Raw genomic sequence first — 55,252 nt, 5'->3', positions numbered from 1 at the left:
GGCTTCAATTATCGTGACCCGATTGTCGCGCTCTTTGGGTACCCCTTTGCTGAACGTGACCATGTCCGAGTCGAAACCGGCGATATAAATCCGCAACCCTGAAACCGATCCCGAGAACCCGCCTATCGCACGTTGTTCGACACCCCGTTGCTTGCTCCAGACATATCCCGAGAGCGTCACGGGGCTCCAGGAAAAATAACTGCCTCGGTAATAGCCGAAGGCTGCACCAGGGTGGGCACGCACCCAAGCCGTGCGGTTTGATGTTTTTATGTCCTCACAATAGATCCCGAGGGTATTGTTTGCCATGTCGTACTTGGTGCCATTCAAATGCGTATGAACAGCGGTATCCGCGACGTCAAGGGTTTCCGTCGAGTTGAAAATATAGGTGGCCTCTCCGTGCACCAGCATGCTCAAGTGGCCAAAAATCGAGAATGAACCCACGCCGGGCATAGCCTGCGCCAGCACGGAGGCTACGGCCGCCGCGGCCGCCACATCGGGAGAAGCGCCTTGGTCTATGTACTGGTTCACGGCTTCCTGCAAGGCCTGCGAAGACTGCGTATCGGTCACTCCCCAATCCTGCAGAACCCCATTCGCCTCATTGAAGGCAATAGATTTCTTCTGCTCATCGGTCAATTGGCCAGCATCGGCACCCAACCCGTCCAAGTGCGCGTTCACGCGGTCTTTGGCAAGATTGCTGGCCAAGGCAGGGTCAGCCAAAGTCGCGCCGACCACGTTCTCGGCGATCATCGAAGCGCGGGCTGGATCTTGCTCGACCAGCACAGAGGCGGTACGGCTGGCGGCGGCGGCAGTGACGGGATCGCCTCCATACTGGACGATTTTCTGCTTGATGGCCTGTTCCAATGCGGCCGGGGTGAGATTGCTGCCCTGCGTCTGAATATAGTGATTGATTTCGTCGACGGCCTGCGCGGCGTTCGAACCCGGCAACACGTTGGGGATATTCTTATAGGGGTCAGTCATTCAGTCACCTAATCGACAGGGCTAGGGCAAATGCATTGCCGACCCGCTAGAAAAAAATGAGCATCACGGAAGCAAGGAGAAACATGGAGTTAGATGTGCGCGACATCGACTTCGTGTTCTCGTACGTGGCAGCCTTGATGCCATCGCGGCCAAAACCACGCGTATTCATCCACACCGCGGCCCCCACTTTCAACGGAGCAATATGGAGATTCACGGTAGGCACGACAGATCCTGACGCACCGAACAAGGAATAATGCCGGACGGTCGTTGTCGTGGTTGTCGAAAGGCCCAAGCTCACGCTCAGCCATTTTCGATACGACTCCTTGCTGGTTTGCACACGGTTGATCTCTTTTTCCAGCGGCTCGATCACGATCTCGTCAGCGGTCAAGCGCACATTTTTCGCGTTGATCGTGACATCCCCTTTGTGCACGTAGGTTGTCTTATCAAGCGTAGTCTTGATCTGTGAATTCTTAAAATCCAGCTTCACATAATCGTGAACCGTGACCTTGAGGTTGCCATGGATATCAAGCCCCGTTGGCAATACCGTACCGCCGGAAACCGCGTTGGCAACAGCCAATTGTGCCTGCGGAACTAGCCCCGGTGGCGCATTCACGGCTTGCAGGCTCTTGGTAAGATCCTCGACCGTTGCCCTTTGATCGCCAGGATCTACGCCAGTGTAGTTTTGCAACTCTTCCGGCGTGGGAGCTCCATCATTATCGGGCGACCGGCTGTCCAGCAATTGCTGGCCTTGCGTCTGTACATCCGGCCGCTGTGCGACCACGTCCTGGTGTGCCTGGGCTGCAGAGGCGGCGGCGGCAGTGTCGGGATCCGCTCCGCGGCCGTAAAGATCCCGGGCACGATCCGCGGCCTCATTGGCCAGCGTCGTATTGCCATCCGCACCCGCTTGTGCCTGCTCGGCCACGATATCGGCAATCTGCTCTGGGGTCGCGTCAGGCCCCAAAGCTTCGATTTCTTCGTTGACGCTATCTTTGACGTCTTTGATCAGATCCGGCTCTGGCATTCAATTCTCCCCGATCAAATCCGCCACCTCAGCCCACATTACCGAATATGGTTTTCTTGAAATCACCAATCTGCACTGATCCATATGTACCGGCCAGGAAATGGCCTGCTGCGCCGATTTCCGTCAGCGCCATTGCCCCGATCTGGGTATTCGTCAATGTGCCAGTGGTTGAGGTCAGGACATTGCCGGTTGTGTTCCTGGTCACGGTTCCCTGAATGGTTTCGGAAACCGCCTTCATCTCCATGGTGGTCAATCCACCGATTTTGACACTGGTCGTATCGCAGATCTCCACGCCCAGTGTTTTCGCCTTGATGCTGTAGTGCCCACCGACTCCGACTGTATAGTTGCAGCCGATAGAGTGACTATGGTCATTCACCACCTCATCGCACATATCCTTCTGCGCGCGCATGTGCACCAGCTCGCAGCCCAGCGCGTCCTCGAAGATCATCTTGTTGCACATCGACGGGTCGCCGTACACCGACTGGCTGCGGAACCCGCTTTGCGTGGCGCTGCCCGGCAGCTCCACCGGCGGCATGTTGTTGGCGTTGTACACCCGCCCCAGCACCAGCGGGCGATCCGGACACCCGCCTATGAAGTCCACCACCACCTCGTCGTTGATGCGCGGCAGCTGCAGCCCGCCGAAGCCGCCGCCCGCCCACGGACTGGATACCCGCACCCAGCATGAACTGCTTTCGTTCTTCTGCCCGTAGCGGTCCCAGTGGAACTGGATCTTGATGCGGCCGTACTTGTCCGTCCAGATCTCCTTGCCCGCCGGGCCCACCACCCGCGCGGTCTGCGGACCGTGCGTGCGGGGAATCGGCGTGACCCGGGGCGCCCGGTACTGCACGCTGGACGGCAACGCCGAGAACGACGCCTCGTAGAATTCTTCCGAACCGCTGTTGGTCGAATACCCGCCCACGCTCATGCGGTAGTTCACCGACACCACCAGGTATTCGCGGTTCTCGGCCTTGCGCGGGTGGTTGCGCAGCGTGAACAAGTGGCCGGCCGCCAAGCCGCGCGCGTTGCTCAGGCCCAGGTCTTGTTCCTGGATGCTTTGCAGTTCTTCCAACCGCACGCGCGCGTACTGCTCGCCGTGCTGCGCTTCCTGGAAGCCGCCCTGCCACTCGAACATCTCCAGGTTGCCCGGCTCGGAACCACCCGCCCGCTTGGACATCGCGTCCAGGCTGGCGCCCGGCTTGGTGAAGTCGTAGTCCACCGTGGCGTAGCCGTCGGGCGTGACCTGCGCCGAAATCTCCCACATGGAAATGTATTCTTCCTGCGGCGTCGATACGCGGTCCGGCCCGTAGTACGGAATCGATTCGTAGCCCGGCACCGGTGCGTGCGAACCGATGTCGTCGGTCATGACCAGGGTGTGCTGGTCTTTGTCGTGCTTGAAGTAATAGTAGATGCCCTCGTGTTCCATCAGCCGGCTGATGAACGCAAAGTCCGTTTCCTGGTACTGCACGCAGTATTCCCAGGAACGATAGCTGCCGGTCAGTTTGGCCTCGAACGGGTAGCCGTATTCGCCCAGCACTTCCTTGATGATGTCCGGTACCGTCTTCTGCTGGAAGATCTTGTTGTCCGACGTTTGCGTCAGGTACCACAGCCAGGGCCGCACCGTGGCCTTGTACACGTAATTGCGCGATGTGCTGCTTTCGCGGCCCACCATCACGCAGCGCACAATCTGCCCGCTGAGATACCGCGGCGCCGACGTGGTGGCTATTTCCAGGGTCAGCGGCTTGCCCAGCAGCTGCTTCAGATCCAGGTTGAAATTATTGGCCAGCAGCTCGACTTCGAACTCGAACAGCTGCGACAAGCCTTCGTGGCCCGTCATCTGCTTGAACGTCAGGCTGTTTTCCAGGGGAGTATGCGCAATGATGGGGCGAGACTGAACAAAGCTTGGAATATCCACAACCACTCTCCCGGACTGACTCTTTACGGTTGGTGCAGGGCACGCCTGCCTATGTTCATGCGAATGTCATGCTGCCTGGGTACACTTCGCCGATTAGGGATTACCCGGGCAAGCTACTTGAAGAAAAAATTGCCCTCAAGGCGGTTTTCCCTAATAGATGCAACAAATCTATAACTGTCCGGAATAGCAGCTATCTCGCGGTCAAAGCGTGCCTTGCTGCCGTGCGGCATGCGGGCCCCGCACAGATGGGACGTCGGCAATTTATTGTTACCAGAAACCGGGGTCATGTTCCTGCTACAGTGTCGGCCTGCCCTGGTTTATGCCCGGCGCCCCAGGCGCCGCCATCGTGTCCGACCCCGAATTTTCCCCCTCGCCGTTTGTCGTGCTGGATGCCTGCGTGCTGATGTCGGGCATTGTGCGCCGGCTGATGCTGCGCCTGGCGGCCGACGGGGTATACCAGCCCGTATGGAGCGAGCGCATCGGCGACGAATGGCGGCGCAATGCCGCCCGCTTGTGGGATATCCCGCGGGACGTGCTGGAAGAACAATGGGCGGAAATGAACCTGCACTTTCCGCTGGCGGCAGAGGCCGACACGCAGGTATACGAAACCGGATTGCGTTATAGCGACCCCAAGGATTTTCACGTGATCGCGGCCGGGCTGGCGCGGCGGGCGCGTTGCGGCCTGCAATTGCCGCCCAGGGTGCTGGTGGCCACCTGGAACCTGAAAGATTTCAATCGCTCGGAATTGCGGCGCCAGGGGCTGGACGCGCTGAATCCCGACCGCCTGCTGTCGTTGTGGTGGCAGGAAGGCGCCGAACGGCTGCGCCCGGCGCTGCGGGGCGTGCCGGACGACTACATTGCCTTGGGCCGCGATGCCGAGCCGCTGGCGGCCACGCTGCATCGGGAACGCCTGTACCGGCTGAAGGCCCTGGTGGAACGCGACGGGCTGGACAGCCCGCCCATGGGTGCCGACACCCTTCAGTGATCGTGGTTGCTGGCCGCGAAGCCCGCGGCGTTCAGGACGTCGATGACTTCCTGGATGTGCTCGGGGCCGCGCGTCTGCAGGACGAAATCCACTTCGACGTTGCGCACGGGCAGCGCGGTGAAGGCTCGCTGGTGGTGCACTTCGGTGATATTGGCCTGCGCATCGGCGATGAGCTTGGTGGCGTGCGCCAAGGCCCCGGGCAGGTCGCGCAGGTCGACACGGATGCGCGCCAGGCGCCCGGCGCGCACCATGCCGCGCTCGATCAGTTCGCCCAGCATCAGCGGGTCGATATTGCCGCCGGTCAGCACCAGGGCCACCCGCTTGCCCCGGAAGCGGCCGTGGCCGGCCGCTTGGTCGTGCAGCAAGGCGGCCAGGCCCGCCGCCCCGGCGCCTTCGACCACGGTTTTCTCGATTTCCAGCAGTACCACGATGGCGTGCTCGATATCGCTTTCGCTGACCAGTTCGATGCGGTCGACCAGCCGGCGCACGATTTCCTGGGTGATGATGCCCGGCGACTTGACGGCGATGCCTTCCGCAATGGTGTAGTGCCCCGGGTTCATGGGCACGCCCCGCATGGCGGCGTACATGGACGGAAAGCGTTCGGTCTGCACGCCCACGATCTCGATGCCGGGCTTGATGGCGCGCGCCGCGGTGGCAATGCCGCCGATCAGGCCGCCCCCACCGATGGCAATGACCATGGTGTCCAGGTCGGGCTGGTCTTCCAGCATTTCCAGGGCCAGCGTGCCCTGCCCGGCGATCACCGCGGCATCATCGTACGGGTGGATCATGACCAGGCCGCGCTCGCGGGCCAGGGTGTAGCCATGGGCCTGCGCGTCGTCGAAGGTATCGCCATGCAGGACCACGTCGGCGCCAAAGCGGCGAGTGTTGGCCACCTTGACGGTAGGCGTGAAGCGCGGCATGACGATAACCGCCGGCACGCCCATGCGCTGCGCATGGTAGGCCACGCCCTGGGCATGGTTACCGGCCGACACCGCAATGACCCCCCTGGAGCGCTCTTCGGCGGTGAGTTCCAGCATGCGGTTGAGCGCGCCGCGCTCTTTGAACGAGGCAGTGAACTGCAGGTTCTCGAACTTCAGCCAGACTTCGGCGTCCAGGATATCGGACAAGGTGCGCGAATGCGTGAACGGCGTCTTGTGCACCTGGCCCTGCAAACGGGCACGGGCGGCTTGGATGGCGGCAAGATCGATCACGGTTGGGCCCTGTAGTAAACGCTATCGCACCGGCAGGAAATTGAAGAACAGCAGGCCTTGCGCATAGTTGATGCCGACCCGCCGGGCATTTTCGCCCAGCAGATTGGCGATGAGGTCGAGCCGGCCGATGATGGCGCCGAACTCGCGTTCGAAGCTGAGGTTGGCGCCCGTAGCCGTGATTTCATTGGCCAGCAACAGCGGCGCGCCAGCGGAATCACGGCGCGTGGCCAGCAGCCAGGCAGCCGCCTCGACATTGCGCGCGGCATTGTAGATACGCTGGCCGTCCAGCACATCGGACAAATACATGCGCGTCTTGTCATTATGAGCCGCGATCAGGGTATCGGCCAAGCCGTAGATGAACGCGGCGACCCGGTCGCGCTGGTAAGCGGGATCGAGCGACACGGCCAGGATCTGGATGTCGCGCAGGCCCTGCAGGCCGGGCGGCGGCTTGCGGCTTTCCACCATGGCGCGCACCCGGGCCACCGCGGCGGGCTGGTCCGCCACGCCGGCCTTGCGCCATTCGCGGGGGTTGCGGCGGTAAAGTTTGTCCAGCAAGACGTACAGGCTGGCCAGGTTATCGCGGATTTCCAGGGTGACCGTGCGGTTGAAATCGGTTTGCGCGAACTGGTCCATGGACATGTCTTCGCTGCGCGGGCCGATCGCCACTGACTGGTTGGCCATGCAGCCCGCCAGCAGCGCCAGCGCACAGCCAAGCATGGCAAGGGCGGCCAGCCTTGCCGGGGTCATGCGCGGGGGATTCCTGTGCCGGTCAATGAGTTCTCCGTTGCCGTGGCGCCGCGATGCGCGGGCGCGTCCAGGAATTTACCGTAGATTGATGTAAAAACGGCACCTTGCGGTGCCGTTTTTGCCTTAAGAAACGTAAAGCTTATTCAGCTTGCGGTTCCGATTGCGGCGCGGCTTCGGCAGCACCGCCCTGCTGCTGCTCGATACCGCCGATGGCCTTGATGGACAGGCGCAGGCGGCCCTTGTCGTCGGCCTCGATGACCTTGACGCGGACTTGCTGGCCGACCTTCAGCACATCGTTGATGTTGGCGATGCGGTAGTTGGCGATTTCCGAGATGTGCAGCAGGCCGTCGCGGCCCGGCAGCACTTGCACGATGGCGCCGAAGTCCAGCAGGCGCAGCACCGAGCCGTCGTACACCTGGCCCACTTCGACATCGGCCGTCAGTTCGACGATGCGGCGCTGGGCTTCTTTCGCCTGGACCTCGTCGACGCTGGCGATGACGATGGTGCCGTCATCGGAGATGTCGATCTGGGTGCCGGTTTCTTCGGTCAGGGCGCGGATGGTGGCGCCGCCCTTGCCGATGACGTCGCGGATTTTCTCGGGATTGATCTTGATGGTGAGCATGCGCGGCGCGAAAGCCGACAACTCGCCACGCGAACCTTCCAGCGCGTCGCGCATCTTGCCCAGGATATGCAGGCGGCCTTCGCGGGCCTGGGCCAGCGCCACTTGCATGATTTCCTTGGTGATGCCCTGGATCTTGATGTCCATTTGCAGCGCGGTAATGCCGTTCTGCGTGCCGGCCACCTTGAAGTCCATGTCGCCCAGGTGATCTTCATCGCCCAGGATGTCGGTCAGGACGGCGAACTTGCCTTCGTCCAGGATCAGGCCCATGGCCACGCCGGCCACGTGATCCTGCAGGGGCACGCCGGCGTCCATCATGGCCAGCGAGCCGCCGCACACCGACGCCATGGACGAAGAACCGTTGGATTCGGTAATTTCCGACACCAGGCGAATGGTGTATTGGAAGTCTTCGTGGGCGGGCAGCAGCGACACCAGGGCGCGCTTGGCCAGGCGGCCGTGGCCGATTTCGCGGCGCTTGGGCACGCCGATACGGCCGGTTTCGCCGGTGGCGAAAGGCGGCATGTTGTAGTGCAGCATGAAGCGGTCGCGGTATTCACCCATGAGCGCGTCGATGATCTGCTCGTCTTGCTTGGTGCCCAGCGTGGCCACGACCAACGCCTGGGTTTCGCCACGCGTGAACAGCGCGCTGCCGTGCGCGCGGGGCAGCACGCCCAGGCGCACTTCGATGGGACGCACGGTGCGGGTGTCGCGGCCGTCGATGCGGGGTTCGCCGTTCAGGATCTGGCCGCGCACGATGCGGGCTTCCAGGTCGAACAGGATGTTGTCCACGGTGACGGCGTCGGGCGCGCCCTGGCCGGCGGCGGCGGCCTGCTCGGCGAGCTGGGCGTGGGCGTTGGCGTAGACGTCGCGCAGTTGCGTAGTGCGGGCCTGCTTCTGGCGCACCTGGTAGGCAGCCACCAGGCCTTCTTGCGCCGAGGCCGTCACGGCGGCGATCAGGGCTTCGTTCTTGGGCTCGGGCTGCCAGTCCCATTCGGGCTTGCCGGCTTCGCGCACCAGTTCGTGGATGGCGTTGATGGCGGCCTGCATTTGCTCGTGGCCGTACACCACGCCGCCCAGCATGATGTCTTCGGACAGTTGCTTGGCTTCGGATTCGACCATCAGCACGGCGTTTTCAGTGCCGGCCACCACCAGGTCCATTTGCGACGACTTCAGCTGCGAGGCCGTGGGATTCAGCAGGTACTGGCCGTCGACGTAGCCGATGCGGGCGGCGCCGATGGGGCCGTTGAACGGAATGCCCGAGATGGCCAGCGCGGCCGAGGCGCCGATCATGGCGGGGATGTCGGGATCGATTTCAGGGTTCACCGACACGGTGTGCAGCACGACCTGCACTTCGTTGTAGAAACCTTCCGGGAACAGCGGACGCAGCGGACGGTCGATGAGCCGCGAGGTCAGGGTTTCTTTTTCGGACGGCTTGCCTTCACGCTTGAAGAACCCGCCGGGGATGCGGCCCGCGGCATAGGTTTTTTCGATGTAGTCGACGGTAAGGGGGAAGAACGTCTGGCCGGGCTTGGCCTTCTTGGCGGCCACGACAGTGGCCAGCACAACGGTGTCGTCCACCGATACCAGCACGGCACCGGAGGCTTGGCGAGCAATCTCGCCCGTTTCCAGCACGACCGTGTGTTGGCCGTATTGGAACGATTTGGTCACTTTATTGAACATGACGAGGATTCCTTACAAATGAAAAACCGTGGCCGACGCGACAAAGGTCGCACCGGCCACGGTTGCGTCATGGGGAGCCTGCCCCGTCGATCACTTGCGCAGACCGAGTTTTTCGATCAGTGCGCGGTACGAATCGGGATTGCGGCCCTTGAGATAGTCGAGCAGCTTGCGGCGACGGCTGACCATGCGCAGCAGACCGCGACGCGAGTGGTGGTCCTTCATGTGGGCCTTGAAGTGACCGGTCAGTTCGTTGATGCGAGCGGTGAGCAGAGCCACCTGGACTTCGGGGGAACCAGTATCGCCCTGGGCGCGTTGGAATTGCGAGACGATATCGGCTTTTTTAATGTCGGCTACGGACATGGAATGACCTCTTCGGACTTGCGGCAGGGCCGAGGCGCCCTGCCGTGGTTTCAAAAAAACGGCAAACTACCGTAATGCTTTCGTTCAATGCCAATTTGCCCGGCCATGCAATGCCGGGCAAATCAGACGAAGGATTATAGCCGATTCGCTAGAATTAACCCATCGGGCCTGATCGCCCGCCCGGTTGGCCCGCTCCAGCCCGGCCAACGCTACCGGAGAACCGGCATGTTTTGTAACATTTATCGCCTGGCCGGCCGCGCCGCCGCCGTGGCGGCCGTGGGCGCCCTGGCGGCCTGCGTCAACCCGGCCAAGCTGCCGCCCGATTCCCCCCTGGCCGATGTGTCCGCCCAAATTGGCCAGCCCAATTTCAGTTGCCCCATGGCCGGCGGCGGCCAGCGGGTCATCTGGACGCAGCAGCCCTACGGCCAGTTTGCCTGGGGCGCCCATGTGGGTCCCGACGGACGGGTCGACCAGGTGGTGCCGGTGCTGACGGACGCCAATTTCAAGCGGCTGGCCACGGGCACCTGGACAGCCGAGCAAGTGCGCTGCGAGTTCGGGCCGCCGGCCGATATTTCCCAGGTGGGCCTGCCCAGCGTGCGCGAAGTGGTGTGGTCGTACCGCTACAAGCAGTCGGGCGTGTGGAATTCGCTGATGTACGTATACCTGGGCCGCGAAGGCGACCGGGTCACCCGCTTTCACCCCGGGCCCGACCCGATGTACGACGAGGACTGGCGCTGGCGGTAATACCGGCAACCGCGCGGCGCGGAGCGGCGCGGAAGCAATGCTATTCCGTGTGCGACCGGCCGTGCTGGCGGCGAGTGCGCGCCCGGTTCCAGCGCCAGGCCATCACCACCCAGCCCGACAAGCCGTACAGCACGAACAGGCCGAACAGCACCACCGGGGGGTCGCTGGACACGAACACGAACACGGCCACCACCAGCAGAATGCCCCAGAAGGGCACGCTGCGGCCCAGGGCAAAGCTTTTGCCGCTGAAGAACGACGCGTTGGACACCATGGACACGCCCGCGTACATGGTCAGGCCGAAAGCCACCCAGGCCATGACGTTGTCGTGGATAGGCAATTTGTTGTCGATGGCCAGCCACACGAAGCCCGCCACCAGCGCGGCCGCGGCCGGGCTGGGCAGCCCCTGGAAGTAACGCTTGTCGACCACGCCTATGTTCGTGTTGAAACGCGCCAGGCGCAGCGCCGCGCCCGCCACGTAGACGAACGCCGCCAGCCAGCCCCAGCGGCCCAGGTCGTTGAGTATCCATTCATACATGACCAGCGCCGGCGCCACGCCGAAGGAAGTCATGTCGGACAGCGAGTCGTACTGTTCGCCGAAGGCCGACTGCGTGTTGGTGAGGCGGGCCACCCGGCCGTCCATGCCGTCGAGCACCAACGCCACGAAAATGGCGATGGCGGCGACTTCGAAACGGTCGTTCATGGCCTGCACCACGGCATAGAAGCCCGCGAACAGCGCCGCGGTGGTGAAGGCATTGGGCAGCAGGTAGATGCTGCGATGGCGATTCTCGGAATCGCGCATGGAGAAATTGGGCATAGTCACAGAAAGTGGCGGCGTATAACTGAAAGGTTAACCCATCCGGGACGGCTTGCGGCCCCGCACGCCCCCATAAAAAAAGCATCCCACCAAGGGATGCCTTGACACCAGGCGCCTGACACCGCTGTACACCACGACAATCTCGGTTGGACGGTGTCCGGCACCCTGGCGGGAGCCGGACACCTGGCGATGCCCACGAACACCCTAACGTAGCGCCATGAGTGCCAGACACCTGGCATGCATGGTGCTTCGGGGGTGGCCCTAGTTCTTGGATTTATCCACCAGCTTGTTGGCGGCGATCCAGGGCATCATGGCGCGCAGCTTGCCGCCCACCTGCTCGATCTGCGATTCGGCGTTGATGCGGCGGCGCGAAGTCAGCGTGGGAGCGCCCGCGGCGTTTTCCAGGATGAACTTCTTGGCGTATTCGCCGGTCTGGATGGCCACCAGCGCTTCGCGCATGGCCTGGCGCGTTTGTTCGGTGACGATCTTGGGGCCGGTCTCGTATTCGCCGAATTCGGCGTTGTTCGAGATCGAGTAGTTCATGTTGGCGATGCCGCCTTCGTAGATCAGGTCGACGATCAGCTTCAGTTCGTGCAGGCACTCGAAGTAGGCCATTTCGGGCGCGTAGCCGGCTTCCACCAGGGTATCGAAGCCGGCCTTGATCAGTTCGACAGTGCCGCCGCACAGCACGGCCTGTTCGCCGAACAGGTCGGTTTCGGTTTCTTCGCGGAAGTTGGTTTCGATGATACCGGCACGGCCGCCGCCGTTGGCGCTGGCGTACGACAGGGCCACGTCGCGGGCCGAACCGGACTTGTCCTGGTAGACGGCCACCAGGTGGGGCACGCCGCCGCCCTGCGAGTAGGTGGAACGCACGGTGTGGCCAGGTGCCTTGGGGGCGATCATGATGACGTCGATGTCATCGCGCGGCACGACCTGGCCGTAGTGCACGTTGAAGCCATGGGCGAAGGCCAGCGCGGCGCCGGCCTTGATGTTGCCATGCACCTCGTTGCGGTACACGGCGGCGATGTTTTCGTCGGGCAGCAGCATCATGACGACGTCGGCGGCCTTCACGGCCTCGCCCACTTCCTTGACTTCCAGGCCGGCATTGGCGGCCTTGTTCCAGGAAGCGCCATCCTTGCGCAGGCCCACCACCACTTTCACGCCCGACTCGTGCAGGTTCAGTGCGTGGGCATGGCCTTGCGAGCCGTAGCCGATGATGGCAACGGTCTTGCCTTTGACGAGGGAGAGGTCGCAGTCTTTGTCGTAGAAAACTTTCATGTCAGTTGCTCCGGAATTATTGGATTCGGGTTGATTCTGGGATAGATATCAGGGTGTAGCCGGCCAGGGCCGTCAGATTTTCAGGATCCGTTCGCCGCGTCCGATGCCGGACACGCCAGTACGCACGGTTTCCAGGATGGCGCTGCGGTCCAGGGCGTCGATGAACGCCTGCACCTTCTCCTGCACGCCGGTGAGCTCGATGGTGTAGGACTTGTCGGTAACATCGATGATGCGGCCGCGGAAGATGTCCGCCATGCGCTTCATTTCCTCGCGTTCCTTGCCCACGGCCCGCACCTTGATCAGCATGAGCTCGCGCTCGATGTGCGCGCCTTCGGTCAGGTCCACCACCTTCACCACGTCCACCAGGCGGTTCAGGTGCTTGGTGATCTGCTCGATGACCTCGTCCGAACCCACCGTGACGACGGTAAGGCGGGACAAGGTGGCGTCTTCGGTGGGCGCCACGGTCAGGGTTTCGATGTTGTAGCCGCGCGCCGAAAACAGCCCCACCACGCGCGACAGCGCGCCGGGTTCGTTTTCCATGAGCACGGAAATCACATGTTTCATGGTCGCCTCCTTACAGGTCTTCAGAGCCGAGCAGCATCTCGGTCAGCCCGCGGCCGGCCTTCACCATGGGCCACACGTTCTCGGTGCGGTCGGTGATGAAGTCCAGGAAGACCAGGCGATCCTTGTGCTTCTTGAATGCTTCGCGCAGCGCCGGCTCGACGTCGGCCGGGCGCTCGATGCGCAGCCCGACGTGGCCGTAGGCTTCCGCCACCTTGACGAAATCGGGCAGCGAATCCATGTACGACTCAGAATAGCGCGAACCGTAGTCGATCTGCTGCCACTGCCGCACCATGCCCAGGAACCGGTTATTCAGGCAGATGATCTTGGGCGTCAGGTGGTACTGGTGGCAGGTGGACAGTTCCTGGATGTTCATCTGGATGGACGCTTCGCCGGTGATGACGGCGATATCCGCGCCCGGATTGGCCATTTGCACGCCCATGGCGTACGGCAGGCCCACACCCATGGTGCCCAGGCCGCCGGAATTGATCCAGCGGCGCGGCTTGTCGAACTTGTAGTACTGCGCGGCCCACATCTGGTGCTGGCCCACGTCGGACGTGACGAAGGCGTCGCCGCCGGTCACTTCCCAGAGTTTTTCCACCACGTACTGCGGCTTGATGACTTCATCGGAATTGGCGTACTTCAGGCATTCCTTGCCGCGCCAGGTTTCGATCTGCTGCCACCATTTGTCCAGCGGCGCCGGCTTGGCGTCGGCGCGCGCCAGGTCGAACTGGGCGCTGAGGTCGGCCAAGACGTCTTTCACATTGCCCACGATGGGCACGTCGACCCGCACGCGCTTGGAGATGGACGAGGGATCGATGTCGATGTGGATGATTTTGCGGGCGTTCTGCGCGAAATGGCGCGGATTGCCGATGACGCGGTCGTCGAAGCGCGCGCCCACCGCCAGCAGCACGTCGCAGTGCTGCATGGCCATGTTGGCCTCGTAGGTGCCGTGCATGCCCGGCATGCCGACGAACTGGCGGTCGGTGCCCGGCAGGCCGCCCAGGCCCATCAGGGTGTTGGTGCAAGGCGCGCCCAGTTGCCCGGCCAGATGCCGCAATTCGGCCGCGGCATCGGACAGGATGACCCCGCCGCCGGCGTAGATCATGGGCCGTTCGGCCGCCAGCAGCATCTGCACGGCCTTCTTGATCTGCCCCTGGTGCCCCTTGTTGACCGGCGCGTACGAACGCATGGCGATCTCGCCCTTGGGTGCCACGTACTTGCAGGGCTGCAGGGTGATGTCTTTGGGGATATCCACCAGCACGGGGCCGGGCCGGCCGGTGCGGGCAATGTAGAAAGCCCGCCGCATGGTTTCGGCCAGGTCTTTGACGTCGCGCACCAGGAAGTTGTGCTTGACGCAAGGCCGGGTGATGCCCACCGTATCGCATTCCTGGAACGCGTCTTCGCCAATGGCCGCAGTGGGCACCTGCCCGCTGATGATGACCATGGGAATCGAGTCCATGTAGGCCGTGGCGATGCCGGTGACGGCATTGGTGACGCCAGGGCCGCTGGTGACGATGCACACGCCCACTTTTTGTGACGCGCGCGAATAGGCATCGGCGGCGTGCACGGCGGCTTGCTCGTGGCGCACCAGGATATGCTGGAATTTGTCTTGCTTGAAAATCGCGTCGTAGATGTACAGCACCGCGCCGCCGGGGTAGCCGAAAACGTGTTCCACGCCTTCATCGGCCAGGCAGCGCACGACGATATCGGCGCCTATGGTTTCCATGTTGTATTCCTTTCAGTACCGGCCCTGTTTTCCTGACCGTTGCCTGCCCGGATACGACGGCAACTGAACCCGGACCGGTACCGGCAGCATGATCTGGCGCTTTGAGATTCACGGAACCTCGCCACCCGGACACCCTGCCGACCCGGCACGCGTTCGTCGGGAACGCAGCGCAAACGCCCCTGGGGGACGCTGGAGGTCGAAATGGAAGCTTTGGCAACACACGCTTGTGGCGCGGCCAACAGCAGGTATTACTTGGGGCGGAACCCCCGGAATGTAGCCCGGAAGCCCCGCTTGCCTGGGCGCCGGCATCGGATAGGCAGGCCGGCGCAAGGTGGCAAATTTACCGCGTTGCGGCATCGGGGGCAAATCGGGGGCCCCTGTAGGGGATAGTTGTCGCGTTTTGGCCCCGTTTGGCGTCGCCCTGGGCGGGCGGGGGCGGCGCCAAACTGCACCAGCGCTGGTTCGAACCGGATAGGCCGTCGATTGCCGACGTTGCCAGCCTCGGTGTGCCGGGCATGGGGCCGGGCGAGTTGACCGGCGGGGCAGCGCGCGGAGCGCGCCGAGGGCGCCTGCATGCGCCCGAGCCCGACGGGCTTCGCCCGGCCCCATGCCCGGCACACCGAGGCGACCCAAGCACGCAAACCTCCAACATCTTTCTATACTTGGGCGGTCCCATCCAAGAAACGGCCCGACATGGACCTACGCATCGCCAGCATTCCGCGCTTTCTGTACAGCCACTATTTCTTCGGCGGCGTGCGGCAAGGGGTGGGCATGCTGCTGCCCGTGCTGGTGCTGGGCGGCCTGCTGGGGGAATACGGATTCGGGCTGGTGGCCACGTTCGGGGCGCAATGCCTGGCCATCATCGACCAGCCGGGCGGGCCCCAAAGGCACCGCACCAACGAAATGCTGGGCGGAGCCCTGCTGGCCACCGCCGCGGTCACCATTACCGGCGCGGCATCCACCTATCCGTTGCTGCTGTGGCTGGCGGTGATCGGCCAGTGTTTCGTGTTCTCGATGTTTTCAGTGTTCGGCAAGCGCGGCGGGCTGATCGGCTTTGCCAGCCTGCTGATCATGACCCTGACCATGCATTCGCCGCTGGCGCCCAGCCAGGTGCTGGCGCATTCGGCCGCCACGCTGGGCGGGGCCCTGTTCTACCTGGTTTTCAGCCTGGCCTTCAGCCGGTTTTTCTGGCTGCGCGAAGAACGCCAGGCCATGTCGGTGGCACTGTTCGCCACGGCCGACTACATGGCGGCGCGCAGCCGCTTCTACGACGAAACCGCCGACCTGGACGACAGCTACCGCGCCCTGATCCAGTCGCAGTCCATCATGACCGAAAAGCACCAGGCCGCGCGCGACATCGTGCTGCGCACCCTGCCGCGCGGCAGGGGCTATCGCGACCGCGAGCGCGTGATGCTGTGGAACATGTTCGTGGACATGCTGCAATTGCTGGACACGCTGGTGGCCACCCACACCGACTACGCGTCGCTGCGGCGCGCGCTGGCCGGCCACGACTGCCTGATGTTCATGCGCGATGCCCTGGCCAAGATGGCGCTGGAACTGAACCGCGTCGCGCTGGACGTGTCGCGCGGCCGGCCGATGCAGTACCGCAGCAGCACCAAGGCCGAATTGCGCGCCATCGAATACGAAATCGAACAGTTCAAGCAGCAAGGCATGGGCGAGCGCGAACCCGAAATGCTGGCCCTGATCGTGCAGGTACTGCGCCGCCTGCGCAATGCCGCGCGCATCGTCGGCAAGCTGGCCGACCACACGGCGGCGCGCGCCGATGCGGAACCGACCAGCGAACTGCGCATCGACAAGTCGCTGACCCGCTTCATGTCGCGCCAGGAGTTGCGCCTGGGCATGATCACCAGCAACTTGCGGCTGGACTCGCCGTATTTCCGCTATGCGCTGCGCGTGGCGCTGGCGGCCGCCATCGCCATGGGGCTGATCGGCCAATGGACGGCGCCGCAGGTATCTTCTGCGCATAGCTACTGGGTGCTGCTGACCATCATCATCATCATGAAGCCCGGCTTCGCGCTGACCCGCCAGCGCAATGGCTGGCGCTTGATGGGCACGCTCATTGGCTGCATGCTGGCGCTGCTGCTGTTCCACGTGACCACGCGGCCCGAGGCCCTGTTCGCCGTGCTGCTGATCGCCTGCATCATGGGCAACAGCCTGCTGCAGCTGAACTACATGGCCAGCGCTATTTTCAATACGCTGTTCGTGGTGATGGTGTTCCACTTCGTGGCGCCCGGCACCGTGTCCATGGAAGTGATAGGCGAACGGGCGCTGGATACCGCGCTGGGCTGCGCGATCGCGCTGGTGTGCAGCTATGTGCTGCCCTGGTGGGAAGCGCGCTATATGAAACCGCTGGCGCGCGCGGCCGCCAATGCCAACCGCGAATACCTGCGCAGCGGCCTGCGCTACGCACGCGCCATGCAGGCGCAGGCGGCGGGCGAGCCGCCGCCGCCCGACACGCCTTCCGTGCAGGAAGCCGACCTGGCCTGGCGCCTGGCGCGCAAGAACGTGCACATTGCGTTCAGCAATTATGCGGAAGCCTTCTATCGCATGATGAGCGAGCCGCGCTCGCACCAGATGAACGTGCCGGAATTCAACAACCTGCTGATCCAGAATCACATCATGGCGTCGCAGATTACTGCGGCCGTACCGATACTGGCCGGCCTGAAGCAAACGCCGGAACCCATGCGGCAGGCCCTGGCGGGCATCGTGGATTTGCTGGACGGCGATCAGCCGGTGCCGGCGGAGCTGCCCAGCCAGTTCGACACCGAAGGTGAATTGGCCACGCTGGCGTATCCGCTGAAGCAGATGCTGCGCGCCTCGACGCAGATCCGCCAGGAAATGGCCGCCGTGGCCGACCCGCCGCAAAGCCGGCCCACTGCGGCGGCGGCTTGAAGGTTGGCGACGGTGTCTGGCACCGTTACGCGGCAGGCGCGGTGCGGCGGCGCCGCGGCCAGAAGTACCACACGGCAGCGCCCACCTGCAGCGCCAGCACCACGCCCCAGGCGCTAAGGTGGGCGGCGGGCGGATACACGCCGGCTTCGCGCGGCCACAGGTCGACGATCCAGCCTATGCCCACCTGGCACAGGAAAATCGTCAGGAACATCAGCAAATTGGTCGTGGACGCGACGCGGCCCAGCAGGTCAGGCGGAAACTCGCCCGCCAACAGCGCATAGACCAGGATATTGGCCGACCCGAAGGCGCCATAGGCCGCCCACAAAAGCTCGGGCGGCACCGGCACGCGCGCCATGATCAGCGCCTGGGTCAGCAGGAACAGCGCCATGCAGGCGCCGCCGAAGCCGTAAAGACCCAGGCCCAGGCGTTCCACCTTGCGGGCCATGGCGCCCAGCCCCACATTGCCGGCCATCATGGCAAAGCCCATCAGCGACACCAGGGCCGCCGCGTGGCCGGCATCCAGGCCGTTGACATCGATGAGATAAGGGCGAACCCATAGCGACTGCACACCGTAGAAGGCCCCGCCCGTCATCACGGGCAGCGACACCAGCTTCCAGTAGCGCCCGTCGCGCAACAAGGCGCAGGTGCCGCGCCACTGCTCGGCCAGGCCGGGCGCGCGGCGGTGGCGCGGGGCTTCCCGCGGCGCGCCGAACCAGATCATGGCCGAGACGGCCACGGTAAAGAACGCCAGGCCGATGCTGACCGCCTGCCATGAACTGCGTTCCAGCAACCACGACAGCGGCGAACCCACCAGCACGCCCCCCATGCCGCCCACGGCCATCACCAGGCCGTTGATCATGGGCAGGCGCGCCAGCGGGAAAGTCTGGGCCAGGGCCTGGAAGGCCGCGCCCAGGCACACGCACACGCCCGCGCCGATCAGCAGGCGGCCCACCATCAACCCGCCCAGCGTATCGGACAACCCGTAGATCAGCGTGCCGGCCGCGGCCAGCAACAGCATCAGCGCGTTGACCCGCCGCGGCCCCCAGGTGTCCAGGAAAATGCCGGCGGGAATCTGCAGCAGCGCAAACCCCAGGAAATACAGGCTGGTAAGCGTACCCAGGTCGGCGGCCGACAGGTTCAGTTCCTGCGTCAGCGTCGGCCCGAAGCCGATATTGACGCCACGGAACAGGTACGAAACCAGGTACCCCAGCGAAAAGAACAGGAAAACGCGCAGGCCGGCAGACATGGGTGAAACTGAAGGCCTATACCTTGCGGCGGAACACCAGCTTGTCGGCGCTGGAAGCCGACGCGTCATAGGCATAGCCTTCGGCATCGAACTTGTGCAGGCCTTCGGGCTTGGCGACCTTGTGCTCGATGGCGTAGCGCGCCATCAGCCCGCGCGCGCGCTTGGCATGGAAGCTGATGACCTTCCAGGCGCCGTTTTTCCAGTCCTGGAACACGCACTGCACCACGCGGGCATTCAGCACCTTGAGATCCACCGCCTTGAAATACTCTTCCGACGCCAGGTTCACCACGATGGGCGATTTCTGGCCGGCCAGGCGTTCGTTCAGGTATTCGGCGATGCTGGCACCCCAGTAGTCGTACAGGTTCTTGCCCTTGGACGTGGCCAGCCGGGTGCCCATTTCCAGGCGATAAGGCTGCATCAGGTCGAGCGGACGCAGCACGCCGTACAGGCCGCTGAGAATGCAGACATGCTCTTGCGCCCAGTCCAGGCGCGCGGCCGACAGCGTGCCGGCCTGCAGGCCTTCATACACATCGCCATTGAATGCCAGCACGGCCTGGCGCGAATTGCGCTGGGTGAACTTGCGCGTCCAGCCGGCATAGCGGGCCACGTTCAGTTCGGACAGCGCCGGGCTCAGGCTCATCAGCTCGGCCACTTGGGATGCCGACAAGCCTTTCAGCGTCTTGATGAGCGCGGCGGCCTGGTCCACGAACAAGGGCTGGGTGTGGGTCTCGATATGAACGGGCGAGTCGTAGTCCAGCTTCTTTGCGGGAGAAAGCAAGAACAGCATGTTGCGGAGTTCCTAGGTTGTTCTTGTAGGGGCGCAGGTCAGCGCGCCGTCCAGCCGCCGTCCACCGAAATGGTGGTGCCGGTAACCTGGGCGGCCGCGTCCGAGGCCAGGTAGACCGCCGTGCCGCCCAATTGTTCGGGCGTGACGAACTGCAGCGACGGCTGTTTTTCGCTGAGCAGGTCGCGCGCGGCGGCGTCCTGGTCGATGTTGTGCTGTTCGGCCAGGGCGGTGATCTGTTTTTCGACCAGGGCGGTGCGCACCCAGCCCGGGCAAATGGCGTTGGCGGTAACACCCGTGCCGGCGGTTTCCAGGGCGGTAACCTTGGTCAGGCCCACCACGCCGTGCTTGGCGGCCACGTAGGCCGACTTGCAAGCCGAGCCCACCAGCCCGTGCGCCGAGGCGATGTTGATAATGCGCCCCCAGCCCTGCTTCTTCATGTGGGGCAGCGCGGCGGCGCTGCCGTGGAACACGGCCGACAGGTTCAGGGCGATGATGGCGTCCCATTTTTCAACGGGAAAATCTTCAATCAAGGCCGTGTGCTGGATGCCGGCGTTGTTGACCAGAATGTCGATGCGCCCCAGCGATTGCACGGTGTTGGCCACCAATTGGCGCACGGCCTCGCCGCGCGACAGGTCGGCACCGTCGTACAAGACTTGCACGCCGTGCTCGTTGGCCAGTTCGGCGCGCAATTTCTCGATTTCAGCGGCGTCGCCAAACCCGTTCAGGACAATATCGGCGCCCTGCCGGGCAAAGGCCGTGGCTATACCCAGCCCGATGCCGCTGGTGGAACCGGTGACGACGGCAACTTTTCCTTTGAGCATGCGAATTCTCCTGAGATCGGGTAGGCGCCCGGGATGAAAGACGGGGCTCAAGTGTAGCCGCCCCGGTGATGACAAAACGGCGAGGCCCCACCCGCGACGGGGACATGTTTGCGGTTGGAACGCGGCCCGCGCCGGCACCCTGGCCGCCCTGTTCCCTGCCCCGGGCATGGCGGGTTTTTTTCTGATATAGTTGCGGTCTTCGTTTTTTCGGAAGCGAAGGTCCGGACGTCTGCCAGACGACCACGGCGCCCCTGGCGCTGCGGGCAGCGTCCCCGCCGGGTAACCCCATCCGGCACGGAAAAACGGACACCGGAGAGGTGGCAGAGTGGTCGAATGTACCTGACTCGAAATCAGGCGTACGGTTTTCCCGTACCGTGGGTTCGAATCCCACCCTCTCCGCCAATTGGATTCAAGCCGCAAAGCCCCGCATGCCGGGGCTTTGTTGCGTCCGGACGCCTGCCGCTAGGCACGCCACGACGCGGGCGCCACGCGGCGGTCGCCATCGAACAGGGGGCCGCCGTGGGGCGCCAGTTCGGCTTCGGCCAGGGCGATCACCGCCTCGCACTGTCCCGCCTTGAACAAGGCATCGAATGCCTGCTGGTAGCGGGCGGCCAGGGCGGCGTCGGCCTGCGCCAGCAGCCTCGGCAACCACTTGCCAACGCCATTCCAGCGGCCGCGCCCGCGCAGGCTGAGTTCGGCCAGGCGCGGATGCAGCATGGCGCCTATGGCCATGATCTCGCCGGCAGTGCGTTCGCCGCGCAGGTCGTCGATGGCATCGGTGATTTCATAGCGCAGCGCGTCCAGTTGCGCGGCAGTCAGGGCCGGCGGCCCGGCCCGCAATCGGCGGGCAATGCCTTGCTGCAGGACGCGGGCCTGCTCAAGATTGCCAATGGCGGTGCCCTCGGCGATCATATTCAGCAAGCTGGGCCGGCCGCGCGCCACGTCATCGTCGATGAACCAGGCCAGTGTTTGCGGATCATGGACAAAGGCCTCCACCGGCACGCCGTCGGCCAGGAAGGACTCGCGCAGGGCGGCGTCCAGGCGGCCATGCACCACTACCAGATCGATGTCGGACATATAGGTGCCCTGCCCCCGCAGGATCGAGCCGGCGACGAACGCGCAGGCAAAGCCCGGATAGCGAGCCGTGGCGACGGTGCGGGCGATATGTAGTGCCTGGGCGGGAGTGGGTGCGTGCATGGGTTATCGTCAATGATTGCGACGCACTTTTATAGCAAACCGGATTTGCACCCGCCATCAGGCACGGAAAACATGCAACTGCTTCACGATCTTTTGCTGCTGCTGGACTGGATCCTCGACCTGTTCTAGCAGTCCTGGACACCCGCCGCCCGGCCGCTGGTGGGCGTTCACCCGCCGAACTTCTCCAGCAGGCCTGCCAGCAGCGGGCGTATGCCCTGCAGTTGTTCCAGGTGCGCGGTGGACAGGGCCTGCAGCGTGCCTTCGGCCTGGGGCGTCAGCCGCAGCAGCACGCGCCGGCCGTCGTTGGGGTCGGGCTCGCGGGCCAGCATGCCCATCTGCGCCAGCCGGCTGACCAGCTCGGCCGCGCTGTGCGACTTGACGCACAGGCGGCGGGCCAGATCGGTAACGGTCAGCGGCGCCCTGCTGGCCTTGATGGCAAGCAGGGCCTGATGCTGCTGCGGGGCCAGGCCCTGGGCATGCGCCTGGGCCTCGCTGAACAAGGAGAAGCGGCGCAGTTCGTGGCGAAAATCCGCCAGCAGGGCGAAGTCCGCCGGCTGCAGTGCGGGGCCGGTATCGCGGGCGTGCGCAGGGGGTAGCGTCAGTGCATTCATTACCCTGGCGATAGTACGCACGCCCCGGCATTGGGTGGCATTACGGGTTCGTTAAATATCGGTAATGTTCCGAAGCTTCCGCCGGCTCCGCGCCCGCTACGCGCTAGAATTTGCCGCTATGGGCCTGGCCCGACTAGAGGTAACCATGTGGCGCTGCCTGATCGTTGAAGACGACGCCGACAATGCCCGTTACATTGCGAACGGGCTGAAAGAACTGGGATACGACCCCGTGGTCTGCATGGACGGCACCACGGCGCTGCAACGCGCCACGTCCGAGCACTGGGACGCCATCATCCTGGACCGCATGCTGCCCAACGATGTGGATGGGCTGTCCATTTTGTGGTCATTGCGGGCATTGGGCCGCAAGACGCCGGTGCTGGTGCTCAGCGCCCTGACCGCCCTGGACGAACGCGTGCGCGGCCTGAAGGCCGGCGGCGACGATTACCTGACCAAGCCCTTTGCATTTCCGGAACTGGCGGCGCGGGTCGAGGCGCTGATACGCCGCGCCTCACCCAGCTACGAGCAGCGTCAGCTGACGGTAGCCGACCTGACGCTGGACCTGGTCAGCGGACTGGTCACGCGGGGTGGCCGCCAGATTGCCCTGCAGCCGCGCGAATACAAACTGCTGGCATACATGATGAACAATGCCGGCCAGGTGCTGACCCGCACCATGTTGCTGGCCACGGTTTGGGGCTACCACTACGACCCCCAGACCAATGTCATCGACGTGCACATCAGCCGGCTGCGCCAGAAAATCGACGGCGACGCGGAATTGCCGCTGATCCATACAGTACGCGGCGTGGGCTACCGGCTGGCGGGCCCGTCCGCTGCCGGCCCGGCGGCCAGCCCATGATGCGGCGGGCGGGCCGGATGCTGCGCGCCATCTGGAGTTCGGCCGCCCTGCGCCTGACCCTGAACTACAGCATCCTGGCGCTGCTGACCTCGCTGCTGTCGCTGCTGTTCCTGTACACGCAAAGCGTGAAGATCCTGGAAGCGCAGTTCTCGCGCCAGGTGCAGATTACGTCGCAGCGCCTGAACGCCCACTTCGAGCAGGGTGGGCTGGCGGGCCTGGCGCGCGAGATATCCCTGGAAATGGCTGACCACGTCAACACGGACACCGAGATGTTCATGCTGCTGGATCCGGTGGGCCGGATGCTGGCGGGCAATATCGCCTGGAACCCCATAGACGCCCCGATGAACGGCAGCGGCGTGATGCGATCGGTGCTGCTGCGGGGGCAACCGGTGCATGGCTATCTGGTGGCGCGCAAGCTGCGTGATGGGTCTACGCTGATCATCGGACACGACCTGCGCGATCTGTACGAGCTGACCAACCTGATCAAGAAAGTCAGCCTGGCTGCCACCGGCGTCACCGCGCTGCTGGTGCTGCTGGGCGCCGCCCTGTTCCGGCGCTTTCTGCAGCGGCGCGTGGAAGTAATACGCCGCACGGCCGCGCAGATTGGCGCGGGCGCGCTGGACCAGCGCATTCCGGCGCACCCGCGCCAGGATGAGTTCGCGCTGCTGTCCAGCGACATCAACCGCATGCTGGACCGCATTGAATTGCTGATGGGCGGGGTACGCAACGTGTCGGACGCCGTGGCGCATCAACTGCGCACGCCCCTGACGCGCATGCTGGCCCGGCTGCGCACCATAGACTGGGACCGCGACCCGCCCTCCGACATCCGGGCCCGCGTAGACGGCCTGGCGGCCGAACTGGAAGACTTGGCAAAGGTGTCCGAGAAACTGCTGCAGATCGCCGAACTGGAATCGGGTACGCGCCGCAAGCATTTCGAGCCCTTGCGGCTGGATGTGATTGCGCGCGATGTGGCCGAACTGTACGAAGCCGTGGCCGACGAGCAGCACGCCACCCTGACCTTCCACGACGGCGGCGCGGCACCCTTGCGCGGCGACCCGGATCTGCTGGCCGGAGCCGTGGCCACGCTGGTGGACAACGCCCTGAAGTATGCCGGCGATGCGGCACGCATCCATATCGACATCGAGCATGGCGGGCAGGAAACCTGCCTGACGGTCACGGACAATGGCCCGGGCATCCCGCCGGAGAAACTCGCGCGCATCGGCGAACGCTTCTACCGCGCGCACCAGCATGTGCCGGGTTACGGATTGGGGCTGGCCACGGTGATGGCGATTGCCCGGCTGCATGGCGGCCGGCTGGAATTGCACAATGCCGAACCGGGCCTGCGCGCGCGCCTGCGTTTCCCGCAAGACCCCGCGCCGCGGTCCGTTTAGCCAGGCGCGGCCGCTATGCAGATATGTGCGGCAACAGGGCCGCGGCGGCGGCACAGGCAACCACCACCAACCAGGGGGGCAGCTTCCAGCGCGCCAAGGCCAGCCAGGCCAGCAGCGCCAGGGCGAAGTCTTGCGGCGACAGGATGGCGGAAGTCCAGATCGGATCGTACAGGGCGGCCAGCAACAGGCCCACCACCGCCGCATTGATACCGGCCAGGGCGGCCCGCGCGTGGCGGGCATGGCGCAGGGTTTCCCAGAACGGCAAGGCCCCGGCCACCAACAGGAACGATGGCGTGAAAATCGCGGCCAGGCACAGCATGCCCCCCAGCCAGCCAGAAGGCATGCCCTGCATCGCCGCCCCCAGGAAGGCGGCGAATGTGAACAAGGGGCCGGGCACCGCCTGCGCCGCGCCGTAGCCAGCCAGGAATAAATCCTTGTCCACCCAGCCGGGTGGGACAACCTCGTTCTGCAACAGCGGCAACACCACATGGCCGCCCCCGAAAACCAGAGACCCCGCGCGGTAGAACGCGTCCACCAATGCCACCGCGGGGCTGGATACCACGGCGTGCAGCACGGGCAGCATGATCAGCAGCGCCGGGAACAGCAACAGCCAGGCAGCGCCGGCACGGCGCGGGATGGCGGCCAGGGCAAGCGCCTGCGGCATTGCGGTTGGCGGCCGTATGCACGCCAGGCCCAGCACGCCGGCGATGAACAAGATGGCAGCCTGCCCCCAGGCAAATGGCGCCAGCAAGGCTGCAATGGCGGCGGCGGCCATGATGGCAATACGCGGGCCATCCGTGCACAGGCCGCGGGCCATGGCCCAGACCGCCTGCGCCACCACCGCCACGGCGGCGATCTTCAGCCCATGCAGAACGCTTGGGGAAAACAGCTCGCCATGGCGCGACAGCCCAAGCGCAAACAGGATCATGGCAATGGCGGAAGGCAGCGTAAAACCCGCCCACGCGGCCAGCGCCCCCGCGTAGCCTGCCCGGCCCAGTCCCAAGGCCATGCCCACCTGGCTGCTGGCCGGGCCGGGCAGGAACTGGCACAGGGCCACTAGGTCGGCATAGGCGCGCTCGCCCAGCCAGTGCCGCCGGACCACGAACTCGGTGTGAAAATACCCCAGGTGCGCAACCGGCCCGCCGAAAGATGTCAGCCCCAGGCGCAGGAAAGCCAGGAACACTGGCCAGACACGCCCCGGGCGGGCGGAAGATTCGTCCATGGTCGGCTCGATGAAGAAACGCCGCGATAGTAGCCGACGCCGCATGACAGCGAATGGCTGGTGCTACGATAGTTGGCGCGCGCCCTTAGCGGCACGCCCGCACCGACGGCAAGCCACGCACCGCATCCGGAGAAGCCGCTTGATATTCGAATACTTGAAGCTGGTCGGGCTCAGCCTGGTGGCCCTGCTGCCCGTGGCCAACCCCCTCACCAGCGTCACACTGCTGCTGGCGCTAAGCCGCGGCTATACCCGAGAAGAACGCAACCGCCAAGTCAACCGGGCCTCGCTTTACGTGGCGGCCATCATTCTGGTGTGCTTCTATGCCGGCGCCGCCATCATGTCGAGCTTCGGCATCTCCATTCCCGGGCTGCGCATCGCGGGCGGCCTGATCGTCGCCTACATCGGCTTCAATATGCTGTTCCCGGACACCACCAATACCGAGGCGGCGGCGCAAATGGACATGGCGCCGGAATCTCCCGGCACCAAGGCCGGACAGCGCGCCAAGCCGCGCGATATCTCATTCATTCCGCTGGCGCTGCCGGGTACCGCCGGGCCGGGTACGATCGCGCTGATCATCAGCGGCACGTCGACCCTGTACGAAAGCGGCGGCCTGTCGCTCATGCACCACCTGGTGGTGTTTACCGTCACGGCGCTGGTGGCGCTGGCGTTCTGGATCTGCCTGCGCAGCGCCGAAAGCGTCATACGCGTGCTGGGCGAATCCGGTATCGACGCCGTGTCGCGCATCATGGGCTTCCTGCTTGTATGCATGGGCGTGCAGTTCGGCATCGACGGCATTTTTGAACTGGCCGGCAAAGCCCTGCCGGCCTGAGTTCGCGGCACACATTCAAGCGGGCGGATCCAGCAGGCCCAGTGCCGGACGCACCATGCCTTCCAGCAGCCCGCGATCGGGCCGGGCCCGCGCCATGACCCGCACCCCCATCAGCACGCTCAGCAGCATGCGGGCCAGGTCTTCGGCCGGCTGCCCGCGGGTGATGGTGCCGGCTTGCTGGCCCGCGCCGACGCAGCCCAGGAAGAACTGCTCGATGCGGCCCAGCACGTCCACCACCGTGGCCTGGAACTCCGCATCGTGCGGCGCCACTTCCATGGCGGAATTCACCAACATGCACCCTTTGCGTTGCGGGTCGGCCAGCGAGCGGTCGACGATGTCGGCAAAAAAGGCCGCCAGGGCCTCGCGTGGCGGCAATCCCGCCACGCGCCGGACGCGTGCGCTGAAGCTGTTTTCAACGTAGTGGTACAACGCCCGCCGGTATAGCGAGCGCTTGTCGCCAAAGGCGTTGTACAGGCTGGCGCCGGTAATCCCCATGCTGGTGGCGAGTTCGCGCACCGAGGTCGCCTCGTATCCGCGGGCCCAGAAACACCCGACGGCCGCGTCCAGCACCGCTGTTTCATCGAATTCTCGTGGCCTGGCCATGATGTTGTCCTTTCAAGGGCAGGCATGTTGCCGTGCCGGCTTCACTGGCGTATTCTAGATCAGATGATCTAGAACAATTTACCACCCTGCATGGAGGCCCCGCGATGATCCGTCTTTATTACCACCCCACCCCGAATCCGGCCAAGGTTGCCCTGTTCCTGGAAGAAGCTGGGCTGGCTTACGAGGTGGTGCCCGTTGACACCAGCAAGGGCGAGCAGCACGCCGAGTCGTTCCGTACCATTAATCCGAACGGCAAAGTGCCCGCCATTGTAGATACCGACGGGCCCGGGGGCAGCGAAGTGCGGGTGTTCGATTCCAGCGCCATTCTGCTGTACCTGGCCGAAAAAACCGGCCAGTTCGCCGGCGGCCCGGCCGACCGCGCCGAACTGCTGTCCTGGCTGTTTTTCCTGGGTACCGGCCTGGGGCCGTTCTCGGGGCAGTCGGTGCATTTCCAGTTTGCCGCGCCGGAAGGCAATGATTATGCGGTGAATCGGTACCGCCGCGAAGCCGAGCGCCATTACCGGGTGCTGGACACGCATCTGGCCGGCCGCGACTACATCGTGGGCAAGGGCTATACCATTGCCGATATGTCGGGCTGGGGCTGGCTGGACCGGGCGTCCCGGGTCATGAAGGGCGAATCGGACCCGCTGGCAGCATATCCGAATATCAAGCGCTGGTTCCAGGCCATCGATGCCCGCCCGGCGGCGGCACGCGCGCGCCAAGCCGGCACGCGGCACGAGTTCAAGCGGACCAACGACGAAGAAACCAAGCGGGCGCTGTTTCCGTCGAACTACCCAGACCTGGCGAACTGGGCGCGCGGCTGAGCCGGCGCGCCGCCGCAGGTTTTTACAGCGTGGGGGGGTCGATCCAGAAAAAGCGTTCGCCCTGCTGGATCATGTCGGCCACCCCTTCGGCTTCCATGCGGAAATCGGTGCCCATGAGCGTGGCACCGCCGTCATCGTGAATATGAATGACGGCCAGGGGATCATTGGCCATGGTGTACCAGTAGTACCCAGGCTTGAGGTCGTGAAGTTTCGTTTGCATGGCGAAAGTATATCGACAAACGCCCCGGCGCTGGATTGCGGCTCCTGGGCCGTTGCGGCTATGCCGCAAGCGCCGCGGCGATGGTATGGGAATGTAACCCGTCACGATTGGAGGAACGAGCGTGATCGTATTTCAGTGGATTACGGCCCGCTAAATCGTCCTGCCAAAAGAAAATACCGCATCGCAGCACTGCGTGTCCCGATGCCTGGCCTTCCTGTTGCGGATTGTCGCCATTGCAGCAGCTTCGCTCACGATATGGTGGGGGAAAACGCCGACAATAAGCCCGTTATTTCAACTCGGCTGCTTGCGCAGCAAGGCAGGTGCACATGAAAAAATGGTTCATAGCCGGAATCGGAGCCGCGGGGCTGCTGCTTTCCAGCGCAGCCATGGCACGCGTCGATATCGGCGTATCTATAGGCATTCCGGGCGTGGTGTACCCCGCACCGGTATATGTGGCGCCGCACCCGGTATACGTGGCGCCGCCCCCGCCGGTGTATTACCACCCCGCGCCGGTGTACCGCCCGCGCTACGTACGGCCGGCCCCGGTGTATTACTACGGTGGCCGCTATGACCGCCACTACAAGGGGCACCACCACCATCACAAGAAGCACTGGAAGCACGGCCGCCGCCATGACGACTAGGCCGCGGTAAAGCTCCGGTGCACGGGCGGCGCGACGCCGCCCAGCAAGCTTCAGGCTGCCAGACCACCGGCAGCTTTTTTATTGGACGGCCCAAAGGCCCTCCCCCCTCCAGGCAAATCAGCTTTGCGCGGGCCGGCGATGGGCCGGCACGGGGTCAGGCAGGCGCCGCGGCGCGCTGGGGGCACGCCACCAGCCGTTATGCGGACGCGTGCGCGAACTCGGGTTCACCATTGAATCGCACTCCGTTAATGCCTTCGCACACTTGCAGACTGATCTGCTCGGCTTCGGCGCGTGTCTGGAACGGTTGCTGGCCCGGCACGAGCCAGCTTTTCTCGGGTGCGTTTCCGCCAATGCGGCGGGTCCAGATCCGTACGCGGAAACCGTGCGATTCGTCTTCAACGACGTCGCAACGCACCCGAAAATCACCGATCATCCTGGAATTCATGTTGAGCAATCTCCCCGATTCATTGACATACAAACCGCCAACGGCGTGCCGCGCATATTGTGCCCTAAAGATGCGGCCCTTTTTTACGCGAACACATTTGCTGACATCAAAGACCGGGGAATGACCGCCAGCATATCCGGCGAATAAGACACCAATATGGCGGCCGCCCATTCCAGGCAAAAAAACGGAGCCGCGAGGGCTCCGTTTTTTTGCAGGCATCCGGCCCCAGAGCCGGCGACACCCGGGCGGCGATCAGGGTTGCAGCAGCGTCAGGCCGCCCATGTAGGGCTGAAGCACCTTGGGCACCACGATGCTGCCGTCGGCCTGCTGGTGGTTTTCCAGCACGGCCACCAGGGCACGGCCCACGGCCAGGCCGGAACCGTTCAGGGTGTGCACGTACTCGGGCTTGCCCTGGGCCGGCCGGAACCGGGCCTGCATGCGGCGCGCCTGGAAGGTTTCGCAGTTCGATACGGACGAAATCTCGCGCCAGGTGTCCTGGGCCGGCAGCCACACTTCCAGGTCGTAGGTCTTGGCCGCGCCAAACCCCATGTCGCCGGTGCACAGCAGCATGACGCGATACGGAAGTTCCAGCAGTTGCAGCACGTGTTCGGCGTGGCCCACCATGTCTTCCAGCACCTGGTAGGACGATTCGGGGTGGGTGATCTGCACCATCTCGACCTTGTCGAACTGGTGCTGGCGGATCATGCCGCGCGTGTCGCGCCCGCCGCTGCCGGCCTCGGAACGGAAGCAGGGAGTATGCGCGGTCAGGCGCAAGGGCAAGTCGGCGGCGGCAATGATGCTGTCGCGCGCCACGCTGGTCAGGGTGATCTCAGACGTGGAAATAAGGTACTGGTCTTCGCGCGCCAGCACGTTGCCGCGCTCGTCGACCTTGGGGGCGTCGTCGTCGCCGCCCTTGGCGACGAAGAACATATCGTCTTTGAACTTGGGCAGTTGCCCCGTGCCATACAGCGTGGAACTGTTGACGATGTAGGGCGTGTAGCACTCGGTGTAGCCGTGCTGGCCGGTTTGGAGGTCCAGCATGAACTGCGCCAGGGCGCGGTGCAGGCGGGCAATGGGGCCGCGCATGAACGAGAAACGCGCGCCCGACAGCTTGGCCGCGGTATCGAAATCCAGGCCCAGCGGTTCGCCCAGAGCAACGTGGTCTTTGGCTTCGAAAGGCAGCGGCGGCGGGTTGCCGTCGGCGCCAGGCTGGCCGGGCAGCCAGCGCCGCACCTCGACGTTGTCGTCGGCCGATGCGCCCGCAGGCACACTGGCGTGCGGCAGGTTGGGAATGGACATCAGCCAGTCGTTCAGCGACTGCTGCACGTCGGCCAGTTCGTCTTCCAGCTGCTTCAGGCGGGCGGGAATGGCCTGCGATTCAGCCAGCACGGCAGAGGCGTCCTGCCCCTGCGATTTCAATTGGCCGATCTGCTTGGCCAGCGCATTGCGGCGCGCCTGCAGGGATTCGGTTTCGGTCTGGACGGCCTTGCGGCGGGATTCCAGTTCGTTGAACCGTTGAGTGTCGAATTCGACGCCACGGGTTTTCAGGCGGTCTACGACGGTTTGCAGGTCTTTGCGCAGCAGTATCGGGTCTAGCATGGGCGGCAGGGTTGAGGTTGACGGGACGCGGCGGGCACGGGCGGCTACCGCTGCTTGGCGCGTTCCTGGGCATCGAGTTCGCGCAGGAACGCCAGCTTTTGCTGGATTTTAGCCTCCAGGCCGCGATCGGTCGGCCGGTAGAACGAAGCCTTCACGCCATCGGGGAAATAATCTTCACCCGCGGCATAGCCATGCGGTTCGTCGTGGGCGTAGCGGTAGGCATGGCCATGGCCCAGCTGCTTCATCAGCTTGGTGGGCGCATTGCGCAAATGCATGGGCACGGGCGCACTGCCATGTTCGGCGGCGAACTTGCGGGCGGCGTTGTAGGCGTTGTACACGGCGTTGGACTTGGCGGCGCAGGCCATGTAGACCACGGCTTGCGCCAAAGCCAGTTCGCCTTCCGGCGAGCCCAGGCGTTCGTAGATGTCGGCGCCGCTGATGGCCAGTTCGGTGGCGCGGGGGTCGGCCAGGCCGATGTCTTCGATGGCCATGCGGACCAGGCGCCGCGCCAGGTATTTGGGGTCGGCGCCACCATCCAGCATGCGGGCCAGCCAGTACAGCGAGGCGTCCGGGTCCGACCCGCGCACCGCCTTGTGCAAGGCGCTGATCTGGTCATAGAACGCGTCGCCGCCCTTGTCGAAGCGGCGCAGGTTCTGCGACAGCGAGGTTTCCAGCCAGGCGGCGTCGATCTCGTGGCGGCCGGCGGACTGGGCCGATTCTGCCACCACTTCCACGGCGCTGATCAGGCGGCGCGCATCGCCGTCGGCCCAGGCCGCCAGTTGTTCGCGCGCGTCGGGCTGGAAGCTGACCAGGTCGGCGGCTTCGCGGCCTTCGTTCAGGGCATCGACGGCACGGTCGACCAGTTGCTGCAGCTCTTCGGCGCTGAGCGATTGCAGCACGTAGACCCGCGCCCGCGACAACAGCGCCGAATTCACCTCGAAAGACGGGTTCTCGGTCGTGGCGCCGATGAACGTGAACAGCCCGCTTTCCACGTAGGGAAGGAACGCGTCCTGCTGGGCCTTGTTGAAGCGGTGCACCTCGTCCACGAACAGAATGGTGCGGCGGCCCTGCCCCTGCGCCACCTGCGCCGTGACCACGGCATCGCGTATGTCTTTCACGCCGCCCAATACCGCCGAAATGGCGATGAATTGCGCGTCGAAGCCATCGGCCATCAGACGGGCCAGGGTGGTTTTGCCCACGCCGGGCGGGCCCCAGAAAATCATGGAATGCGGTCGGCCCGAGTCGAATGCGACCTTCAGCGGTTTGTCGGGCCCCAGCAGATGCGACTGCCCCACCACGTCGGACAGCGTGCGCGGCCGCAGGCGTTCGGCCAGCGGCACGTAGGGCCGGTGCGCGGGATCGGCGGCGAACAGATCGTTGCTCATGGCGACGGAAATAACAACCTAACAACCGGCCGCAACAGCGGCCAAAGCAGCCATTACACCATGCCCCGGCGGGCCGGCCGCGGCAAGCCGCCGGCACTTGCTTCTACGGGAAAATCCCAGGTGCCGTCTGTAAATTATTTTCATAATAATCATGACAATAGAAAATTACGGTAATTTTTTTCATAAGGCCATCCCAATGGAGACCTCTCCGCTTACTTCGGCCGGCATCGGCAGACCCCTGGACCTGGATGGCAAGGGCCTGGGCGCGTTCCTGCCCGACTGGCCGGCCGCGCGGGTGGCGGACCTGCACTGGAACCTGCTGCATGAAGACGTCAGCCTGCCCGCGGCGGTGCTGTACGAGGCGCGCATGCAGCACAACCTGCAGTGGATGCAGCGCTTCATGCAGGAATACGGCGTGAAGCTGGCCCCGCATGGCAAAACCACCATGAGCCCGGTATTGTTCCAGCGGCAATTGGCGGGCGGCGCCTGGGGCATCACCCTGGCCACCGCGCCCCAGACGCGGGCCGCGTACCGGCACGGAGTGCGCCGCGTGCTGATGGCCAACCAACTGGTGGGCCGCGCCAATATGGCCATCGTGGCCGACCTGCTGCGCGACCCGTCCTTCTCTTTTTACTGTCTGGTCGATTCACCCGCCAATGCGGCGCAACTGGGGGCCTACTTCGCCGAACAGGGGCTGCGCCTGCCCGTGCTGATAGAACTGGGCGTGGCCGGCGGCCGCACCGGCATACGCGACGACGCGCAACTGCAGGCTCTGCTGGCGGAACTGGCGCGCTGGCCCGAGGCCCTGGCGCTGGCTGGCGTAGAAGTCTACGAAGGCGTGCTGCAGGACGAAGACGCCATCCGCGGCTTCCTGCGGCGCGCCACCCATACCCTGCGCGCCCTGGCCGCCGGCGGACGGCTGCGCCAGGACGGCGCCGCGCTGCTCACCGGAGCGGGGTCTGCCTGGTTCGACGTGGTCGCCGAGGAATTCGCCGGCCTGGACATCGGCGCGCCGCTGGATATTGTGTTGCGCCCGGGTTGTTACCTGTCGCACGACGTGGGCATTTATCGCAGCGCGGCCGAGCGCATCGCCGCGCACAACCCCGTGGCCCAGCGCCTGGAGCCCGGCCTGCAGCCCGCGCTGCAAGTATGGGCCTACGTGCAGTCGGTGCCGGAAAGCCGCCGCGCCATCGTGGCGCTGGGCAAGCGCGACGCCGCTTTCGACGCCGGCCTGCCGGCCCCTGGCGTGCACTATCGCCCGGGCAGCGCCGCGCCGCTGCCCGCGCCTCCTCACTGGAAGCTGAGCGCCATGATGGACCAGCACGCCTTCCTGGACATCGACCCCGGCGACGACATCCAGGTGGGCGACATGATCGCCTTCGACATTTCGCATCCCTGCCTGACCTTCGATAAGTGGCGCCAGGTCTTGCTGGTGGACGAGCAGTACCGGATCACGGGCGTGGCATCCACCTTTTTCTAAGCCACGGCGTGTGGTTGACCCTTCCTGGAGACGGACTCATGAACTTCTGTACTTCCCGGCATCACGGCGCAATGCGGACCCTGCTGGCCGCCGGCCTGATCGGCCTGTCGGCGCTGTCGGCCGCGGCAACGGCCGCCGCGCCGGCCAAGGGCGGCACCGCAGTGGTGGCCACGATAGGCGAACCGCCCACGCTGGACCCCATGGCCAGCACGGCCGACCTGGTGGGCATTCTGACGCAGCACATCTTCGAAACGCTATACACCTTCGACGCCAAGTGGAACACCACGCCGCTACTGGCCGAGAAACTGCCGGACATCAGCGGCGACGGGCTCACTTACACCATCGCCCTGCGCCAGGGCATTACCTTCCATGATGGGTCGGCCATGGATTCCGCCGACGTGGTGGCATCCCTGAAGCGCTGGACCGAGACCGCCTCGCGCGGCAAGCAGGCCGCCAAGCTGATTGCCGGCATCGAGGCCCCCGACGCGCACACGGTACGCATCGTGCTGAAGCAGCCCTACGCGCCGCTGACCGCGCTGCTGGCCATGAACAACAGCGCCGCCGTGGTCATGCCGCAGGAAAAACTGGCCGTGCCGCTGAAGGAATTCGTGGGTACCGGCCCGTATCAACTGAAAGCGCGCGTGCCCGACCAATATATCCAGCTGGTGCGCTTCGATGGCTACCAGCCGCGCGCCGGCGAACCCGATGGCTATGGCGGCGCGCGCAAGCAGTACCTGGACGAGATCCGCTTCGCCCCGGTCAGCAACGCCAATACCCGCGTGGAAAGCGCGGCGGCGGGCCAGTACGATTATGTGGATGCGCTGCCGGTGGAATCCATCGACAAGCTGAAGAATGGCCGCTCGGATCCAATGCTGCTCAAGCCCTTCGGCTGGCCCCGCCTGGTGCTGAACACCCGCCAGGGCATCATGTCCAGCCTGCCCGCCCGCCAGGCGGTGCAGCGCGCGCTGAACGAAGAAGACATGTTGTATGCCGCCTTCGGCAACAAAGACTTCTACGCCCTGAACGCCGACCTGTACCCCAAGGGCTTCCCGTGGGCCACTGAACTGGGCGGCAAGGTCTATAACCAGGGCGACGTGGAAGGTGCCAAGAAACTGCTGGACGAGGCCGGAATACAGGACCGCACCCTGCGCATCCTGACCAGCCAGCAATACGAGTTCCACTACAAGATGGCGCTGGTAGCGGCCGAATACCTGAAGGCAGCCGGCTTCAAGGTGGACATGCAGGTAGTGGACTGGGCCACGCTGACGCAGCGCCGCCAGGACCCGGCCCTGTGGGACATCTTCATTACGCACAGCCCATTCCTGCCCGAGCCCGCGCTGATCGACTTCCCCTCGAAGGACGCGCCCGGCTGGTGGGACACGCCGCGCCGCAACCAGGTGCTGGACGCTTTCAACCAGGCGCGCACACCTGAAGAGCGCACCAAGCGCTGGGCCGACGTGCAGCAGGCGGTGTTCGACGAAGTGCCCTTCATCAAGGTGGGCGACTTCAACTCGCTGGCAGCCAAATCCCCGGCCCTGCAGGGCGTGCAGCCCGCGCCCTGGCCTTACTTCTGGAATGCCTGGAAAACCGCCAAGTAGCGCTTGCGCGCCCAGTTGAAAGGATGCGACCGTGCTGCGCTATTTGTTGAATCGCCTGGTGGGCCTGGTGGCGGTGATGTTCATCGTGGCCACCATCGTGTTCGTGATCCTGCGCCTGACGCCGGGCGACCCGGCGGCGGTCATGCTGGGCCCGCAGGCCAGCCAGCAGGATATCGAGGGTCTGCGCGCGCAACTGGGGCTGGACCAGCCCCTGCTGGTGCAGTACGCGTCCTGGCTGGGACAACTGGCGCGCGGCGACCTGGGCCAGTCCATTTTCCTGGACAAGCCCGTCACCGCCGCCCTGGCCGACCGCGCCGAACCCACATTCTGGCTGACGCTGATGTCGCTGGCCATCGCCAGCGCCATTGCGCTGCCCGTCGGCATTCTGTCGGCCGTGCGGCGCGGCACGGCGCTGGACCAGTCGGTGGTGACCTTCTCGATGTTCACGTCCAGCGTGCCCAGTTTCTGGCTGGGCCTGCTGCTGATGCAGATCTTCTCGGTGAAACTGGGCTGGCTGCCCGTGGCCGGCTACGGCGGTCCGGACGCCAGCATCGCCACGCGCCTGTCGCACCTGATATTGCCCGCCGTGGTGCTGGGCCTGGTGAACTCGGCGCTGATCACGCGCTTCATCCGCGCCAGCATGCTGGACGTACTACGCGACGATTACGTGCGCACGGCGCGCGCCAAGGGCCTGCCGGAACGCAAGGTCATCCTGAAGCACGCGGCCCGCAATGCGCTGATTCCCATCCTGACGGTGCTGGGGCTGACCACCGCCCTGCTGGTCAGCGGCGCGGTGGTCACCGAAACCGTGTTCGGGCTGCCCGGCGTGGGCAGCCTGGTGGTATCGGCCGTGCTGCGGCGGGATTACCCCGTCATCCAGGGCGCGCTGCTGGTCATTGCGGCGATCTACGTACTGATCAATCTTTTCATCGACCTGTTGTACCTGCTGGTCGATCCACGGGTGCGCTACTGATATGGCCATTGCAATAACTTCCACCGCGGGCGCCGAGCGCTGGCAGGTGCTGCGCCTGCTGGTGGCGCGCAAGACGGTACTGATCAGCCTGGTGGTGCTGGGCGTGCTGGTGGCCGCCGCCGCGCTGGCGCCCTGGATCAGCCCGTTCGACCCCTACAAGCTGTCCATCATGAACCGCCTGCAGGCGCCCGGCGCCGCTCACTGGTTCGGCACCGACGACTTCGGCCGCGATGTCTTCAGCCGCGTCATCCACGGCGGCCGCCTGTCGCTGGCCGTGGGCTTCCTGGTGGTGGTGCTGTCGGGCGTGCTGGGCATTGCGCTGGGCCTGATCGCGGGCTTCTTCCGCGGCGCCGACAAGGTAGTGTCGCGCGTGATCGACGCCATGATGGCTTTTCCCGACATCCTGCTGGCGATCGCGCTGGTGGCGGCGCTGGGGCCATCGCTGATGAATGTGGTGATTGCGCTGGGCATTGTGTACGCGCCGCGCCTGGCGCGCATCGTGCGCGCGTCCACGCTGGTGATCCGCGAGCTGCCATTCGTGGAGGCCGCCCGCGCGCTGGGCGTGCCTACCCGCCGCATCGTCACCGTGCATGTGCTGCGCAACCTGGTGTCGCCTATCTTGGTGCAGGGCACGTTCATCTTCGCCTACGCCATCCTGGCCGAGGCCGGGCTGTCGTTCCTGGGGGTGGGCGTATCGCCCGACATTCCCACCTGGGGCACCATGATCAACGCCGGCCAGCAGTACATGGGCAAGGCCGACTGGATCATGGTGTTCCCCGGCGTTGCCATCGTGCTGTCGGTGCTATCGCTGCAGCTGGTGGGCGACGGGCTGCGCGACGTACTGGACCCGCGCCTGCGCAAGGAACTGTAGACATGCCCGCAAGCCAACGCGACATCATCCTGGCCGTGGACGGCCTGCAAACCTGGTTTCACAGCCGCGACGGCGTGGCCAAGTCCGTGGACGGCGTCACCTTCGAACTGGCGCGCGGCGAAACGCTGGCCATCGTGGGGGAATCGGGTTCGGGCAAATCGGTAACCAGCCTGTCCATCATGGGCTTGCTGCCCAAGCCCGCCGGGCGTATCGAGGCGGGCAGCATCCGCTTCCGCGACCGCGCGGGCATCGAACATGACTTGGCGCGCGCGCCGGCGGCCACGCTGCGCCGCATCCGCGGCGCCGAGATCGCCATGATCTTCCAGGAACCCATGACCAGCCTGAACCCGCTGTACACCGTGGGCGACCAGATCGCCGAGGCGGTGCTGCAGCACGAAGGCGGCTCGCGCGCGGCCGCCCTGCAGCGCGCGCGCCACATGCTGGAGCGGGTCGAGATCCCGGCGGCCGACCGCCGCCTGCACGAATACCCCCACCAGATGTCGGGCGGCATGCGCCAGCGCGTCATGATCGCCCTGGCGCTGGCCTGCAACCCCTCGGTGTTGATCGCCGACGAACCCACCACCGCGCTGGACGTGACGGTGCAGGCGCAGATACTGGACCTGCTGCGCCGGCTGCAGGCCGAATCGGGCATGAGCATCCTGTTCGTCACGCACAACCTGGGCGTGGTGGCGGAAATCGCCCACCGCGTGGCCGTGATGTACGCCGGCCGCGTGGTGGAAGACGCCGGCGTACACGAACTCTTCGACCGCCCCACCCACCCCTACACGCGCGGCCTGCTGTCGTGCATTCCCACCGCCGCCCTGCTGGCATCGCGCCAGCGGCTGCAGCCCATTCCCGGCAACGTGCCCAGCGTGCTGGCCTTGCCGCCCGGCTGTACCTTCGCGCCGCGCTGTCCGCTGGCCGAAGCCGCCTGCACGCACGCGGTTCCGGAACTGGCCGCGGTGCGCGACGCCCACCTGGCCCGCTGCATCAAGGTAACGCCCCAATGACCCACGCCGTTTCCGCAGAACCCCTGGTGCGCGTGCAGGGCCTGACCGTGCACTTCCCTACCGGCGCCGCACGGCGCGGGCAAGTCGTGCGCGCGGTCGAGGACGTCAGCTTCGACGTGCCGCGCCGCACCATCGTGGGGCTGGTGGGCGAATCCGGATCAGGCAAGACCACCACCGGCCGCGCCTTGCTGCGCCTGTTCTCTCCCACCGCGGGACGCATCGTGTTCGATGGCACCGACATCACCGATCTGAACGAAGCGCGCATGCTGCCCTGGCGCCGGCGCATGCAGATCGTGTTCCAGGACCCGTACGCCAGCCTGAACCCGCGCATGACGGTGGCCGAGATCCTGGGCGAAGCCCTGGACACGCATGGCCTGGCGCGGCAGCGGCGCGAGGCCCGCATCGCCGAACTGCTGGAACGCGTGGGCTTGGACGCCGACCACCGGCGCCGCTATCCGCATGAGTTCTCGGGCGGCCAGCGCCAGCGCATCGGCATTGCCCGGGCGCTGGCCGTGGAGCCCGATTTCATCGTGGCCGACGAGCCCGTGTCCGCGCTGGACGTCTCGGTGCAGGCCCAGGTGCTGAACCTGCTGCAGGACCTGCAGCGCGACCTGGGCCTGGCCATGCTGTTCGTGGCGCACGACCTGGCCGTGGTCGACTACCTGTGCGACGAAGTGGTGGTGATGTATCTGGGCCGCGTCATGGAACGCGGGCCCACGCGGCGCGTCTACGATGCGCCGCGCCACCCCTACACCCAGGCCCTGCTGTCGGCCGCGCCGGTGCCCGATCCGCGCGCGCCGCGTTCGCGTATTCTGCTCAAGGGCGAGATTCCCAGCCCCGTGAATCCGCCATCCGGCTGCGTGTTCCGCACGCGCTGCCCCCATGCCGCTGAAATCTGCGCCGGCGCCGTGCCCGGCCCGCGCGACCTGGGCGGCGGGCATCACGCGGCCTGTGTGCGTTTGGACGAGATCACCCCATGACCATTTCCCGCAATCCGCACGACGCCGCCGACGGCATGTTCACGCCGCGCGACATCGTGTACCAGATCCGCAGCCGCCGCGATGCGCTGAGCGCCACCGAACGCAAGGTGGCCGATGCCATCCTGGACGACATCGCGGCCGCCGCCGGCGCCACGGTGGACCTGTTGGCACAGAAGGCCGGCGTCAGCATCGCCACGATTTCGCGCTTCGCGCGCTCGGTGGGCTGCGACGACACGCGCGACCTGAAACTGAAACTGGCGCAGGCCAGCGCCGTGGGCGAACGGTTCCTGGACCCTTCCACTCCGGAAGAAAGCACCTTCTACGCCCGCCTGTACGCCGACATCGAAGCCACGCTGCGCGAGCACCTGCCGCTGTTTTCCGAAACGCTGTTCGAGCGCGCCGCGGGGATCGTGCGCGATGCCCGCATGACCTATGTATTCGGCATGGGCGGCGCGTCGGCCGTGCTCTCGCAGGAACTGCAGTCGCGCCTGGTGCGGCTGGGCTACGCCGTGGCCGCCTACAGCGATGCGGTGCTGCTGCGCATGGTGGCCGCCACGCTCGACGAACGCGACGTGGTGGTGGTGCTGTCCACATCCGGCCTTACACCCGAGATCCTGGCGGGCGCGCGCATCGTCAAGCAGTACGGCGCGCGCATGGTCACGCTGACCGACCCGGCATCGCCCCTGGCCGAACTGGCCGACGTAGTGCTGCCCATTCGCACGGCCGAGACCGACTTCATCTACAAGCCTTCGTCGTCGCGCTATGCCATGCTGCTGGCCATCGACATCCTGGCCACCGAACTGGCGCTGGCCCGCCAGGAAGACACGCAGGAACGGCTGCGCCGCATCAAGCTCGCCCTGGACGAATACCGCGGCGGCCCCAACCGCCTGCCGCTGGGAGACTGAGCCGATGTACGACACCCTGATCGGCGGCGCACGGGTCATGGACGGCAGCGGCGCGGCCGGTTTCCAGGCGGACGTGGCGTTGGCCGACGGCCGCATCGCCGCCATCGGCCCGTTGCGCGGCGCCCCGGCGCGCCAGCACATCGACGCCAAGGGGCTGGTGCTGGCGCCCGGCTTCATCGACGTGCACACGCATGACGACACCAATGTCATCCGCACCCCCGGCATGCTGCCCAAGCTGTCGCAGGGCGTCACCACCGTGGTGGTGGGCAACTGCGGCATCAGCGCATCGCCCGTCAGCTTGCGCGGCGACCCGCCCGACCCCATGAACCTGCTGGGCGGCCGCGACGATTTCAGCTACCCCACGTTCGCCGACTACACGCGGGCCGTGGACGCCGCGCGGCCCACCGTCAACGTGGCCGCGTTGGTGGGCCACACGGCCTTGCGCAATAACCACATGGATCGCCTGGACCGGCGGGCCACCGGCGCCGAGATCGCCGCCATGCGCGCCCAGCTGCGCGATGCGCTGCGCCACGGCGCCATCGGGCTGAGCACCGGGCTGGCCTATGCCTCGGCCTACCAGGCCGACACCGCTGAAGTGCAGGCCCTGGCCGAAGAACTTGATGCCTGGGGCGCGCTGTACACCACCCACCTGCGTACGGAGTTCGCCGAGATCCTGCAGGCCATGCAGGAAGCCTACGACATTGCCGCGCACGCCAAGGTGCCCGTGGTGGTATCGCACTTGAAGTGCGCCGGTGCCGGCAACTGGGGGCGCAGCGGCGAAGTACTGGCCAGCCTGGACACGGCCGGCCGCTATCTGCCGGTGGGCTGCGACTGCTATCCCTATTCCGCCAGTTCGTCCACGCTGGACCTGAAACAGGTTACCGACGAATTCGACATTGACATCACCTGGTCGCACCCCCACCCTGACATGGCCGGCCGCACACTGGCCGACATTGCCGCGCAGTGGCAATTGCCGCTACTGGAAACCGCAAAGCGCCTGCAGCCGGCCGGCGCGGTGTACCACGGCATGCATGAAGACGACGTGCGCCGCATCCTGGCGCACCGCCTGACCATGGTGGGCTCGGACGGCCTGCCCAACGATCCGCTCCCGCATCCTCGGCTGTGGGGCGCGTTTCCGCGCGTGCTGGGCCATTACAGCCGCGAACTGGGCCTGTTCCCGCTGGAACAGGCCGTGCACAAAATGACGGGCCTGTCCGCGGCGCGCTTCGGCCTGCGCGAACGCGGCCTGGTGCGCGCCGGGCATTACGCCGACCTGGTACTGTTCGACCCGGCCAATGTGGCCGATCGCGCCAGTTATGCCCAGCCCGAGCAGCCCGCCGCCGGCATTGCCGCGGTGTGGGTGAACGGCACGCTTTCCTATCGGGCCGGCAGCCCCACCGGAGCACGGGCCGGCCGCTGGCTGCCGCGCGGCGGCGACCTGCGCGCCAGCTTCAACGCATTTTCTTCTTCCGCCCCCCAGGAGCAAGCATGAACACACCCCCTACCGCCGACGCCAACGGCATCATCCGCTACGGCGTGGCCGGCGGCACCGGCCAAGGCGGCCAGCACATGCCGTTCGCGCGGGCCGTGCAGGCCGACGGCTGGCTGTATGTATCGGGCCAGGTTCCCATGCGCGATGGCGAAGTCGTGGAAGGCGGCATCGTGGCCCAGTCGCATGCCGCCATCGGCCAGGTGCTGGCCATTCTGCAGGAAGCCGGCTATGGCCCGGAACATGTGGTGCGCTGCGGAGTCTGGCTGGACGACCCGCGCGATTTCGCGGCCTTCAATAAAGTGTTCAAGGAACACTTTGGCGCGCACCCGCCGGCGCGCGCCTGCGTGGAATCGCGCCTGGTGATCGACGCGAAAGTCGAAGTGGATTGCGTGGCCTACAAGAGACCCTAGCCCGGCGCGGCTACGGCAGTGCCTGCCCGCCGAACCAGCGCGCCAGCAGGTCGTTGACCACGGCTGCGCCTTCGTACTGCACCCAATGGCCGGCCTGGGGCACCACGCGCCATTCGCGCCCCGGGCCTTCGGCCGCGATGGCGGGCGCCACTTGCCGCGCTGCGGCGGTGACGTCATGTTCGCCCCAGATCAGCAGCGCCGGCCCGCCATACTGGCGCAGGGCCTGCACCATGCCGTTGCCTTGCGACGCGGTGCGGCTGCGAAAGCGCGTCGCCACGCAACTGATCTCGTGCACATCCAGCGCCAGTTCGTCGGGGGCGTGGTGGTACAGCATCAGTTCATTCAGGTTGTGGCGCAGGGTGGCACGGCGCTGCTCTGCCGATTCGGCCTGGCGCCACTGCCGCAGGTTCAAGGGCCTGGGACGCGGCGTGCCATGGCCGCCCGACCCCAACAAGGCCAGCCGATGCACGCGCGCGCGCCTGGCGGCCAGCCGCGATGCCACCAGGCCGCCAAAAGAAAAACCCGCCAGCCCAATATACGTGTCGCGCCCTACGGCCTGGTCCAGCGTGGCATGCAGGGCCTCGAGCAAGGGCACGAGATCGTCCGGCCCTGCGGGCGGCGGCACATCGGCCGAACCCAAATAGCCGGGCATGTCCGGCACCCATACGGTATGGCTGGCCGCCAGGGCCTCGATATTGCGCAGCCAGTGCAGCCAGCTGCCGTGGCCGCCGTGCAGCAGCACCAGCGGCTCGCCGCGCCCGAGACGATGCCAGCGCACCGCGCCGGCCGGGCCGGGGATATCAACGACGTCGACTAGGCCGGACAGCCGGGCGATTTCGGGGTGCGCGGTGTGAAGGTCTGGCGTTGCGGCCATTATGCGGCCTTGGGCGGGCGCTGCGAAAAACTGCGCTCGAACACGCCTTCGGCAATTCGGTTTTTCAGCATTTCGATGGAGCCCCCAGCAATCATCCAGCCGCGGGTGCGGCGCACGCAGTACTCTACCAGGGATTCCTGGCTGAACCCCATGCCGCCCATGACCTGCATGGCCTCGTTCGAGGCAAACCAGCCAGCTTCGTTGCAGGCCAGCTTGGCCATGGCCGTGCTCTGCGCCGAAGGCAGGCCGTGTTCGCCCTCCAGCGCGGCCTTGTACAGCAGCAGCTGGGCCTGCTCCAGCTTCATCCACATGTCGGCGAACTTCCACTGCAGGCCCTGGAATTCGCACAGCTCGCGGCCGAACTGCTTGCGTATCAAGGCGTGCTCGCGCGCCAGGTTGAAGGCGTGGCGGCCCAGCGCCAGCGAACGCGAGGCATTGCCCAGGCGCTCGACGTTGAAGCCGGAGATCTGTTTCTTGAAGCCGCCCGGTCCCAGCAGCACTTGCGATGCCGGAATGCGCGCGCCATCGAAATACAGCTGCGCCCAATGCTCGCCATTCATGAAGCGCGACGGCTGGCCCACGGTAAAGCCCTGGGTGTCGCGTTCGATCAGCACCGAGCCTATGCCGCCCGTGCCCGGCCCGAATCGCACATAGACCAGGAACAACCCGGCCTCGGGACTATGGGTGGAGAAGATCTTGCTGCCATGGATGACGACCTCGTCGCCCTCCACTGTGGCGGTGGTGGACAGCTCGGTGACGGCGGATCCGGCCTGCGGCTCAGTCATGCCCAGCGAGATCAGCTTGCGCCCTCCAAGCAGGTCGGGCAGGAAGCGCGCTTTCTGTTCATCCGAAGCGTACTCCACAAAAGTGCGTATGGGTCCGAAGTTGCCGGCCTGGACGATGTCGGCGCTGCGAGGGCACACCAGCGCGATTTCCTGGATGGCCAGCACCGCATGCATCAGTGTGCCGCCCTGGCCTCCGTCCGCTTCGGGAAAAGCGATACCCAGGAAACCGTTATCGGCCAGCAGCCGCGCCGTTTCCCAGGGATAGGTGTCGGCATGCGCGCGCGCCAGCGCGCCGTCGGCCAGCCGTTCGCGCGCAAAGCGGCGCACCGAGTCGGCGTAGGCCTGGTATTCCGGGTTCAAGCTGAAATCCATGGTGTCGTCCCTGAATCAAAAAGTGGGTGGCTGGCATGCGCTTTCCAAGCGCTGGCCGGCCGTGATAAAAGCGGTGGAGTCCCAGCCCGCGGCGCAAGCCGCCTTCGCAGCATCGAGCCCCCCAATGAAAGGCATGGATATCCCCGCCCTCGAGGCGTTTGTGGCCGCGGTAGAAGAAAAAAGCCTGTCCAAGGCGGCCGAACGGGCCAACCTGGTCACCTCGGCCGCCAGCAAGCGCGTGGCCGAACTGGAACGCCACCTGCAGCGCACACTGTTGCAGCGTCACGGACGCGGCGTGGAGCCCACCCCGGCCGGCACGCTGCTGTACCAGCGCGCCAAGGCCATCCTGCGCGCGGTGCAGTTGGCCGAATCGGCGGTGAAGGTGTATTCGACCGATGGGCAGGCCAAGATACGGCTGGCCGCCAATCCGTCCACCATCCTGCAGTTCCTGCCCGACCGCATGGGGCGCTACCTGTCGCAGCGCGACCATGTCAGCATAGACTTGCTGGAGGCGCACAGTTACGACATTCCGCGCCTGCTGATCGACGGTTCGGTGGATATCGGCATTTACCATGCCGACCATCCGGCCCCGGGTGTCGTTTCGTTTCCGTTCGCCAGCGACCGCGTGGGCCTGGTAGTGCCCGTGGGCCACCCCCTGGCCGCGCGCGCCGAGCTGTTCCTGGAAGAAGCCCTGGACTACGATCTGCTGGGCTACTTCCCGCGCCATTCGCTGGACCAGTTCCTGGCGTATATCGGCCAGACCGTCACTCGGCCGCCCACCGTCAAGCTGCAGGTGTCGAACTTCGAGACGCGCTGCCGCATGATCCGCGAAGGGCTGGGCATAGGCATCGTGCCTGAACGCATCGCGGCCAATTACCTGGGCAGCATGGGCCTGGTGCTGCTGCGCCTGCAGGACGAATGGGCCTCGCGGCGCTTCCACCTGGCCGTGCGCGACCTGGACAGCCTGAGCCCGGTCGTGTCCGACCTGATGCAGTTCCTGGCCCAGCCCGCGTAACCTCATTGGCTCTTCCTGAATCGACGGAAAGCGCAATGGCACGGAGACCGGGTGCCGCTTCCCTGGAGAAGCATCTTAGAAACCCGGGCACCATCGCGGTGCGAAAAATCGGCATAGCAGGCTACGCGGATTTTGAACCCCGGCGATGGACAGGCATCGGGCCCCGCCGCAGCCCTCGGCCTTCCCCTACAACGCCGCGGCCGTCCCCAACAACACCGTGCTTTGCGATGACAGCACGCCGCCATTGCCATGCGCCAATGCGACCTGGGCATCCGCCACCTGGCGCGGTCCGCACTCCCGGCGCAGCTGCCGCACGGCCTCGATCAGCAGGAACAATCCGTACATGCCCGGGTGGCAGTACGACAGCCCGCCTCCGTTGGTATTGACCGCCAGTTCCCCGCCGGGGGCGATGCGCCCGTCCGACACGAACGCCCCGCCCTCGCCCTTGCCGCAGAAACCCAGGTCTTCCAGGAACAGGATGGTATTGATGGTAAAGGCGTCGTACAGCTCGACCACATCCACGTCGTCGATGCCGATACCCGCCATGGCGAATGCCTGCCTGCCGGACTGGGCGGCGCCGGTTCTCACCAAATCCGGCATGTTCGAAATCGATGCATGTGTCGTGTGATGGCCGCCACCCAGCACGAATACCGGCGGCTTGCGCAGGTCGGCCGCACGCTGCGAGGTGGTCATCACGATGGCGCCGCCGCCGTCGGTGACCAGGCAGCAATCGCGCACCGTCAACGGATAGCTGACCATGCGCGAGGCCAGCACGTCCTCGATCGACAAGGGCGTCTTTTCCCAGGCAACCGGGTTCAGCAGCGCCCACTGCCGCGCCGCCACCGCCACCTGGGCCAACTGTTCGCGCGTGGTGCCGAATTCATGCATGTGGCGCGCGGCGGCCAGCGCATAGGCGCTGGGCGGCAGAAAAGGCTTGTAGGGCGATTCGTAGGGGTTGGGCTCGGGCACGCTGGTGTTCTTGCGGCCCAGCGAACGCTGCGTGCTGCCGTAGGCAATGACCGCAACCTCGCACACCCCGGTGGCGATGGCATGATGCGCCTTGGCCATGTGCAGCATGAACGAGGACCCTCCCACGATGGTGGAATCCAGATAGGCGTCGGGCAGCCGCAGGTATTCCGCCAGCGCCAGGGCCGACAGGCGCGACTGCGAGGTCGCGCAGAATATCCCGTCTACGTCGGACAGGTTCAAGCCGCAATCGGCCAGTGCGCGCTGCACGCCCTGGGCCATCAGGTCCAGCGGCGTGAAACCGGGGCCGACTTCGCCCAGGTCCGATTCGGCCACGCCCACGATGGCGGCCTGGCCTCGATGTAAAGGCAGCATCATGATTGTTCCAGCGGAAAGAATACGGGGTAGGGATCGGCGTCGCCAGCCGGCTCGTGCACCGCGAAGCGCACGCGCATGCCAATGGCGACCTGGCCGGCGGGCAGCCCTTCCACGCGGCTCATCAGGCGGAACCCCTCATCGCAGTCGATCAGCGCCACGTTGTACGGTTCTCCCTGGCGAGGCTGCACCGCCGTCGTGCTGTACACCGTGCCCGCGCCCTGGCTGATTCGCCATTGCAGCGGCCCGCCGGTATCGGGGCACAGCAGCCGTGGGTAGAACACGGCTTTGCCAGACGCCTCACTGAACTGATAGGCCAACTGCCCGCGCCGCAGATAGTCCAGGTACACGGCATACGGAGCCATGCCGGCCTCTGCCTGAGTACTCATGACGGTTCCCTGGGGGCGTAAATCATGGACACGGTCTCGGCCACCAGGGCGGGTTTGCTTTCACCCTCGATTTCCATGGTGTTGCCGAAAGTCAGGCGTGCGCCCCCCGCCACAGGGTCGAAGCTCTGCAGCGTGCGATGCAGGCGGATGCGCGAGCCCACCGTGACAGGCGCCGTGAACCGTACCTTGTTGGACCCGTAGTTGATGCCTTTGTCGCGCTGCCGAACACGGCAAATCTGGCCGCCCAGATGGGTGACCAGCGACAGCGTCAGCATGCCATGCGCGATGGTCTTCCCCCCCGGTAGCTCGCGCGCGGCGCGCGCCACGTCCACGTGTATCCAGTTATCGTCGCCGGTGATCCTGGCGAATGCATCGATGCGCGCCTGGTCGATGGCTACCCATTCGCTCGTGCCCAGTTCGCGGCCCACGTGAGCGCGCAACTCATCCAGCGTCTCCACTTCCAGCATAGTCGTCTCCTTTTGCAAACAGAATGGCTGCCGGCGCTCAGGCTACCGGCTGGCAGGCCCCGGCCAGCCGCGCCAGCCGCCCCGCGATCAGTTGCTCGGCGCCGGCCACGATCCGGCCTACCAGCTCGGCGCAGGTGGGAATGTCGTGGATCAGTGCCTGCACCAGCCCCACCGTCCAGATGCCGCTGTCCACATCTCCCTCTTCATAGACGCGCCGCCCCTTGGCGCCCGCCACCTTGGGCCCCAGTTCCTCGATCGTGGCGCCGGCACGCTCCATGGCCGCCACACTCTCCGACAAGGGAGTGCGCGCCACGCGGCTGGTGTTGCGCAGGCTGCGCAGGATCAGGCAGGTGTCGAATTCGGTATTGGCCACAATGGCCTGCTTCACGTTCATGTGCACCGGTGACTCCGCCGTGCACATGAAGCGCGTGCCCATGTTGATGCCTTCGGCCCCCAACGCCAGCGCCGCCACCAGACCGGCCGCGCTGCCGAAACCTCCCGATGCGATCACGGGAATGTCCAGTTGCGCCACGGTCGCGGGAATCAGGATCAGGCCGGGAATATCGTCTTCACCCACGTGGCCGGCGCATTCGAAACCATCGATGCTGACCACGTCCACGCCAATCGCCTGGGCCTTCAGGGCATGGCGCGCCGTGGTGCATTTGTGGATGATCTTGATGCCGGCCGCCTTGAATGCCGGCATGTGCAGGGCCGGATTGTTGCCCGCCGTCTCGACGATTTTCACGCCGGAGGCAATGATGGCGTCACGATAGGCGTCGTAGGGCACGGGCTTGAGCGTGGGCAGGAACGTAAGATTCACGCCGAAGGGCTGGTCCGTCAGTTCGCGGGTGCGTTCGATCTCGCGCAGCAGCGCCTCGGGCGTGGGCTGGGTCAGCGCGGTCAGGATGCCCAGGCCGCCGGCATTCGACACAGCGGCGGTCAGTTCGCCGCGCCCCACCCATTGCATGCCCCCCTGCACGATGGGATGACGTATCCCCAGCAAGCGCGTAATAGCAGTATCCACAGTGTTCGGTCCTTTCAGCGGGCATCGGGCGCGGCCACGGCAATCGACGTGTCCACGCAATAGGGTTTGCAGTCGGGGCTGAGACGCAGCCGGGCGCCGCTGGCGCGCTGCAGCGCGGGCAGGCCCAGGCCCGGCACCATGCGCTCCACCACGAAACCTTCGGAAGTCACGGCCAGCACGGCCAGATTGGTATAGACACGATTCACGCAGGCCGGCGCTGTCAGCGGATAGGTGCAGCGTTCCAGCACTCGCGGCGAGCCGTCTTTCTGGCAATGTTCCATCAGCACCCAGACACTGCGCGCGCCCGCGGCCAGGTCCATGGCGCCCCCCACCCCCGGCGCGTATTCCGAGCCGCCGGTGGACCAGTTCGCCATGTCTCCATTGGCCGCCACCTGGAAAGCACCCAGGCAGGCCACGTCGATATGGCCGCCTCGGATCATCAGGAATGAATCGCTGTGACTGAATATCGATGCTCCCGGCAGCAAGGTAACGAACTGCTTGCCGGCATTGAGCACGTCTTCATCCTCTTCGCCAGGGCGGGCCTTGGGCCCCAGCCCCAGCAGCCCTTGCTCGCTCTGGAAAACGAGTTCGCGGCCGGCGGGCACGTAGTCGGCCATCAGGGTAGGCAGCCCGATTCCCAGGTTCACGTAGCTGCCCTCGGCGATGTCCTGCGCGGCGATGCGCGCCATGTCTTCCCGGCTGAGGCCTTTCATGCCGCCACCTCCACGAGTCTGTCGATGAAAATCCCGGGTGTCACGATGCATTCGGGGTCGAGCGCGCCCAGTTCCACCACTTCGCTGACCTGGGCTACGGTGAGCCTGGCCGCCCCTGCCATGACAGGGTTGTTGATGCGCGCGCCGCGGTGGTAGACCAGGTTGCCCCAACGATCGCCGCGCAGGCCCTTGATCAGGGCCACATCGCCGTGCAAAGGCTGTTCCAGCACATACAGTTGCCCGCCTATCAGGCGGGTTTCCTTGCCCTTGGCCAGCTCGGTGCCGGCGGCGGTGCGCGTGAAGAACCCGCCGATTCCGGCCGCGGCGGCACGCAAGCGCTCCGCCAGGGTGCCCTGCGGCACCAGTTCCAGCTCGATCTTTCCAGCGCGGTACAGATCATCGAAAATGGTGTGGCCCTGCAGGCCGCGGGGAAACGAGCACACCACTTTGCGAATACGGTTTTCCCGCATCAGCTCGGCGATCACATCCTGTCCGGTGGTGGCGTTATTGGCAACGATGGTCAGGTCCCGAACCCCCAGTTCCAGGATGGCTTCCATCAGGCGGGCTGGCCGGCCCGATGAACCGAACCCACCTACCAGCAGTACTGCTCCATCCTGGATGCCCTGGACTGCGGCGACCAGATCGGCGACACGTTTATCAATCATGGCATCAGTCCAGGTCCTGGCCTTTCATGTCGGCGTTGCGGCGCGCCCGGCGAGCCAGGTCCTCCAGTACAGGGCCGATGCGATGGACATCATCCATGGGCTGCGCTTCGGGACCACGGTGCCAGCCTTCCAGGGCCGCCAGGAAACCGCCCCCCGCCTCGAACACGCGGCCCGTCACATTGCTGCTGTGCGCGCTGGCCAGCCAGACCACCACCGGGGCAATCCAGCGCGGATGGCGGGCTTCGATTTCGGCCTCGGTACGCTCGCGCAGGCCTTCTGTCATGCGGGTCTGGGCATGCGGACTGATGGCGTTGACGGTAATACCATGGCGGGATAGTTCCCGCGCGGCGATGATGGTCAGCGCCGCGATACCGGCCTTGGCTGCCCCGTAATTGGTCTGCCCGATGTTGCCGAACAGGCCAGACGACGAGGACGTGTTGACGATGCGCGCCCCGACCGGACGGCCGTCCTGCTTGTGCAGGCGCTTCCAGTGCGCGGCCGCGTGATGCATGGGGGCGAAGGTACCTTTCAGGTGGACGCGCACCACCTCGTCCCACTCGCGTTCCTCCATGTTCACCAGCATCCGGTCGCGCAGGATGCCGGCGTTGTTGACCAAGGCATCCAGGCGGCCAAAGCGCGACAGCGCACCTTCTATCATGCCGCCGGCCTGCTCCCAGTCGCCCACGTCGCTGGCATCGGCAGCGGCCTGCCCCCCTGCCGCGCGGATTTCTTCCACCACCGCCTCGGCGGCCGAATGGTCACGGCCCTGTCCGTCACGCGAGGTGCCCACGTCGTTGATCACCACTTTCGCGCCCTGCGCGGCCAACTGCAGGGCGTATTCGCGGCCAATGCCGCGCGCCGCGCCGGTCACGATAACCACTCTGTCCTGGCACAGTTTTTCCATGTCATCCTTCCGTTGTCTGGATATGCCGCCCGAACCGGGGCGTGCGTTTCTCGGTAAAGGCCCGCGCGGCCTCTTTGTGGTCTTCGGTTTCAGTGCAGCGCACGTGGCGCCACGCCTCGCCGTCCAGGACGCCGCCCAGTGTGTCCTGAAGGCCCTGGTTCAGGTTCTGCTTCAGATAGGCCAGGGCCGTGCGCGGCCCGCGCGCCCACCCCGCCGCCAGCTCCATGGCCGCCGGCTCCAGCCGTTCGGAAGCATGAACCTGGTTCAACAACCCCAGCCTCTGGGCCGAGTCCGCGTCCAGCATGGGCGAAGTCAGGTACAGTTCGCGCGCCTTGGCCATGCCCACCAGCCGGGGCAGGAAATAATGGCCGCCATAATCGCCCGGCAGGCCAACCTGCAAAAAGCCGGTGCGCATGCGCACGCTGGCGTCGCCCAGGCGCATGTCGCATGCCAGCGCCAGCGACAGGCCGGCTCCCACCGCCGGCCCGCGCATCATCGCCAGCGTGGGCTTGGGCATGGTATGCAACAGCTCGCAGATTCGCGCGCGCCGGCGCAGGCGGGCCACCCTGTACTCGAAGTCCAGGGGCTCGGCCCGGCTCGCCATGCGGGTCACGTCGCCACCGGCGCAGAACGCCTGGCCAGCGCCGGTAAGCACCACCGCGCCGACTTCCGCGGCGACGGCAGCGTCCTGCAGCGCTTCGAGCAGTTGTTCGTAGAGTTCCGGCGTCAAGGCATTGCGGCGCTCCGGCCGGTTCAGCGTCAGCACCAGCACGCCGTCGTCCAGGCGGCTCAGCAAGGGGATATGTGGCATGTCTCGTGGCATTTGTCTTTTTTTCATACTATGCCAAGCTCCCGCGCCGTCACAGGCCGGACGTCCACATAAGAGTCCACATAGCGAGATAGACACCGCGCACCGCCAGAATTTTCCTATGATCGGCACAATCGGCGCGTGCACCCGCGCCGGCCCACCCCACTTTCCACCCGCAGGGTTCGATCATGAGCTACGCTTCGCCATCCGGCCGTGTTGCGCCATCGGCCGGCACCCAGACGCTGCAACGCGCGGCATCGCTGCTGCGGCTGATCACATCCCACAATCGGCAAGGCATGCGGCTGGTCGACCTGTATCGGCGCACCGGCATGGAACGGCCAACGGCTCACCGCATCCTGCAGGGCCTGATCGCAGAGAAATTCATACGCCAGGATGAACGCAGCAAGCGCTATTACCTGGGTTCGCTGATCTACGAGATGGGGCTGGCCGCCACCCCCAAGATAGCCTTGCGCGATATCTGCAAACCGCACCTGCAAACGCTGGCCGACAAAACTGGCGACACCGTATTCATGACGGTGCGCTCCGGCTTCGACGCGGTATGCGTGGCCCGGGCCGAAGGCGCATTTCCCATCAAGGCGCTGGTGCTCAACGTGGGCACCCACCGGCCGCTGAATGTCGGCGCGGGCGGCCTGGCGCTGCTGGCCGAGCTTCCCGACGACGAGGTGCAGCGTATCTGCCGCGCCAACGCCGAGCGCACGCTGCGCAAGAATCCGCGCTACTGTGAACACGCCCTGCACCACGCCATTGCCAGCGCCCGGCGCCGCGGCCATTCCGTCAACAAGGTCATGGATACGCCGGCCGTACTTTCGGTTGGCAAGGTGATCCGCTATCCCGACCAGCGGCCGGCTGCCGCCATCTGCATCTGCACCCTGGCGTCGCGTCTGGCCGGGGAACGCATGGGCGAAGCCATCCAGTACCTGGACGAGGCGGTCGCGGCCGCGCAGGCCGAACTGCATGCCTGCCTGCACGAGCATCCCGATTCCGTCGAGGCCCTGAATCTGTAGCACCGGCCGGCGCACATCTGGCAAGTCCAATATACGGACTTGAATTTGCACCCGCCCTGCGCCCAGCGCGATGAGAAGTCCGTAGACTTTTCAGGGGGCCCGATGGGCGCCGCCGCGCATCAACACAGGCGCGGCATTTCCAACAAGAACCGCCATCCATGGCGACCGGAGACAACCATGTATCGATACTACCGATGCGGCATGCGCCTGCTCGGCGCGAGCCTGCTGGCCTGCCTTTGCCTGGCGGCGCGCGCCGCCGACTTTCCCAGCCAGCCTATCCAATTCGTGTCGCCCTATTCCGCCGGCGGCACCAATGACTTCCTGACGCGCCTGATGGCGCGCCATATGGGCGATGCGCTGCCGGGCACTATCGTGGTCGAGAACCGCGCGGGCGCCAACGGCATCGTGGGCGCCAGCTACGTGGCCAAAGCGGCGCCGGACGGCTATACCGTGCTCATGGGGAACAGCGCCACGCATGGCACCAATCCCACCCTGTACCCCGACGCGCCGTACGACCCTGTCAAGGACTTCGCGCCCATCAGCATGGTGGGTTCAGTGCCCATCGTGCTGGCCATCAATGCCGGACTGGGCGTGAATAATGTGGCAGAGCTGATTTCGTACGCGCGGAAGCACCCCGGCAAGCTCAGCTTCGGCAGCAGCGGCGTGGGCGGCACCGGCCATCTGGCGGGCGAAAGTTTCAATGCGGCGGCCAAGCTGGATATGACGCACGTGCCCTACAAAGGCGATGCCCCGGCGGTGACGGATGCCATGGGCGGCCAGGTGTCGATGGCCTTTGTGGGCGTGGCGTCGGCGGCGCCACATGTGGCGTCGGGGAAGCTGAAGATCATCGCGGTGGCGAACCCCAGGCGGGTAGGCTCGCTGCCGGACGTCCCCACGTTTGCCGAAGCCGGTTTCAAGGATCTGGTATTCGCGCAATGGTATGCCTTGTTCGCGCGGGCGGGAACGCCCGACGCCACGATACAGAAACTCAATCAGGCCGCGCGCCAGGTTATCGAACGGAAGGACGTGCGCGAGAGCATGGCATCGCAAGGCGCCGAACCCACCTACACCACTCCGGAAGAACTGGCCGCCTTTTCGCGCTCGGAAGTCGAACGTTTCGGCCGGATCATCAAAGACCTGCACATCGCCGTCAAATAACCCGAGGAGACACTCATGCCGCAGCCCGACCTGATATCAAGCCCGCGCCGGGCCGTTGCCGCCCTGGTATTCGCGGCCCTGTGCGCCGCCGGCATGGCCGGCACGCAAGCCCGCGCCGATACCTATCCCAGCCGCCCCATACGCGTCATCGTTCCTTATGCGCCTGGCGGCCCCTCGGACCTGATCGTGCGTACCGCCGGGAAACTCATGGAGAAGGAACTGGGCCAGCCCGTTGTGGTGGAAAACAGGCCAGGTGCGAACGGCACCCTGGGCGCCGTGGAAATGAAGAATGCGAAGCCCGACGGCTATCACCTCGCCATCGTGCCGGTAGGAATATTCCGCCAGCCCTTTATCCAGCGCACCGCTTTTGATCCGCTGCGCGACCTGACCTACATCAGCGCGTTGGTCGACTACAGCTACATGATCGCAGTGCGGGCCGACGCCAAATGGCAAACCATCAACGAGTTCGTGAATGACGCCAAGTCGCATCCGGGCCAGTACAGCTATGGCACACCCGGGGCATTCAGCACGCCCCACCTGTCGATGGACAAGCTGGGCAGCCTGGCCGGCATCGAATGGACACACGTTCCCTACAAGAGCGCGTCCGAGATCGTATCGGCGTTGCTGGGCAAGCAGGTGGACATCGTGGCCGGAACCGGGTCTTCCACGCTGGACCAGTACCTGAAAACGGGCCAGTTGCGCGTGCTGGCGGCCATTGCCGACGAGCGCAGCGCCTCGCACCCCGATTGGCCCACTCTGAAAGAGCAAGGCTACGCCGTCGTGGCCAAGGCGCCCTTCGGGCTGGTGGGTCCGGCCTCGATGCCGGCCGACCGGGTACGCAAGATCGCCGCGCTGTTCGAGCAGATCATGGGCGACCCGGCGTTCCGGGAGGTTGCGGCGCAGAATGCCATCGAACTCAATTACCTGGGTCCCGCGGATTACACCGAGTACGCGCGGCGCACCTATGCCGAAGAGGCGGAACGCATGCCCCGCCTGCTGCAGGCCATGCAGCACTGACTCGCATGGCGCTACCTGAGCCGCCGCGGCGAGTTTGCGCCGGCACTGCCAGGTGTCCGGCACCCTGACGGGAGCCAGACACCCCGCGGCGGGCGCCCGGCCAAACGGTGAAAGCTGGTTTTCTTTTTTTTCAAGCCACGCGGCAGGCGCGGGCGCTAGAGTAAGCAACATTCATTCGCCTGCGCGCGATACGCGATGCGGCCATGCCCCGGAGACACTGCATGCTATTAGAACAACTGGCCGACTACGGCGCCCGCGACAGCGTGCGCGACTTGCCCGCCGATGTCGTCCACTACGCCAAGCGCGCCTTGGTGGATTGGTTCTCCGCCTTGTATCCGGGTACCCGCGTGGCGCCCAGCCCGCAGTTGCTGGCGGCGCATCGGCCCGAGCTGGGATCGGGCCGGTCCAGCCTGCCGGGCAACGGCACCACGGCATACAGCGCCACGGCGGCCTGGATCAACGGCAGCGTGTCGCATGCCGTGGAATTCGACGACATTTTCCGCGACGCCGTCTACCATCCCGGTTGCCCGGTCATCGCCGCCGCCCTGGCGGTGGCCGAAGAACAGGACGCCAGCGGCGCGGCGCTGCTCAACGCCATCGTGGTGGGCTATGAGATATCCACCCGGATCGGCGCCGCCGTGCAACCCGCCCACTACAAGTACTTCCACACGACCGGCACGGTGGCGGTAGAGCGCGGGGATGACTGAAGGTGGCCAGAAAAAACACATGATAAATAACTGCCGAAATAAA

54 protein-coding genes and 1 tRNA gene (1 of these 55 cut by a window edge) are annotated in these 55,252 nt (G+C 65.4%); 23 read left to right on the top strand and 32 right to left on the bottom strand.

Features of this window, described 5'->3' with window-relative positions; genetic code table 11:
- The 3 genes in view from LPZ50_RS00605 to LPZ50_RS00595 are tightly spaced (at most 46 nt apart) and all read right to left on the bottom strand, a layout consistent with a single transcriptional unit that may run on beyond the window.
- On the bottom strand, positions 1–978 hold the 5' portion of the coding sequence (locus tag LPZ50_RS00605; protein ID WP_230656416.1) for a hypothetical protein. The gene continues 51 nt to the left of window position 1, outside the view; 978 of the gene's 1,029 nt are visible here — the first part of the coding sequence; its start codon is at positions 976–978; its stop codon lies off the left edge, out of view.
- Between the two features lie 46 nt (positions 979–1,024).
- Positions 1,025–1,999: a hypothetical protein gene (locus LPZ50_RS00600; RefSeq protein ID WP_230656413.1), complete on the bottom strand. Its 975-nt coding sequence runs from the start codon at positions 1,997–1,999 to the stop codon at positions 1,025–1,027.
- 28 nt (positions 2,000–2,027) lie between these two features.
- A complete protein-coding gene (locus tag LPZ50_RS00595; RefSeq protein WP_230656410.1) occupies positions 2,028–3,911 on the bottom strand; it encodes a type VI secretion system Vgr family protein in 1,884 nt (627 codons plus the stop codon).
- Positions 3,912–4,314: 403 nt separating this feature from the next.
- Here LPZ50_RS00595 and LPZ50_RS00590 point away from each other — a divergent pair, with 403 nt between their 5' ends.
- Positions 4,315–4,896, top strand: coding sequence for a PIN domain-containing protein (locus LPZ50_RS00590; RefSeq protein ID WP_230656456.1), 582 nt, complete (start codon positions 4,315–4,317; stop codon positions 4,894–4,896).
- Here LPZ50_RS00590 and LPZ50_RS00585 read toward each other — a convergent pair.
- From LPZ50_RS00585 to rpsO, 4 genes are all read right to left on the bottom strand, one after another.
- Positions 4,890–6,107 (bottom strand): threonine ammonia-lyase, encoded by a 1,218-nt coding sequence (locus tag LPZ50_RS00585; RefSeq protein WP_230656407.1) that lies wholly within the window; start codon positions 6,105–6,107, stop codon positions 4,890–4,892. The two genes, LPZ50_RS00590 and LPZ50_RS00585, sit on opposite strands and share 7 nt — an antisense overlap.
- 21 nt (positions 6,108–6,128) lie before the next feature.
- Positions 6,129–6,854 carry a hypothetical protein gene (locus tag LPZ50_RS00580; protein ID WP_230656404.1) on the bottom strand — a complete coding sequence of 242 codons (726 nt, stop codon included), beginning with the start codon at positions 6,852–6,854 and terminating at the stop codon, positions 6,129–6,131.
- 139 nt (positions 6,855–6,993) lie between these two features.
- Entirely contained in the window at positions 6,994–9,153 is a 2,160-nt protein-coding gene (gene pnp, locus LPZ50_RS00575; protein WP_230656400.1) for a polyribonucleotide nucleotidyltransferase, read from the bottom strand.
- Between the two features lie 90 nt (positions 9,154–9,243).
- Positions 9,244–9,513 carry a 30S ribosomal protein S15 gene (gene rpsO / locus LPZ50_RS00570; protein WP_230656397.1) on the bottom strand — a complete coding sequence of 90 codons (270 nt, stop codon included), beginning with the start codon at positions 9,511–9,513 and terminating at the stop codon, positions 9,244–9,246.
- A gap of 225 nt (positions 9,514–9,738) precedes the next feature.
- Here rpsO and LPZ50_RS00565 point away from each other — a divergent pair, with 225 nt between their 5' ends.
- Positions 9,739–10,257, top strand: coding sequence for a hypothetical protein (locus LPZ50_RS00565; RefSeq protein ID WP_230656394.1), 519 nt, complete (start codon positions 9,739–9,741; stop codon positions 10,255–10,257).
- 40 nt (positions 10,258–10,297) lie between these two features.
- On the opposite strand, the gene pssA is transcribed toward LPZ50_RS00565, so the two are convergent.
- The 4 genes from pssA to LPZ50_RS00545 all read right to left on the bottom strand — a co-directional run bounded on the left by pssA (position 10,298) and on the right by LPZ50_RS00545 (position 14,639).
- Positions 10,298–11,071, bottom strand: coding sequence for a CDP-diacylglycerol--serine O-phosphatidyltransferase (gene pssA / locus LPZ50_RS00560; protein WP_230656454.1), 774 nt, complete (start codon positions 11,069–11,071; stop codon positions 10,298–10,300).
- 261 nt (positions 11,072–11,332) lie between these two features.
- Positions 11,333–12,349 carry a ketol-acid reductoisomerase gene (ilvC, locus tag LPZ50_RS00555; protein WP_230656391.1) on the bottom strand — a complete coding sequence of 339 codons (1,017 nt, stop codon included), beginning with the start codon at positions 12,347–12,349 and terminating at the stop codon, positions 11,333–11,335.
- Positions 12,350–12,421: 72 nt separating this feature from the next.
- The gene (gene ilvN / locus LPZ50_RS00550) at positions 12,422–12,913 is read right to left on the bottom strand and encodes an acetolactate synthase small subunit (protein WP_218367574.1); all 492 of its coding nucleotides are present in this window, start codon (positions 12,911–12,913) and stop codon (positions 12,422–12,424) included.
- Positions 12,914–12,923: 10 nt separating this feature from the next.
- A complete protein-coding gene (locus LPZ50_RS00545; RefSeq protein WP_230656388.1) occupies positions 12,924–14,639 on the bottom strand; it encodes an acetolactate synthase 3 catalytic subunit in 1,716 nt (571 codons plus the stop codon).
- Between the two features lie 693 nt (positions 14,640–15,332).
- On the opposite strand from LPZ50_RS00545, the gene LPZ50_RS00540 reads away from it, so the two are divergent.
- Positions 15,333–17,552 (top strand): FUSC family protein, encoded by a 2,220-nt coding sequence (locus LPZ50_RS00540; RefSeq protein ID WP_230656384.1) that lies wholly within the window; start codon positions 15,333–15,335, stop codon positions 17,550–17,552.
- A 25-nt stretch (positions 17,553–17,577) separates the two neighbouring features.
- Here LPZ50_RS00540 and LPZ50_RS00535 read toward each other — a convergent pair whose 3' ends face one another.
- The 3 genes from LPZ50_RS00535 to LPZ50_RS00525 are packed head-to-tail and all read right to left on the bottom strand — an operon-like array spanning position 17,578 to position 20,406.
- Entirely contained in the window at positions 17,578–18,798 is a 1,221-nt protein-coding gene (locus LPZ50_RS00535) for an MFS transporter (RefSeq protein WP_230656381.1), read from the bottom strand.
- Between the two features lie 16 nt (positions 18,799–18,814).
- The gene (yaaA, locus tag LPZ50_RS00530) at positions 18,815–19,585 is read right to left on the bottom strand and encodes a peroxide stress protein YaaA (protein WP_230656378.1); all 771 of its coding nucleotides are present in this window, start codon (positions 19,583–19,585) and stop codon (positions 18,815–18,817) included.
- Positions 19,586–19,623: 38 nt separating this feature from the next.
- Positions 19,624–20,406: a 3-hydroxybutyrate dehydrogenase gene (locus tag LPZ50_RS00525; RefSeq protein WP_230656375.1), complete on the bottom strand. Its 783-nt coding sequence runs from the start codon at positions 20,404–20,406 to the stop codon at positions 19,624–19,626.
- Positions 20,407–20,717: 311 nt separating this feature from the next.
- Between LPZ50_RS00525 and LPZ50_RS00520 the strand changes: the two genes are divergently transcribed.
- Positions 20,718–20,808: transfer RNA gene (locus LPZ50_RS00520), tRNA-Ser, on the top strand.
- A gap of 60 nt (positions 20,809–20,868) precedes the next feature.
- Here LPZ50_RS00520 and LPZ50_RS00515 read toward each other — a convergent pair.
- Positions 20,869–21,603 (bottom strand): hypothetical protein, encoded by a 735-nt coding sequence (locus tag LPZ50_RS00515; RefSeq protein ID WP_230656372.1) that lies wholly within the window; start codon positions 21,601–21,603, stop codon positions 20,869–20,871.
- 167 nt (positions 21,604–21,770) lie between these two features.
- On the bottom strand, positions 21,771–22,214 hold the full coding sequence (locus tag LPZ50_RS00510) for a MarR family transcriptional regulator (RefSeq protein WP_230656367.1): 444 nt from the start codon (positions 22,212–22,214) through the stop codon (positions 21,771–21,773).
- 145 nt (positions 22,215–22,359) lie between these two features.
- On the opposite strand from LPZ50_RS00510, the gene LPZ50_RS00505 reads away from it, so the two are divergent.
- On the top strand, positions 22,360–23,067 hold the full coding sequence (locus tag LPZ50_RS00505) for a response regulator transcription factor (RefSeq protein WP_230656366.1): 708 nt from the start codon (positions 22,360–22,362) through the stop codon (positions 23,065–23,067).
- A gap of 17 nt (positions 23,068–23,084) precedes the next feature.
- Positions 23,085–24,458 carry a HAMP domain-containing sensor histidine kinase gene (locus tag LPZ50_RS00500; protein ID WP_230656364.1) on the top strand — a complete coding sequence of 458 codons (1,374 nt, stop codon included), beginning with the start codon at positions 23,085–23,087 and terminating at the stop codon, positions 24,456–24,458.
- Between the two features lie 13 nt (positions 24,459–24,471).
- Here the strand turns inward: LPZ50_RS00500 and chrA are convergent, their stop codons facing one another.
- The gene (gene chrA, locus LPZ50_RS00495) at positions 24,472–25,680 is read right to left on the bottom strand and encodes a chromate efflux transporter (RefSeq protein ID WP_230656361.1); all 1,209 of its coding nucleotides are present in this window, start codon (positions 25,678–25,680) and stop codon (positions 24,472–24,474) included.
- Positions 25,681–25,819: 139 nt separating this feature from the next.
- Between chrA and LPZ50_RS00490 the strand changes: the two genes are divergently transcribed.
- Entirely contained in the window at positions 25,820–26,509 is a 690-nt protein-coding gene (locus LPZ50_RS00490; protein ID WP_268903108.1) for a MarC family NAAT transporter, read from the top strand.
- Positions 26,510–26,524: 15 nt separating this feature from the next.
- Here LPZ50_RS00490 and LPZ50_RS00485 read toward each other — a convergent pair whose 3' ends face one another.
- Positions 26,525–27,112, bottom strand: a complete 588-nt coding sequence (locus LPZ50_RS00485) for a TetR/AcrR family transcriptional regulator (protein WP_230656358.1) — start codon at positions 27,110–27,112, stop codon at positions 26,525–26,527.
- A 104-nt stretch (positions 27,113–27,216) separates the two neighbouring features.
- On the opposite strand from LPZ50_RS00485, the gene LPZ50_RS00480 reads away from it, so the two are divergent.
- The gene (locus tag LPZ50_RS00480) at positions 27,217–27,936 is read left to right on the top strand and encodes a glutathione S-transferase family protein (RefSeq protein ID WP_230656355.1); all 720 of its coding nucleotides are present in this window, start codon (positions 27,217–27,219) and stop codon (positions 27,934–27,936) included.
- A 22-nt stretch (positions 27,937–27,958) separates the two neighbouring features.
- On the opposite strand, the gene LPZ50_RS00475 is transcribed toward LPZ50_RS00480, so the two are convergent.
- Positions 27,959–28,156, bottom strand: a complete 198-nt coding sequence (locus LPZ50_RS00475; RefSeq protein WP_230656353.1) for a hypothetical protein — start codon at positions 28,154–28,156, stop codon at positions 27,959–27,961.
- A gap of 326 nt (positions 28,157–28,482) precedes the next feature.
- Between LPZ50_RS00475 and LPZ50_RS00470 the strand changes: the two genes are divergently transcribed.
- Positions 28,483–28,797 carry a virulence factor gene (locus tag LPZ50_RS00470; protein WP_230656350.1) on the top strand — a complete coding sequence of 105 codons (315 nt, stop codon included), beginning with the start codon at positions 28,483–28,485 and terminating at the stop codon, positions 28,795–28,797.
- Between the two features lie 196 nt (positions 28,798–28,993).
- On the opposite strand, the gene LPZ50_RS25360 is transcribed toward LPZ50_RS00470, so the two are convergent.
- The 3 genes from LPZ50_RS25360 to LPZ50_RS00455 all read right to left on the bottom strand — a co-directional run bounded on the left by LPZ50_RS25360 (position 28,994) and on the right by LPZ50_RS00455 (position 32,226).
- Positions 28,994–29,242 carry a hypothetical protein gene (locus tag LPZ50_RS25360; protein ID WP_329957625.1) on the bottom strand — a complete coding sequence of 83 codons (249 nt, stop codon included), beginning with the start codon at positions 29,240–29,242 and terminating at the stop codon, positions 28,994–28,996.
- Positions 29,243–29,494: 252 nt separating this feature from the next.
- A complete protein-coding gene (gene serS, locus LPZ50_RS00460; protein WP_230656344.1) occupies positions 29,495–30,841 on the bottom strand; it encodes a serine--tRNA ligase in 1,347 nt (448 codons plus the stop codon).
- A gap of 44 nt (positions 30,842–30,885) precedes the next feature.
- Positions 30,886–32,226, bottom strand: a complete 1,341-nt coding sequence (locus tag LPZ50_RS00455; protein ID WP_230656341.1) for a replication-associated recombination protein A — start codon at positions 32,224–32,226, stop codon at positions 30,886–30,888.
- A 196-nt stretch (positions 32,227–32,422) separates the two neighbouring features.
- Here LPZ50_RS00455 and LPZ50_RS00450 point away from each other — a divergent pair, with 196 nt between their 5' ends.
- Genes LPZ50_RS00450 through LPZ50_RS00410 form a run of 9 tightly spaced genes read left to right on the top strand, consistent with a single transcriptional unit; the run spans position 32,423 to position 41,945 of the window.
- On the top strand, positions 32,423–33,706 hold the full coding sequence (locus LPZ50_RS00450) for an amino acid deaminase (RefSeq protein ID WP_230656338.1): 1,284 nt from the start codon (positions 32,423–32,425) through the stop codon (positions 33,704–33,706).
- 38 nt (positions 33,707–33,744) lie between these two features.
- Positions 33,745–35,304, top strand: coding sequence for an ABC transporter substrate-binding protein (locus LPZ50_RS00445; protein ID WP_230656337.1), 1,560 nt, complete (start codon positions 33,745–33,747; stop codon positions 35,302–35,304).
- A gap of 31 nt (positions 35,305–35,335) precedes the next feature.
- Positions 35,336–36,277, top strand: a complete 942-nt coding sequence (locus LPZ50_RS00440) for an ABC transporter permease (protein ID WP_230656334.1) — start codon at positions 35,336–35,338, stop codon at positions 36,275–36,277.
- 1 nt (position 36,278) lies between these two features.
- Positions 36,279–37,148 (top strand): ABC transporter permease, encoded by an 870-nt coding sequence (locus tag LPZ50_RS00435; protein WP_230656331.1) that lies wholly within the window; start codon positions 36,279–36,281, stop codon positions 37,146–37,148.
- Between the two features lie 2 nt (positions 37,149–37,150).
- Positions 37,151–38,158 carry an ABC transporter ATP-binding protein gene (locus LPZ50_RS00430; protein ID WP_230656328.1) on the top strand — a complete coding sequence of 336 codons (1,008 nt, stop codon included), beginning with the start codon at positions 37,151–37,153 and terminating at the stop codon, positions 38,156–38,158.
- Positions 38,155–39,138, top strand: coding sequence for an ABC transporter ATP-binding protein (locus LPZ50_RS00425; RefSeq protein ID WP_230656325.1), 984 nt, complete (start codon positions 38,155–38,157; stop codon positions 39,136–39,138). Before LPZ50_RS00430 ends, LPZ50_RS00425 begins: the two co-directional genes overlap by 4 nt.
- Positions 39,135–40,043 (top strand): MurR/RpiR family transcriptional regulator, encoded by a 909-nt coding sequence (locus tag LPZ50_RS00420; RefSeq protein WP_230656322.1) that lies wholly within the window; start codon positions 39,135–39,137, stop codon positions 40,041–40,043. The genes LPZ50_RS00425 and LPZ50_RS00420 overlap by 4 nt, the downstream gene beginning before the upstream one ends.
- 4 nt (positions 40,044–40,047) lie before the next feature.
- On the top strand, positions 40,048–41,535 hold the full coding sequence (locus tag LPZ50_RS00415; protein ID WP_230656319.1) for an N-acyl-D-amino-acid deacylase family protein: 1,488 nt from the start codon (positions 40,048–40,050) through the stop codon (positions 41,533–41,535).
- Entirely contained in the window at positions 41,532–41,945 is a 414-nt protein-coding gene (locus LPZ50_RS00410; protein WP_230656316.1) for a RidA family protein, read from the top strand. Before LPZ50_RS00415 ends, LPZ50_RS00410 begins: the two co-directional genes overlap by 4 nt.
- 10 nt (positions 41,946–41,955) lie before the next feature.
- Here LPZ50_RS00410 and LPZ50_RS00405 read toward each other — a convergent pair whose 3' ends face one another.
- Both LPZ50_RS00405 and LPZ50_RS00400 read right to left on the bottom strand, forming a co-directional pair.
- Positions 41,956–42,819, bottom strand: coding sequence for an alpha/beta fold hydrolase (locus tag LPZ50_RS00405; RefSeq protein WP_230656313.1), 864 nt, complete (start codon positions 42,817–42,819; stop codon positions 41,956–41,958).
- Entirely contained in the window at positions 42,819–43,976 is a 1,158-nt protein-coding gene (locus tag LPZ50_RS00400) for an acyl-CoA dehydrogenase family protein (protein ID WP_230656310.1), read from the bottom strand. Before LPZ50_RS00400 ends, LPZ50_RS00405 begins: the two co-directional genes overlap by 1 nt.
- 124 nt (positions 43,977–44,100) lie before the next feature.
- Between LPZ50_RS00400 and LPZ50_RS00395 the strand changes: the two genes are divergently transcribed.
- On the top strand, positions 44,101–44,991 hold the full coding sequence (locus tag LPZ50_RS00395) for a LysR family transcriptional regulator (protein WP_230656307.1): 891 nt from the start codon (positions 44,101–44,103) through the stop codon (positions 44,989–44,991).
- Between the two features lie 186 nt (positions 44,992–45,177).
- On the opposite strand, the gene LPZ50_RS00390 is transcribed toward LPZ50_RS00395, so the two are convergent.
- The 8 genes from LPZ50_RS00390 to LPZ50_RS00355 are packed head-to-tail and all read right to left on the bottom strand — an operon-like array spanning position 45,178 to position 51,305.
- A complete protein-coding gene (locus tag LPZ50_RS00390; RefSeq protein WP_230656304.1) occupies positions 45,178–46,335 on the bottom strand; it encodes a thiolase in 1,158 nt (385 codons plus the stop codon).
- A complete protein-coding gene (locus LPZ50_RS00385) occupies positions 46,332–46,721 on the bottom strand; it encodes a Zn-ribbon domain-containing OB-fold protein (RefSeq protein WP_230656301.1) in 390 nt (129 codons plus the stop codon). The genes LPZ50_RS00390 and LPZ50_RS00385 overlap by 4 nt, the downstream gene beginning before the upstream one ends.
- Positions 46,718–47,188: a MaoC family dehydratase gene (locus LPZ50_RS00380; protein ID WP_230656298.1), complete on the bottom strand. Its 471-nt coding sequence runs from the start codon at positions 47,186–47,188 to the stop codon at positions 46,718–46,720. Before LPZ50_RS00380 ends, LPZ50_RS00385 begins: the two co-directional genes overlap by 4 nt.
- Positions 47,189–47,225: 37 nt before the next feature.
- Positions 47,226–48,212: a nitronate monooxygenase family protein gene (locus tag LPZ50_RS00375; protein WP_329957624.1), complete on the bottom strand. Its 987-nt coding sequence runs from the start codon at positions 48,210–48,212 to the stop codon at positions 47,226–47,228.
- 14 nt (positions 48,213–48,226) lie between these two features.
- The gene (locus LPZ50_RS00370) at positions 48,227–48,925 is read right to left on the bottom strand and encodes a 3-oxoacid CoA-transferase subunit B (protein ID WP_230656295.1); all 699 of its coding nucleotides are present in this window, start codon (positions 48,923–48,925) and stop codon (positions 48,227–48,229) included.
- Complete coding sequence (locus tag LPZ50_RS00365; protein WP_230656293.1) at positions 48,922–49,590, bottom strand: 3-oxoacid CoA-transferase subunit A; 669 nt, start codon at positions 49,588–49,590, stop codon at positions 48,922–48,924. Before LPZ50_RS00365 ends, LPZ50_RS00370 begins: the two co-directional genes overlap by 4 nt.
- Positions 49,591–49,594: 4 nt before the next feature.
- Positions 49,595–50,494, bottom strand: coding sequence for an SDR family oxidoreductase (locus LPZ50_RS00360; protein WP_230656290.1), 900 nt, complete (start codon positions 50,492–50,494; stop codon positions 49,595–49,597).
- A gap of 1 nt (position 50,495) precedes the next feature.
- Positions 50,496–51,305, bottom strand: coding sequence for an enoyl-CoA hydratase (locus LPZ50_RS00355; RefSeq protein WP_230656287.1), 810 nt, complete (start codon positions 51,303–51,305; stop codon positions 50,496–50,498).
- A 185-nt stretch (positions 51,306–51,490) separates the two neighbouring features.
- On the opposite strand from LPZ50_RS00355, the gene LPZ50_RS00350 reads away from it, so the two are divergent.
- From LPZ50_RS00350 to LPZ50_RS00335, 4 genes are all read left to right on the top strand, one after another.
- On the top strand, positions 51,491–52,327 hold the full coding sequence (locus tag LPZ50_RS00350) for an IclR family transcriptional regulator (protein WP_230656284.1): 837 nt from the start codon (positions 51,491–51,493) through the stop codon (positions 52,325–52,327).
- 177 nt (positions 52,328–52,504) lie between these two features.
- Positions 52,505–53,485, top strand: coding sequence for a Bug family tripartite tricarboxylate transporter substrate binding protein (locus LPZ50_RS00345; protein ID WP_230656281.1), 981 nt, complete (start codon positions 52,505–52,507; stop codon positions 53,483–53,485).
- 15 nt (positions 53,486–53,500) lie between these two features.
- Complete coding sequence (locus LPZ50_RS00340) at positions 53,501–54,502, top strand: tripartite tricarboxylate transporter substrate binding protein (protein WP_230656278.1); 1,002 nt, start codon at positions 53,501–53,503, stop codon at positions 54,500–54,502.
- A 221-nt stretch (positions 54,503–54,723) separates the two neighbouring features.
- Complete coding sequence (locus LPZ50_RS00335) at positions 54,724–55,209, top strand: MmgE/PrpD family protein (RefSeq protein WP_329957623.1); 486 nt, start codon at positions 54,724–54,726, stop codon at positions 55,207–55,209.
- Positions 55,210–55,252 lie beyond the last annotated feature (43 nt).

The sequence above is a fragment of the Bordetella petrii genome (assembly GCF_020991325.1).
Taxonomy (GTDB): domain Bacteria; phylum Pseudomonadota; class Gammaproteobacteria; order Burkholderiales; family Burkholderiaceae_B; genus Bordetella_A; species Bordetella_A petrii_E.
This window is presented reverse-complemented; position numbering and strand designations above follow the sequence as displayed.

Bases quoted from the DNA above. Each gene is read 5' to 3' on its own strand.
- LPZ50_RS00600 (WP_230656413.1), bottom strand. From the start codon at position 1,999: ATGCCAGAGCCGGATCTGATCAAAGACGTCAAAGATAGCGTCAACGAA.
- LPZ50_RS00590 (WP_230656456.1), top strand. From the start codon at position 4,315: ATGTCGGGCATTGTGCGCCGGCTGATGCTGCGCCTGGCGGCCGACGGG.
- LPZ50_RS00580 (WP_230656404.1), bottom strand. From the start codon at position 6,854: ATGACCCCGGCAAGGCTGGCCGCCCTTGCCATGCTTGGCTGTGCGCTG.
- pnp (WP_230656400.1), bottom strand. From the start codon at position 9,153: ATGTTCAATAAAGTGACCAAATCGTTCCAATACGGCCAACACACGGTC.
- rpsO (WP_230656397.1), bottom strand. From the start codon at position 9,513: ATGTCCGTAGCCGACATTAAAAAAGCCGATATCGTCTCGCAATTCCAA.
- LPZ50_RS00565 (WP_230656394.1), top strand. From the start codon at position 9,739: ATGTTTTGTAACATTTATCGCCTGGCCGGCCGCGCCGCCGCCGTGGCG.
- pssA (WP_230656454.1), bottom strand. From the start codon at position 11,071: ATGCCCAATTTCTCCATGCGCGATTCCGAGAATCGCCATCGCAGCATC.
- ilvC (WP_230656391.1), bottom strand. From the start codon at position 12,349: ATGAAAGTTTTCTACGACAAAGACTGCGACCTCTCCCTCGTCAAAGGC.
- ilvN (WP_218367574.1), bottom strand. From the start codon at position 12,913: ATGAAACATGTGATTTCCGTGCTCATGGAAAACGAACCCGGCGCGCTG.
- LPZ50_RS00545 (WP_230656388.1), bottom strand. From the start codon at position 14,639: ATGGAAACCATAGGCGCCGATATCGTCGTGCGCTGCCTGGCCGATGAA.
- LPZ50_RS00540 (WP_230656384.1), top strand. From the start codon at position 15,333: ATGGACCTACGCATCGCCAGCATTCCGCGCTTTCTGTACAGCCACTAT.
- LPZ50_RS00535 (WP_230656381.1), bottom strand. From the start codon at position 18,798: ATGTCTGCCGGCCTGCGCGTTTTCCTGTTCTTTTCGCTGGGGTACCTG.
- yaaA (WP_230656378.1), bottom strand. From the start codon at position 19,585: ATGCTGTTCTTGCTTTCTCCCGCAAAGAAGCTGGACTACGACTCGCCC.
- LPZ50_RS00525 (WP_230656375.1), bottom strand. From the start codon at position 20,406: ATGCTCAAAGGAAAAGTTGCCGTCGTCACCGGTTCCACCAGCGGCATC.
- LPZ50_RS00515 (WP_230656372.1), bottom strand. From the start codon at position 21,603: ATGCACGCACCCACTCCCGCCCAGGCACTACATATCGCCCGCACCGTC.
- LPZ50_RS00510 (WP_230656367.1), bottom strand. From the start codon at position 22,214: ATGAATGCACTGACGCTACCCCCTGCGCACGCCCGCGATACCGGCCCC.
- LPZ50_RS00505 (WP_230656366.1), top strand. From the start codon at position 22,360: ATGTGGCGCTGCCTGATCGTTGAAGACGACGCCGACAATGCCCGTTAC.
- LPZ50_RS00500 (WP_230656364.1), top strand. From the start codon at position 23,085: ATGCTGCGCGCCATCTGGAGTTCGGCCGCCCTGCGCCTGACCCTGAAC.
- chrA (WP_230656361.1), bottom strand. From the start codon at position 25,680: ATGGACGAATCTTCCGCCCGCCCGGGGCGTGTCTGGCCAGTGTTCCTG.
- LPZ50_RS00485 (WP_230656358.1), bottom strand. From the start codon at position 27,112: ATGGCCAGGCCACGAGAATTCGATGAAACAGCGGTGCTGGACGCGGCC.
- LPZ50_RS00480 (WP_230656355.1), top strand. From the start codon at position 27,217: ATGATCCGTCTTTATTACCACCCCACCCCGAATCCGGCCAAGGTTGCC.
- LPZ50_RS00475 (WP_230656353.1), bottom strand. From the start codon at position 28,156: ATGCAAACGAAACTTCACGACCTCAAGCCTGGGTACTACTGGTACACC.
- LPZ50_RS00470 (WP_230656350.1), top strand. From the start codon at position 28,483: ATGAAAAAATGGTTCATAGCCGGAATCGGAGCCGCGGGGCTGCTGCTT.
- LPZ50_RS25360 (WP_329957625.1), bottom strand. From the start codon at position 29,242: ATGAATTCCAGGATGATCGGTGATTTTCGGGTGCGTTGCGACGTCGTT.
- serS (WP_230656344.1), bottom strand. From the start codon at position 30,841: ATGCTAGACCCGATACTGCTGCGCAAAGACCTGCAAACCGTCGTAGAC.
- LPZ50_RS00455 (WP_230656341.1), bottom strand. From the start codon at position 32,226: ATGAGCAACGATCTGTTCGCCGCCGATCCCGCGCACCGGCCCTACGTG.
- LPZ50_RS00450 (WP_230656338.1), top strand. From the start codon at position 32,423: ATGGAGACCTCTCCGCTTACTTCGGCCGGCATCGGCAGACCCCTGGAC.
- LPZ50_RS00445 (WP_230656337.1), top strand. From the start codon at position 33,745: ATGAACTTCTGTACTTCCCGGCATCACGGCGCAATGCGGACCCTGCTG.
- LPZ50_RS00435 (WP_230656331.1), top strand. From the start codon at position 36,279: ATGGCCATTGCAATAACTTCCACCGCGGGCGCCGAGCGCTGGCAGGTG.
- LPZ50_RS00430 (WP_230656328.1), top strand. From the start codon at position 37,151: ATGCCCGCAAGCCAACGCGACATCATCCTGGCCGTGGACGGCCTGCAA.
- LPZ50_RS00425 (WP_230656325.1), top strand. From the start codon at position 38,155: ATGACCCACGCCGTTTCCGCAGAACCCCTGGTGCGCGTGCAGGGCCTG.
- LPZ50_RS00420 (WP_230656322.1), top strand. From the start codon at position 39,135: ATGACCATTTCCCGCAATCCGCACGACGCCGCCGACGGCATGTTCACG.
- LPZ50_RS00415 (WP_230656319.1), top strand. From the start codon at position 40,048: ATGTACGACACCCTGATCGGCGGCGCACGGGTCATGGACGGCAGCGGC.
- LPZ50_RS00410 (WP_230656316.1), top strand. From the start codon at position 41,532: ATGAACACACCCCCTACCGCCGACGCCAACGGCATCATCCGCTACGGC.
- LPZ50_RS00405 (WP_230656313.1), bottom strand. From the start codon at position 42,819: ATGGCCGCAACGCCAGACCTTCACACCGCGCACCCCGAAATCGCCCGG.
- LPZ50_RS00400 (WP_230656310.1), bottom strand. From the start codon at position 43,976: ATGGATTTCAGCTTGAACCCGGAATACCAGGCCTACGCCGACTCGGTG.
- LPZ50_RS00395 (WP_230656307.1), top strand. From the start codon at position 44,101: ATGAAAGGCATGGATATCCCCGCCCTCGAGGCGTTTGTGGCCGCGGTA.
- LPZ50_RS00390 (WP_230656304.1), bottom strand. From the start codon at position 46,335: ATGATGCTGCCTTTACATCGAGGCCAGGCCGCCATCGTGGGCGTGGCC.
- LPZ50_RS00385 (WP_230656301.1), bottom strand. From the start codon at position 46,721: ATGAGTACTCAGGCAGAGGCCGGCATGGCTCCGTATGCCGTGTACCTG.
- LPZ50_RS00380 (WP_230656298.1), bottom strand. From the start codon at position 47,188: ATGCTGGAAGTGGAGACGCTGGATGAGTTGCGCGCTCACGTGGGCCGC.
- LPZ50_RS00370 (WP_230656295.1), bottom strand. From the start codon at position 48,925: ATGAAAGGCCTCAGCCGGGAAGACATGGCGCGCATCGCCGCGCAGGAC.
- LPZ50_RS00365 (WP_230656293.1), bottom strand. From the start codon at position 49,590: ATGATTGATAAACGTGTCGCCGATCTGGTCGCCGCAGTCCAGGGCATC.
- LPZ50_RS00360 (WP_230656290.1), bottom strand. From the start codon at position 50,494: ATGGAAAAACTGTGCCAGGACAGAGTGGTTATCGTGACCGGCGCGGCG.
- LPZ50_RS00355 (WP_230656287.1), bottom strand. From the start codon at position 51,305: ATGCCACATATCCCCTTGCTGAGCCGCCTGGACGACGGCGTGCTGGTG.
- LPZ50_RS00350 (WP_230656284.1), top strand. From the start codon at position 51,491: ATGAGCTACGCTTCGCCATCCGGCCGTGTTGCGCCATCGGCCGGCACC.
- LPZ50_RS00345 (WP_230656281.1), top strand. From the start codon at position 52,505: ATGTATCGATACTACCGATGCGGCATGCGCCTGCTCGGCGCGAGCCTG.
- LPZ50_RS00340 (WP_230656278.1), top strand. From the start codon at position 53,501: ATGCCGCAGCCCGACCTGATATCAAGCCCGCGCCGGGCCGTTGCCGCC.
- LPZ50_RS00335 (WP_329957623.1), top strand. From the start codon at position 54,724: ATGCTATTAGAACAACTGGCCGACTACGGCGCCCGCGACAGCGTGCGC.